Origin of the sequence: Roseobacter sp. MH60115, from assembly GCF_015644665.1 — a bacterium.
Lineage (GTDB): Bacteria > Pseudomonadota > Alphaproteobacteria > Rhodobacterales > Rhodobacteraceae > Roseobacter.
The window spans coordinates 855074-911248 of the sequence record NZ_JADOBQ010000001.1 but is presented as its reverse complement, the minus strand read 5'-3'; the positions used below and the strand labels follow the sequence as shown (position 1 = coordinate 911248).

The 56175-nt window shown below is 62.0% G+C and carries 54 protein-coding genes (2 of these 54 only partly in view); 25 read left to right on the top strand and 29 right to left on the bottom strand.

Annotated features, from left to right (window positions below):
* Nucleotides 1–705, bottom strand: the 5' portion of a protein-coding gene (locus tag ISX84_RS04280) for an alpha/beta fold hydrolase (protein ID WP_195819068.1). The gene continues 69 nt to the left of window position 1, outside the view; the window shows 705 of its 774 coding nt (coding positions 1–705); it begins with the start codon at nucleotides 703–705; its stop codon lies off the left edge, out of view.
* A gap of 244 nt (nucleotides 706–949) precedes the next feature.
* Here ISX84_RS04280 and ISX84_RS04275 point away from each other — a divergent pair, with 244 nt between their 5' ends.
* Nucleotides 950–2137 carry a helix-turn-helix domain-containing protein gene (locus ISX84_RS04275; RefSeq protein ID WP_195819067.1) on the top strand — a complete coding sequence of 396 codons (1188 nt, stop codon included), beginning with the start codon at nucleotides 950–952 and terminating at the stop codon, nucleotides 2135–2137.
* A 6-nt stretch (nucleotides 2138–2143) separates the two neighbouring features.
* Here ISX84_RS04275 and ISX84_RS04270 read toward each other — a convergent pair whose 3' ends face one another.
* The 3 genes from ISX84_RS04270 to ISX84_RS04260 form a co-directional block, all read right to left on the bottom strand.
* Nucleotides 2144–2728 carry a histidine phosphatase family protein gene (locus tag ISX84_RS04270; protein ID WP_195819066.1) on the bottom strand — a complete coding sequence of 195 codons (585 nt, stop codon included), beginning with the start codon at nucleotides 2726–2728 and terminating at the stop codon, nucleotides 2144–2146.
* 462 nt (nucleotides 2729–3190) lie between these two features.
* A complete protein-coding gene (locus tag ISX84_RS04265) occupies nucleotides 3191–5368 on the bottom strand; it encodes a xanthine dehydrogenase family protein molybdopterin-binding subunit (protein WP_195819065.1) in 2178 nt (725 codons plus the stop codon).
* A gap of 1 nt (nucleotide 5369) precedes the next feature.
* A complete protein-coding gene (locus ISX84_RS04260; protein ID WP_195819064.1) occupies nucleotides 5370–5834 on the bottom strand; it encodes a (2Fe-2S)-binding protein in 465 nt (154 codons plus the stop codon).
* A gap of 139 nt (nucleotides 5835–5973) precedes the next feature.
* On the opposite strand from ISX84_RS04260, the gene ISX84_RS04255 reads away from it, so the two are divergent.
* On the top strand, nucleotides 5974–6579 hold the full coding sequence (locus tag ISX84_RS04255) for a TetR/AcrR family transcriptional regulator (RefSeq protein WP_195819063.1): 606 nt from the start codon (nucleotides 5974–5976) through the stop codon (nucleotides 6577–6579).
* A gap of 15 nt (nucleotides 6580–6594) precedes the next feature.
* On the opposite strand, the gene ISX84_RS04250 is transcribed toward ISX84_RS04255, so the two are convergent.
* From ISX84_RS04250 to ISX84_RS04230, 5 genes are all read right to left on the bottom strand, one after another.
* Entirely contained in the window at nucleotides 6595–7596 is a 1002-nt protein-coding gene (locus tag ISX84_RS04250; RefSeq protein WP_195819062.1) for an endonuclease/exonuclease/phosphatase family protein, read from the bottom strand.
* Nucleotides 7593–8642: a sn-glycerol-3-phosphate ABC transporter ATP-binding protein UgpC gene (ugpC, locus tag ISX84_RS04245; protein ID WP_195819061.1), complete on the bottom strand. Its 1050-nt coding sequence runs from the start codon at nucleotides 8640–8642 to the stop codon at nucleotides 7593–7595. The genes ISX84_RS04250 and ugpC overlap by 4 nt, the downstream gene beginning before the upstream one ends.
* A gap of 12 nt (nucleotides 8643–8654) precedes the next feature.
* The gene (gene ugpE / locus ISX84_RS04240) at nucleotides 8655–9524 is read right to left on the bottom strand and encodes a sn-glycerol-3-phosphate ABC transporter permease UgpE (protein ID WP_195819060.1); all 870 of its coding nucleotides are present in this window, start codon (nucleotides 9522–9524) and stop codon (nucleotides 8655–8657) included.
* A gap of 10 nt (nucleotides 9525–9534) precedes the next feature.
* Entirely contained in the window at nucleotides 9535–10416 is an 882-nt protein-coding gene (locus tag ISX84_RS04235; protein ID WP_195819059.1) for an ABC transporter permease subunit, read from the bottom strand.
* A 68-nt stretch (nucleotides 10417–10484) separates the two neighbouring features.
* A complete protein-coding gene (locus tag ISX84_RS04230; RefSeq protein ID WP_195819058.1) occupies nucleotides 10485–11789 on the bottom strand; it encodes an extracellular solute-binding protein in 1305 nt (434 codons plus the stop codon).
* A 236-nt stretch (nucleotides 11790–12025) separates the two neighbouring features.
* Between ISX84_RS04230 and ISX84_RS04225 the strand changes: the two genes are divergently transcribed.
* Together ISX84_RS04225 and ISX84_RS04220 are read left to right on the top strand one after the other, a co-directional pair.
* Nucleotides 12026–13057, top strand: a complete 1032-nt coding sequence (locus ISX84_RS04225) for a LacI family DNA-binding transcriptional regulator (protein ID WP_195819057.1) — start codon at nucleotides 12026–12028, stop codon at nucleotides 13055–13057.
* A 95-nt stretch (nucleotides 13058–13152) separates the two neighbouring features.
* Complete coding sequence (locus ISX84_RS04220; RefSeq protein ID WP_229884061.1) at nucleotides 13153–13623, top strand: hypothetical protein; 471 nt, start codon at nucleotides 13153–13155, stop codon at nucleotides 13621–13623.
* 9 nt (nucleotides 13624–13632) lie between these two features.
* On the opposite strand, the gene ISX84_RS23530 is transcribed toward ISX84_RS04220, so the two are convergent.
* The 3 genes from ISX84_RS23530 to ISX84_RS04205 all read right to left on the bottom strand — a co-directional run bounded on the left by ISX84_RS23530 (nucleotide 13633) and on the right by ISX84_RS04205 (nucleotide 18406).
* Nucleotides 13633–13974 (bottom strand): GFA family protein, encoded by a 342-nt coding sequence (locus ISX84_RS23530; protein WP_442800613.1) that lies wholly within the window; start codon nucleotides 13972–13974, stop codon nucleotides 13633–13635.
* A 119-nt stretch (nucleotides 13975–14093) separates the two neighbouring features.
* Nucleotides 14094–15023 carry a LysR family transcriptional regulator gene (locus ISX84_RS04210; RefSeq protein ID WP_195819055.1) on the bottom strand — a complete coding sequence of 310 codons (930 nt, stop codon included), beginning with the start codon at nucleotides 15021–15023 and terminating at the stop codon, nucleotides 14094–14096.
* A gap of 233 nt (nucleotides 15024–15256) precedes the next feature.
* The gene (locus ISX84_RS04205; RefSeq protein ID WP_195819054.1) at nucleotides 15257–18406 is read right to left on the bottom strand and encodes an ATP-binding protein; all 3150 of its coding nucleotides are present in this window, start codon (nucleotides 18404–18406) and stop codon (nucleotides 15257–15259) included.
* A gap of 661 nt (nucleotides 18407–19067) precedes the next feature.
* Between ISX84_RS04205 and ISX84_RS04200 the strand changes: the two genes are divergently transcribed.
* Both ISX84_RS04200 and ISX84_RS04195 read left to right on the top strand, forming a co-directional pair.
* The gene (locus ISX84_RS04200; RefSeq protein ID WP_195819053.1) at nucleotides 19068–19955 is read left to right on the top strand and encodes an NAD-dependent epimerase/dehydratase family protein; all 888 of its coding nucleotides are present in this window, start codon (nucleotides 19068–19070) and stop codon (nucleotides 19953–19955) included.
* A 136-nt stretch (nucleotides 19956–20091) separates the two neighbouring features.
* A complete protein-coding gene (locus tag ISX84_RS04195) occupies nucleotides 20092–21291 on the top strand; it encodes an oxidoreductase (RefSeq protein ID WP_229884059.1) in 1200 nt (399 codons plus the stop codon).
* Between the two features lie 153 nt (nucleotides 21292–21444).
* On the opposite strand, the gene ISX84_RS04190 is transcribed toward ISX84_RS04195, so the two are convergent.
* The 4 genes from ISX84_RS04190 to ISX84_RS04175 all read right to left on the bottom strand — a co-directional run bounded on the left by ISX84_RS04190 (nucleotide 21445) and on the right by ISX84_RS04175 (nucleotide 26697).
* The gene (locus ISX84_RS04190; RefSeq protein ID WP_195819052.1) at nucleotides 21445–22008 is read right to left on the bottom strand and encodes a hypothetical protein; all 564 of its coding nucleotides are present in this window, start codon (nucleotides 22006–22008) and stop codon (nucleotides 21445–21447) included.
* Complete coding sequence (locus tag ISX84_RS04185) at nucleotides 22005–24548, bottom strand: HWE histidine kinase domain-containing protein (protein ID WP_195819051.1); 2544 nt, start codon at nucleotides 24546–24548, stop codon at nucleotides 22005–22007. Before ISX84_RS04185 ends, ISX84_RS04190 begins: the two co-directional genes overlap by 4 nt.
* A 225-nt stretch (nucleotides 24549–24773) precedes the next feature.
* On the bottom strand, nucleotides 24774–25160 hold the full coding sequence (locus tag ISX84_RS04180; protein WP_195819050.1) for a response regulator transcription factor: 387 nt from the start codon (nucleotides 25158–25160) through the stop codon (nucleotides 24774–24776).
* 133 nt (nucleotides 25161–25293) lie between these two features.
* A complete protein-coding gene (locus ISX84_RS04175; protein WP_195819049.1) occupies nucleotides 25294–26697 on the bottom strand; it encodes a helix-turn-helix domain-containing protein in 1404 nt (467 codons plus the stop codon).
* 138 nt (nucleotides 26698–26835) lie between these two features.
* Here ISX84_RS04175 and ISX84_RS04170 point away from each other — a divergent pair, with 138 nt between their 5' ends.
* From ISX84_RS04170 to sucD, 4 genes are read left to right on the top strand one after another with little or no spacing between them, the layout of a single operon-like run.
* On the top strand, nucleotides 26836–28038 hold the full coding sequence (locus ISX84_RS04170; protein ID WP_195819048.1) for a pyridoxal-phosphate-dependent aminotransferase family protein: 1203 nt from the start codon (nucleotides 26836–26838) through the stop codon (nucleotides 28036–28038).
* Between the two features lie 25 nt (nucleotides 28039–28063).
* Nucleotides 28064–29005, top strand: a complete 942-nt coding sequence (locus tag ISX84_RS04165; protein ID WP_318167201.1) for an HpcH/HpaI aldolase/citrate lyase family protein — start codon at nucleotides 28064–28066, stop codon at nucleotides 29003–29005.
* Nucleotides 29006–29027: 22 nt separating this feature from the next.
* Nucleotides 29028–30203, top strand: a complete 1176-nt coding sequence (locus ISX84_RS04160) for a malate--CoA ligase subunit beta (protein ID WP_195819046.1) — start codon at nucleotides 29028–29030, stop codon at nucleotides 30201–30203.
* A 23-nt stretch (nucleotides 30204–30226) separates the two neighbouring features.
* Nucleotides 30227–31123, top strand: coding sequence for a succinate--CoA ligase subunit alpha (sucD, locus tag ISX84_RS04155; RefSeq protein WP_195819045.1), 897 nt, complete (start codon nucleotides 30227–30229; stop codon nucleotides 31121–31123).
* A 48-nt stretch (nucleotides 31124–31171) separates the two neighbouring features.
* Here the strand turns inward: sucD and ISX84_RS04150 are convergent, their stop codons facing one another.
* On the bottom strand, nucleotides 31172–32257 hold the full coding sequence (locus ISX84_RS04150) for an NmrA family NAD(P)-binding protein (protein WP_195819044.1): 1086 nt from the start codon (nucleotides 32255–32257) through the stop codon (nucleotides 31172–31174).
* A gap of 81 nt (nucleotides 32258–32338) precedes the next feature.
* On the opposite strand from ISX84_RS04150, the gene ISX84_RS04145 reads away from it, so the two are divergent.
* Both ISX84_RS04145 and ISX84_RS04140 read left to right on the top strand, forming a co-directional pair.
* Nucleotides 32339–33001, top strand: coding sequence for a winged helix-turn-helix transcriptional regulator (locus ISX84_RS04145; RefSeq protein WP_195819043.1), 663 nt, complete (start codon nucleotides 32339–32341; stop codon nucleotides 32999–33001).
* Nucleotides 33002–33463: 462 nt separating this feature from the next.
* On the top strand, nucleotides 33464–34468 hold the full coding sequence (locus tag ISX84_RS04140; RefSeq protein ID WP_195819042.1) for a D-cysteine desulfhydrase family protein: 1005 nt from the start codon (nucleotides 33464–33466) through the stop codon (nucleotides 34466–34468).
* On the opposite strand, the gene ISX84_RS04135 is transcribed toward ISX84_RS04140, so the two are convergent.
* Nucleotides 34465–35094: an NAD(P)-dependent oxidoreductase gene (locus ISX84_RS04135; RefSeq protein WP_195819041.1), complete on the bottom strand. Its 630-nt coding sequence runs from the start codon at nucleotides 35092–35094 to the stop codon at nucleotides 34465–34467. The two genes, ISX84_RS04140 and ISX84_RS04135, sit on opposite strands and share 4 nt — an antisense overlap.
* A gap of 205 nt (nucleotides 35095–35299) precedes the next feature.
* Here ISX84_RS04135 and ISX84_RS04130 point away from each other — a divergent pair, with 205 nt between their 5' ends.
* On the top strand, nucleotides 35300–35698 hold the full coding sequence (locus ISX84_RS04130; RefSeq protein ID WP_195819040.1) for a nuclear transport factor 2 family protein: 399 nt from the start codon (nucleotides 35300–35302) through the stop codon (nucleotides 35696–35698).
* 39 nt (nucleotides 35699–35737) lie between these two features.
* Here ISX84_RS04130 and ISX84_RS04125 read toward each other — a convergent pair whose 3' ends face one another.
* Complete coding sequence (locus tag ISX84_RS04125) at nucleotides 35738–36022, bottom strand: DUF2312 domain-containing protein (protein WP_195819039.1); 285 nt, start codon at nucleotides 36020–36022, stop codon at nucleotides 35738–35740.
* Between the two features lie 165 nt (nucleotides 36023–36187).
* On the opposite strand from ISX84_RS04125, the gene ISX84_RS04120 reads away from it, so the two are divergent.
* From ISX84_RS04120 to ISX84_RS04110, 3 genes are all read left to right on the top strand, one after another.
* A complete protein-coding gene (locus tag ISX84_RS04120; protein WP_195819038.1) occupies nucleotides 36188–36427 on the top strand; it encodes a hypothetical protein in 240 nt (79 codons plus the stop codon).
* Between the two features lie 64 nt (nucleotides 36428–36491).
* A complete protein-coding gene (locus ISX84_RS04115) occupies nucleotides 36492–37355 on the top strand; it encodes an MBL fold metallo-hydrolase (RefSeq protein WP_195819037.1) in 864 nt (287 codons plus the stop codon).
* A 156-nt stretch (nucleotides 37356–37511) separates the two neighbouring features.
* Nucleotides 37512–37943 (top strand): TIGR01244 family sulfur transferase, encoded by a 432-nt coding sequence (locus ISX84_RS04110; RefSeq protein ID WP_195819036.1) that lies wholly within the window; start codon nucleotides 37512–37514, stop codon nucleotides 37941–37943.
* A gap of 8 nt (nucleotides 37944–37951) precedes the next feature.
* Here ISX84_RS04110 and ISX84_RS04105 read toward each other — a convergent pair whose 3' ends face one another.
* The 5 genes from ISX84_RS04105 to ISX84_RS04085 form a co-directional block, all read right to left on the bottom strand.
* On the bottom strand, nucleotides 37952–39187 hold the full coding sequence (locus ISX84_RS04105; RefSeq protein ID WP_195819035.1) for a FliM/FliN family flagellar motor switch protein: 1236 nt from the start codon (nucleotides 39185–39187) through the stop codon (nucleotides 37952–37954).
* 127 nt (nucleotides 39188–39314) lie between these two features.
* Nucleotides 39315–42008: an ATP-binding protein gene (locus ISX84_RS04100; protein WP_195819034.1), complete on the bottom strand. Its 2694-nt coding sequence runs from the start codon at nucleotides 42006–42008 to the stop codon at nucleotides 39315–39317.
* Nucleotides 42008–42283 carry a hypothetical protein gene (locus tag ISX84_RS04095; RefSeq protein WP_195819033.1) on the bottom strand — a complete coding sequence of 92 codons (276 nt, stop codon included), beginning with the start codon at nucleotides 42281–42283 and terminating at the stop codon, nucleotides 42008–42010. Before ISX84_RS04095 ends, ISX84_RS04100 begins: the two co-directional genes overlap by 1 nt.
* Nucleotides 42284–42286: 3 nt before the next feature.
* On the bottom strand, nucleotides 42287–42670 hold the full coding sequence (locus ISX84_RS04090) for a response regulator transcription factor (protein WP_195819032.1): 384 nt from the start codon (nucleotides 42668–42670) through the stop codon (nucleotides 42287–42289).
* A 155-nt stretch (nucleotides 42671–42825) separates the two neighbouring features.
* Entirely contained in the window at nucleotides 42826–44115 is a 1290-nt protein-coding gene (locus ISX84_RS04085; RefSeq protein WP_195819031.1) for a helix-turn-helix transcriptional regulator, read from the bottom strand.
* Between the two features lie 236 nt (nucleotides 44116–44351).
* Here ISX84_RS04085 and ISX84_RS04080 point away from each other — a divergent pair, with 236 nt between their 5' ends.
* The 6 genes from ISX84_RS04080 (at nucleotide 44352) to ISX84_RS04055 (ending at nucleotide 50601) form a co-directional block, all read left to right on the top strand.
* Nucleotides 44352–45701, top strand: coding sequence for a substrate-binding protein (locus tag ISX84_RS04080; RefSeq protein WP_195819030.1), 1350 nt, complete (start codon nucleotides 44352–44354; stop codon nucleotides 45699–45701).
* Nucleotides 45702–45781: 80 nt separating this feature from the next.
* On the top strand, nucleotides 45782–46813 hold the full coding sequence (locus ISX84_RS04075) for a branched-chain amino acid ABC transporter permease (protein ID WP_195819029.1): 1032 nt from the start codon (nucleotides 45782–45784) through the stop codon (nucleotides 46811–46813).
* Nucleotides 46813–48012: a branched-chain amino acid ABC transporter permease gene (locus tag ISX84_RS04070; RefSeq protein WP_195819364.1), complete on the top strand. Its 1200-nt coding sequence runs from the start codon at nucleotides 46813–46815 to the stop codon at nucleotides 48010–48012. Before ISX84_RS04075 ends, ISX84_RS04070 begins: the two co-directional genes overlap by 1 nt.
* An 11-nt stretch (nucleotides 48013–48023) precedes the next feature.
* Nucleotides 48024–48788: an ABC transporter ATP-binding protein gene (locus ISX84_RS04065; protein ID WP_195819028.1), complete on the top strand. Its 765-nt coding sequence runs from the start codon at nucleotides 48024–48026 to the stop codon at nucleotides 48786–48788.
* Between the two features lie 125 nt (nucleotides 48789–48913).
* A complete protein-coding gene (locus tag ISX84_RS04060; protein WP_195819027.1) occupies nucleotides 48914–49669 on the top strand; it encodes an ABC transporter ATP-binding protein in 756 nt (251 codons plus the stop codon).
* A gap of 155 nt (nucleotides 49670–49824) precedes the next feature.
* Nucleotides 49825–50601, top strand: coding sequence for a hypothetical protein (locus tag ISX84_RS04055; protein ID WP_195819026.1), 777 nt, complete (start codon nucleotides 49825–49827; stop codon nucleotides 50599–50601).
* 21 nt (nucleotides 50602–50622) lie between these two features.
* On the opposite strand, the gene ISX84_RS04050 is transcribed toward ISX84_RS04055, so the two are convergent.
* Nucleotides 50623–52137, bottom strand: coding sequence for a class I adenylate-forming enzyme family protein (locus tag ISX84_RS04050; protein ID WP_195819025.1), 1515 nt, complete (start codon nucleotides 52135–52137; stop codon nucleotides 50623–50625).
* Between the two features lie 147 nt (nucleotides 52138–52284).
* Here ISX84_RS04050 and accB point away from each other — a divergent pair, with 147 nt between their 5' ends.
* The 3 genes from accB to aat are packed head-to-tail and all read left to right on the top strand — an operon-like array spanning nucleotide 52285 to nucleotide 54792.
* The gene (gene accB, locus ISX84_RS04045) at nucleotides 52285–52785 is read left to right on the top strand and encodes an acetyl-CoA carboxylase biotin carboxyl carrier protein (protein ID WP_195819024.1); all 501 of its coding nucleotides are present in this window, start codon (nucleotides 52285–52287) and stop codon (nucleotides 52783–52785) included.
* A 12-nt stretch (nucleotides 52786–52797) separates the two neighbouring features.
* Nucleotides 52798–54150: an acetyl-CoA carboxylase biotin carboxylase subunit gene (gene accC / locus ISX84_RS04040; protein ID WP_195819023.1), complete on the top strand. Its 1353-nt coding sequence runs from the start codon at nucleotides 52798–52800 to the stop codon at nucleotides 54148–54150.
* A gap of 9 nt (nucleotides 54151–54159) precedes the next feature.
* The gene (gene aat / locus ISX84_RS04035; protein ID WP_195819022.1) at nucleotides 54160–54792 is read left to right on the top strand and encodes a leucyl/phenylalanyl-tRNA--protein transferase; all 633 of its coding nucleotides are present in this window, start codon (nucleotides 54160–54162) and stop codon (nucleotides 54790–54792) included.
* Here aat and ISX84_RS04030 read toward each other — a convergent pair.
* The 4 genes from ISX84_RS04030 to ISX84_RS04015 form a co-directional block, all read right to left on the bottom strand.
* Nucleotides 54756–55112, bottom strand: a complete 357-nt coding sequence (locus ISX84_RS04030) for a DUF2155 domain-containing protein (protein ID WP_195819021.1) — start codon at nucleotides 55110–55112, stop codon at nucleotides 54756–54758. The genes aat and ISX84_RS04030 overlap by 37 nt on opposite strands.
* Complete coding sequence (mlaD, locus tag ISX84_RS04025) at nucleotides 55109–55555, bottom strand: outer membrane lipid asymmetry maintenance protein MlaD (RefSeq protein WP_195819020.1); 447 nt, start codon at nucleotides 55553–55555, stop codon at nucleotides 55109–55111. Before mlaD ends, ISX84_RS04030 begins: the two co-directional genes overlap by 4 nt.
* A gap of 8 nt (nucleotides 55556–55563) precedes the next feature.
* Nucleotides 55564–55947 (bottom strand): NADH:ubiquinone oxidoreductase subunit NDUFA12, encoded by a 384-nt coding sequence (locus ISX84_RS04020; RefSeq protein WP_195819019.1) that lies wholly within the window; start codon nucleotides 55945–55947, stop codon nucleotides 55564–55566.
* A gap of 93 nt (nucleotides 55948–56040) precedes the next feature.
* A protein-coding gene (locus ISX84_RS04015) for a RidA family protein (protein ID WP_195819018.1) crosses the window boundary here: on the bottom strand, nucleotides 56041–56175 show its 3' end. The gene runs 228 nt beyond the window's last position; only the last 135 of its 363 coding nucleotides appear in the window; the start codon falls outside the window, past its right edge — the gene reads right to left on this strand; the stop codon is at nucleotides 56041–56043.

The window sequence follows — 56175 nt, the reverse complement described above, 5'->3', positions numbered from 1 at the left end:
GTGCAGCATGTGCCCGCCGGGCAAGGAGACCAGTTTTGCGCCCGGAATGGTCTGCGCGATCAGGCGGGCACCGCCATGTGTCGCGCGGTTCTTCTGGCCGATCACCACAAGCGTGGGCACTTTGATGCCCGACAGCAGGGGAACGCCATCGTAGTGCAGCGCCGCCTCAAGAGCGGCATTCACGCTGCTACGGGTATGACGCGACAGCTGATGCTGGAGGTGGCGCGCCGTTTCCTCGGTCTGGCCAAGCGTGGACAGCCAGACAAAGAGCCGGGGCGGCACCCATTGCAGGCATTTCATCGCGATGCTGGTGCCAAAGACCCGCAACCGGCTGGTTCTGACGGTGGGGACTGTCTCGATCAGGATCAGCGCCCGGACGCGCTCCGGGTGCCGTGCGGCAAGTTCAAGCGCAACCATACCGCCCAGAGAATGACCGACCAGCACAGAGCCTTGCGGGATCCCCTGCTTCAGCATGTCGGCAAACCGCTCGACCCGGGCAGGACACACTTGCAGCGCGTCACCGTGGCCGGGCAAATCCGGTGTGATGGCTTTGTTGAGTGGTCCGATGAAGCGGTCCCAAGTGGACCCCGACAAACCAGCGCCATGCACCCAGACACTGGGCATCGCCCACAACGGGTGCAGTATTCCTTCGTCTCGCACCGGCGTCTCATCCGGTACCGGGCTGGAGTGCAGATTTGATTCCATGTTACAGTTTACCCTTGCAACGCAGGCCAAAACGGCCCGCCATCCTGTCCTGCAACCCCTACCGGGGCCTCGCCGCACTGTCGTCTCCCCTCATCGGATCGGACCAATCCGGTGTCCTGACCGTTCGGGAAAGACAGATCATTCCGACGCAAGAGTTGACCCGGTTAGACAAGCCTAATACCCGAAGAGACATATTAGCCGAACGGACCTTTTTTAAGATCACCCTGCCCAAGGGACCAGAAACATGGTGGACATTAATCTGCTTTTTGTCGTCCTGCAGTCAGCGGGCTTTTCCGCGGCCTGCATCGCCTTTGCCTTGTGCCTTGTTCAGTGGCGATACGGCCCGGCCTACGTGATGCTCGGCCTGATGTTTCTGGCACTGGCCATCAGCGAATTGTCGGTGATGTTCGAAATCACCGTGGCCGATCCACCCGAGACGGCGCGCGACGTCCTGCGCATGACCTCCTATTTCTCCACCTTCTTCATTGCCCCGCTGTTTCTCTTCTATGTCAGACTTCTGACCGGATCGGAGAGCATCTGCGCGCGGCGCGGCCTGTGGTTCCATATGGCCCTCCCCGCGCTGAGCTTCATTGTTGCCGCTGGGTTCCTGACCCTTCCCCCCGACATCCGCACGGCGATCTTTGAAGGTCCCGCGTTTGCCACCCTGCCCAATGCGGGCAAAACATCCGCCCTGGCGCTGGTTGTCATGGAAGGTTTGATTTACTGCCAGTGGCTTCTCTATGTCCCTTGGGTCTTGCGCGTTCAGGTGCAACACAAGGCAAGACTTCGGGATCTGTTCGCCAGCACGGAGGTGTTCGAGACGCGCTGGGTGATCGGCACCGCGCTGTTTCTGGGGGTTTACGCAGCCCTGTGTTTTGCGGATTTCATGGCGGGTCTTGTCTATGACATCGACATTCTGGGGCATCTGCAGGACGCGTTCATGGTTCTGGTGATCGTCTCGATCTTCATGCTTTGGGGCTTGCGGCAATCGCCCGGGCTGCACGGCCCCCGCGAGGCTGTGCATCAGGCCATCACAGCACCCCACTCGAAATACGAGCGCAGCGCACTTGCGGACACGCATGCGGACCGTATTGAGCGGAAGCTGCGGGTCGCGATGCAGCAGGAGCACCTCTACCGCGACCCGAACCTCTCGCTCTGGACGCTGTCCCAGCACATAGGCGCCACCACCAACTACGTATCGCAAACCCTGAACGAACGTGTCGGGCAGTCGTTTTTCGACTACGTGAATGGCTGGCGGATCGAAGAAGCCAAACCGCTGATCCGGCGGGGGGAGCAGACGGTCCTGGCAATCGCCTATGAGGTCGGTTTCAATTCCCGCTCGTCCTTCTATGCGGCCTTCAAGAAGCAGACGGGCGTCACGCCCACCGCGTATAAATCAGCCCCCGGCGCGCTGGAAGTCGCGCCCGGATAATTGGGCTCAGCTCAGGTCCTCCATCGGACGCCATCCCGACGTCGGACAGCGCGTCTCAGCGTCAAAGGCAAAATAGTTGCCCCCGCCACCGGGCCCTTGATCATGCGCCCGGCTGATTGGAATACCGGCAAGTGCGCAGTAGAGCAACGTGCCCACCGCGCCATGCCCCACGAACAGCAGATCACCGCCCGTGTGGGTTGCAAGACAAGCCTCGACCTCGGCGCAGATACGGTTCTGGGCCTCCTGCGCTGTCTCCCATCCCTCCGCGCTTTGACCAGGCGCGGCGAAAAACCGATCAGCCATCCGCTCGAATGCCTCTGGAGGTAAAAACCCGGTTGAACTGCGATCATTCTCGTGCATGCGCTCCCGCACCTCCAGCATGCCCCCCAGAGCCTCGGCAAGGGGCCGCGCGGTCTCCAGCGCCTTGGTTTCTGCGCTGCTGACGATCCGCGTGGTCCCCGCCAGCGCCCCGGATTTGGCCAGCCGGGCCACGCGGGCATGGCCGGTGTCGTTCAATGACCACTTGGTGATTTCCTTGGCGGGATCGACGATCACTTGAGGGTGGCTGAGATAGCGGACTGTAAACGTCATGCGCGGGCCTTTCGGGCAAATACGGATCAGGATTTAGGTGCGAAACGCAAAGGCTCTTTGCCGGGATTCGCAGGCCATGTCACCGGGGGAACTGGCCTGAATTTCAACCCGACAGGCCAACAGGTGTGATCCGGCGAAAACACGCCTGCTGGCGCCGCGCGAACCTCTCTATGGCGCGTTTGACGAAACGGTGCATGCCGCATCTCAGCACGCGGAAGTCGACGATGTTGCCCCTGCCATGGGGGAGAGGAGACAGACCGGCTCCACAAGGTTCGACTGGGTATGGGGGAAATTGCCAGGTCGGCTTGGCTGTTCTGGAAAGCCGCGCACCAAGGCCGGGGGCACGTTGCATGTACAAAACAACAGCCGCCTGCAGGCTGGTCACTTAACAATATTCGGAAGCGCAGGGTCTGCGCCTCCGACAATTTGTTTTAAGGTGGCGACCACTCCACCCTGAGTGTCTCAGGCGAAGGACACGCCGTTTTCCACCATCGGCAGGCTGCTCACCCGCAGATCGCTGCTGGCCGCAATCGCGTTTGCCAGCGCCGGGGCCGCAGGTGGTGTGCCGGGCTCGCCAACACCCGTTGGCGCCTCCGCCGAGGCCACGATATGCACGTTGATCTCGGCAATATCGCCGATCCGCAAAGGCTCGTAGTCGGGGAAGTTGTATTGATCCACCGCCCCATCCGTCAGCGTGATCTGATCGCGCATGACGTGGCCGATGCCATAGCCGATACCGCCCTCCATCTGCGCCTTGATCACGTCGGGGTTCACGGCCACGCCGCAATCCACCGCGCAGGTCACCTTTTCGATCCGCACGCCGTCTTCGGCTGTGCCCGAGATTTCGACCACCTCGGCCACGTAGGTTCCGAAGGATTTATGCACGGCGACACCCTGACTGCGCCCGGCGGGCGCCTTGCCCCACCCGGCCTCATCGGTGGCCAGCTTCAGAACGCCCGCCATACGCTGCTGATCGAGATCGCCCTCCAGGTACTTCAGCCGGTAGGCCACCGGGTCCTGCCCCGCAGCACTGGCAGCCATATCCATCATGACCTCCATCACATAGGCGGTATGGGTATGGCCCACCGCGCGCCACCAGAGCGTGCTTGTGGCCTTTTCCGTATCGGTCAGCCCGAAATGCGCCGCCGGAATGCGGTAGGGCGTGTCCGCAGCCCCCTCGACAGAGGTGTGATCCACTCCGTCGCGCACGCTGAAGCTCTCGAACGACGTGCCTTTCATGATCGGCTGACCCGCGATTCGGTGATCCCAGCCGACAATCGCGCCATCCGCATCCAGCCCGACCCGCACCTTGTGACCAAACGCCGGGCGATAATACCCACTACGCAGGTCATCCTCGCGCGACCAGACGAGCTTCACCGGACGTGTCCGGTCCGTCATCACAAAGGCCAGCGCCGCCTCGACCTGATAGTCCGCCGTGGGCGTGGCGCGTCGCCCGAAGGAGCCGCCCGCCAGCATGGTCTTGATCTGGATCTTCTCCATCGGCAGCTGGAAGATTTCCGCCATCGCCATATGCGGACCGGTCGGGAACTGACACCCGTCATGCAACAGGATACCGCCATCTTCAGTGGCCTCGATGGTACAGTTCAACGGCTCCATCGGGGCGTGGGCCAGCAGCGGAAAGTAAAACGTCTGCTCCACCACCTGCGCCGCCCCGTCGAGCGCGGCCTGCGTGGCGGCGGCATCGGTCTTGTTGACGTTATAGGTGGGTTCCGCGTCGAGTGCGGCACGAATTTCGGCCTCGATGGCGTCGGAACTGCGGGTCTCCGCCGCCGACATGTCCCACTCGACCTCAATCGCATCGCGCGCTTGCATCGCGGCCCAGGTGTTTTCGGCATAGACCGCGACACCCGCCTGATTGGGCAGAATGGCCGCGCGAATGTAGCCTTTGACCTCCTGCGCGCCGCTGTCATCCAGACCGGTGGCCAAGGCACCACGCTGCTCGGGACGTTTGATCATCGCCACCATCTGGTTCGGCAGGAAGACGTCGATGGCATATTGTGCGCGGCCGTCGCCCTTGATGGCGCTGTCGAGCCGGCGCACGTCCGGATTGCCGATCAACCGGAATTCCGAAGGGTCCTTGAGCCTCGGCTCTGCGGGCGCCTCCAGCGTTGCGGCGGTTTCAACGAAATCACCCAAGGGTGCCGTGTTGCCAGCGCCTGAAACCACGCCCTCCTCGATCCTGAGCGCGGATGCCTCCACGCCCCATGTCTGCGCCGCCGCCTCGATCAGCATCTCGCGGGCGGCGGCCCCGGCCTGGCGGTATTGCAGATAGGAATTGGCCATGGCGGTCGACCCGCCGGTGCCCTGAACGGGGCCGAAGAGCGTGTTGTTGTAGATCTCCGGGTTGGACGGCGCGAACTCATAGTCGATCTGATCCATGCGCAGACCCAGCTCTTCGGCAATCAGGGTGGACAGGCCCGTGGCCGGTCCCTGCCCCTTCTCGAAATGCTTGACGATGGCCGTGACCGACCCGTCGGTGCCGATCTTCACGAAGGGATTCAGCATGGCCGGGCTGTCTGCGGCGGCCAGCACGCCATCGGGGCGGATGCCCAGCACCAGCACGGCACCGGAGGCGGCGGCAGCTTTCAGAAATCCGCGGCGGGATGTGGAAATTGTCATATCAAGCCTCCAGAATTTCAGACGCGCGCTGGATACCGGCGCGGATGCGTTGATAGGTGGCACAGCGACAGGCGTTGCCGTACATGTAGCTGTCGATTTCCTCGACGGTGGGCTTGGGATTTTCGGTCAAGAGCCCCACTGCGGACATGACCTGCCCCGACTGGCAGTAGCCGCATTGCACCACGTCCAGTTCGATCCACGCCTGTTGGACCGCAGCACCGATCTCGTTGTCGGCGATGGCCTCGATGGTCGTGATCTCGGCATCGCCCACGTCTTCGACATAGGTCTGGCAGGACCGCACGGGCATGCCGTCCATGTGCACGGTGCAGGCCCCGCAGGAGGCCACGCCGCAGCCGAATTTGGTGCCGGTCATCTGCAGTTCATCCCGGATCACCCACAACAGGGGTGTGCCGGCCTCGGCATCGACCTCATGTGTTTTGCCGTTCAGTTTCAGTGAAATTGCCATTCAGGGTTCCTCCCGCTCGCGTGCAAGGGTGCGACTCTCTTTATGCGTGTAGATTAAATGAGACACGCCTGAGTGTAAACTGGCGAGTTTACACTCAGGCGATTTGACCTGTCGGGCGGGATGCTTAAAAGCTGGGCACATGGAACTGACAGACACAACCCCCTGCTCCAAACGCGGCCAGATCATCGAGGCGGCGGTGCAGGAATTTCAGGACAAGGGCTTTGCGGCGGCCAGCATGGACACGATCTCGGCCCGCGCCGGTGTCTCCAAACGCACGCTCTACAAGTATTTTGAAAGCAAGCACAATCTCTTTCAATCCATCGTGGCCACCCTGTCGGAGCGGATCACCGACACGCTGGATATACGCTATGACTCGAGCCGGGACATCCGCACGCAATTGACGGATCTTGCCTGGGCCGAAGGGCGGCTGCTCTCCTCGCCCGCCGTCATGGCGATGTCGCGCATGATCATCAGCGAAACTTTGCGCAGCCCCGTGCTGGCGGCGGAGGTGCAGGGCAAGATCGACAAGAAATCGGCCTTCGTGGCGATGCTGCGGGCTGCGCACGACGATGGTGCGCTGGATGTCGCAGACGCCGACACCGCCGCGGATGAGTTCATCGCGCTGATCAAGGCCAAGGCCTTCTGGCCCGTGGTTCTGGGCGAAGAGATGCTCACCAACGCCCAGATGGAAGCGGTCGTGAAAAGCAGTGTCGACATGATGATCGCCAGATACACCCGGGCCTGACGCCTGCCTGTCGCGTCAGAGCGTCACCCGGCACAGCATGCAATCATGATCCGACAAGGGGCGTCCGCTTTCATGTACAGAGGGCAGCACCGGCAGCGCATCGCCCGTCACCCCACGGCTGGCGAACCAGTCAAGCTTCATCTTGCGCGTCGGATGCGGTGTGATCAGGCTGGCACGGGTGGTCGTGCCCTCGGCCGTCAGGTCCCAGCTGTACCCCTGATCCTCAGCCAGACCAAAAAGGGTTTCCTTGCGCCAATCAAAATCGGGCGGCATGTGATTGCCGGTGTTCAGATCGCCGCCGATCAGCACCGGCAGCCCCGGGGCAAATTCATCGACCGCCGCCAGCAGGCGGGCAAATTCAGCATGCCGATATGGCGCCTGCGCGTTGCTTTCCAGATGGGTGGACACCACGCAGAGCGGTCCGGTGTCGGCGGACACAATCGCTGCCACGGCCATGCGACCGCCAAGACGCGGCTGCCCGGCGTCGCCTGCGCTTTGCGGTCCGGTGCAGAACCAATGGCCCTTTTGATCCAGACGGATGAGCGCCAGCTTTTCAAAGGGCGCCGACGACAGGATCGCATTGCCATGCCACCCGGCGACGTTAAAGTCATCGGTACAGAAATCCCGCTCGGTCTCCCCACCCAGACCCATTTCGTAGAACTCGACCCCATAGGCATAGGTCATGCCCAAGGCCGCGGCCATCTCGGCGCTGGTGTTCTTTTGCGCCGTGCGCGCCATGCCGCTGTCCATCTCGGACAAGAGCACAATCGCAGGGCTGTACTGCGCCAGATGATCTGCGCTCTCCGCCGGGAAGAGGCAGCGCTCCACATTCCACGCGGCCACGGTAAATGCGCGGGGCAGCGCGTCGCGCGCCGGTGTCCCGCCCTGCTCCAGCATGGTCATCGCCGGGATGGAGGACATCAACTCCGCATTTGCCTCCGGCGTGCGCGGTGCGGACAGGATACGCGCACGCTCTGCCGCCGTGACCCGCGGCAGCGCCCCAACGATCTGCGTCATACGCGGCGTTGGGTTTGCGGGTCAAAGATGTGCAGAGCGTCCGGCTTGAGGCCAATTGTCGACGGCCCCGCCTGGGCCTGTTCGTCCTTGCCAATGCTGACGGAAAACGGCGCGCCACCCAACTGGCCGTGCAGCAAGCGCAGAGCGCCCAGCTCTTCGATGATGTCGATGGTAAAGGGGATATCACCCGCCCCGATCAGAACGTCTTCGGGACGTACGCCCACCAGAACCGACCCCGGCGCGCCCTCGGGTGCACGCCCGGCCAGCACCGTGCCGTCGGACAGGGTGATTGCTTGATCCGCCCCAACGGTGGCGGGCATCAGGTTCATTGGCGGCGCGCCGATGAAGCTCGCCACAAAGGTGGATTCGGGGTGGTTATAGACATCCGACGGGGTGCCGATCTGTTCGATCCGCCCTTCGTTCAGCACGATGATGCGGTCGGCCATGGTCATCGCCTCGACCTGATCATGGGTCACGTAGACCGCCGTGGTGCCCAGCCTGCGCTGCAGCGCCTTGATCTCGATCCGCATCTGGTTGCGCAGCTTGGCGTCGAGGTTCGACAGCGGTTCGTCAAACAGGAAAAGCTCCGGCTGACGCACGATGGCGCGGCCCATGGCCACCCGCTGACGCTGCCCGCCCGAGAGCTGGCTGGGCCGACGGTCGAGGTATTCCGTCAGGTTCAACATGCTGGCGGCTTCGCGCACCTTGGCATCGATGTCCGCCTTCGGAATGCCGCGGTTGCGCAGCCCATAGCCCATGTTCCGCTCCACCGTCATATGCGGATAAAGCGCGTAGTTCTGAAACACCATCGCGATGTTGCGATCCGCGGGATCGACGTCATTGACCACCGCATCGCCGATATAGAGCGATCCATCGGAGATTTCCTCCAGCCCGGCGATCATCCGCAGCAGCGTGGATTTCCCGCAGCCCGACGGCCCCACCAGCACGACAAATTCGCCATCGGGGATTTGAAAACTGCAGGTTTGCACGGCCTCATTGCCGTTGGGATAGACCTTGCGGAGCTGTTCAAGCGTGACTTGCGCCATGTATCGCGTTCCTTACTTGTCGGATTCTGTGAGGCCCTTGACGAACCAATTCTGGAAAAAGACCACGATCAGCACCGGGGGCAGCATGGCAATGATGGCCAGCGCGAGCGCCTGACCGTGTTCGGGTATCTGGGCGTCCGTATAGCTGAGCACGATCTGTTTGATCCCGCGCACAAGCGTGAAGAAGCTCTCATCGGTGGTGATCAGCGTGGGCCAGAGGTACTGGTTCCAGCCAAAGACGAACATGATGATGAAAATCGCGGCAATCATCGTGCGGCTGAGCGGCACCAGAATGTCGATGAAGAACTTCACCGGGCCCGCGCCATCAATCCGCGCCGCCTCGGCCAGTTCTTCGGGCACCGACATAAAGAACTGCCGGAAAAAGAAGGTGCCGGTGGCAGAGGCAATCAGCGGCACGATCAACCCGGTGTAGGTATTGGTCAGCCCCAGCCGCTGGATCGCCTCGTAGGAGGGCAGAATGCGCACCTCCAGCGGCAACAGCAGCGTGGTGAAGATCATCCAGAAGGCCAGCGTCGCAAACCGCAGGCGGAAATAGACAATCGCATAGGCCGCCATCATCGAAATGATGATCTTGCCGACGGCAAAGCCGATCCCGAGGATCAGCGAGTTGATCAGCATCAGCGTGCCATCGACCGTCTGGGTAAAACCACCCTTTTCAAACATGGCTTTGCGGAAGTTGGTGCCCAGCTGGTCGCCGAACCCCAACTGGATGCCCTCGCGGTGGATGGTCACCGCGTCATGCGATGCGGAGATGAAGGCCAGAAGCGGCGGGGCCATCATCAGGATGGCGCCAAGCGTCAGGATCGTGTGATCCGAAACGGTGGACCAGCGGATGCGGCGGCGGGGGGATGTCTGTGTCATGTCGCGCCCCTCAGGTATAGTGGATCCGGCGTTCGATCAGCCGGAATTGGAAAACGGTCAGCAGGAGCACAAGCACCATCAGGATCACCGATTGCGCGGAAGACCCGCCCAGATCGTTGCCCCGGAACCCGTCGAGATAAACCTTGTAGACCAGGGTCATCGGGTTGTTGCCCGGCTCACCCTTCATCAGCGCATCGATGATCCCGAAGGTATCGAAAAGCGCATAGGTGATGTTGATGATCAGCAAAAAGAAGGCGGTGGGTGCCAGCAGCGGGAAGGTCACCTGCCAGAAGCGGCCTGTGGCAGAACGGTTGTCGATCATCGCCGCCTCGCGCACGGCGCGGGGGATCGATTGCAGACCGGAGAGGAAAAAGATGAAATTCACGGGGATCTGTTTCCAGACGGCGACCATGACCATGGCAGTGGCCGTCGAGTTGTAGTTCACGCCCAGTTTGAAATCCCAGCCGAAGGTCTGAAAAAACACCGTGAGCGGCCCGTTGCGCTGGTCAAAGAAGAGGATGCCCAGAAAACCCGCCACCGGGGGCGCGATCGCATAGACCCACATCAGCAGCGTGCGATAGCTCTTGGCGCCGCGGATCACATTGTCGGCCTTGACCGCCAGTAGCAGCGCGATGGAGAGGGAAAAAAACGTGACAAGCGCCGAGTAGACGACCGTGAACCACGCAATCCGCATGTATTCGCCGTTGTTTGTCAGATCGGTGTAGTTATCCACCCCCACAAAGGTCGAGCCGAAGCCAAACGGGTCCTGCAGGTAAAAGGAGGATTGCAAAGCCCAGCCCGCAGGCCAGTAGAAAAAGATCGCGATGATCATCAGCTGCGGCAGCAGCAAAGCCACTGGCAGCCAGACGGTGGTAAAGCCTGCGCGTTTCATGAACTGTCCCTGTCATGTGCAGAGTGGCCGCGGGAGGCGGCCACTCTCATTGGTTCCCAAGCTGTGCGTCAGCCTTGTGTTTTTGCGAAACGGGCCAACAGGGCGTTGGCTTCGGTCTCAATGGCTTTGAAAGCCGCGTCGACGTCCGATTCACCGGTCAGGATACGACCATATTCGCGGTTCATGATGTCGCGGATCTGCACGTAGAAGCCCATACGGTAGCCCTTGGTGTGATCACCGGCTGGCAAGGTCAGCTGCTTGATGCCCACTTCGGCGGCAGGGAAACGCTCGTAGTGGCCATCGCTCGCCGCGGCTTCATATGCGGCTGTGGTGATCGGCACATAACCAGTTTCCTTGTGCCAGAAATACTGGGTCTCTGGCGCGGTCAGGAACTTGAAGAATTCGGCTGTGGCCTTGTTTTCCTCAGCAGATTTGCCGGACATCGCAAAGAGTGCCGCCCCCCCGATGAAGGTCTGTGTAGGCTCTGTTGTCACAGCTTCCCAATAGGGCAGCATGGTCGCGGAAAACTCAAACCCGAGGTCTTTCTGGATCAGACCACCGAAAGAGCCCGAAGAGCCCAGCCACATGGCCACCTGGCCTTCTTCGAAGGGCTTGGCGTTGTCGCCCCAGCCGGTGCCGTACCATTCAAACAGGCCCTGCTCTTTCCAGTCCGAAAGCGCTGTGAAATGCGCCTTGATCGCCGGGTTGTCGATCAAGATCTTGGTGTCGGTGCTGTCATAGCCGTTGTTGTTAGAGGCAAACTGCAGGTTGTGACGCGAGAAGAAGTTCTCGGTGAAAATCCACGGCAGGTGCGATTGCGACAGCGGAATATAGCCCGCTTCCTTCAGCGCTGGCGCGGTGACGGAGGCAAACTCTTCCCATGTCTTCGGCGGGGTCACACCGGCTTTTTCAAGCGCGTCGATGTTGTAATACATGATCGGCGTCGAGGAGTTGAACGGCATGCCGATCATCTTGTCGTCGCTGTCCGCGTAGAAGTAGCGCACGCCGGTGATGTAGTCGTTGATGTCGAAATCGATACCGTTGTCGGCCAGCAGGTCGGCCACCGGGATGGTCGCGCCCTTGGCTCCGATCACCGTGGCGGCACCGGCGTCAAAAACCTGAATGATGTTCGGATGCTCGCCGGCGCGGAAGGACGCGATGCCTGCGGTCAGGGTTTCCTCATAGCTGCCCTTGTAGACGGGCGTGATTTTGTAGTCATCCTGGCTGGCATTGAAATCTTCGGCCATCTGATTGACGGTTTCGCCCAGCTGCCCCCCCATAGCGTGCCAAAAGGTAATATTGGTTTCAGCAAAGGTTGCCGTGGTCGTCAGACCGAAGGCAGCCGTTGTTGCTGCAATCTGCAGAAATTTCATGTCAGGCTCCGATGTTGTCACCGCGTGAGTGCGGTGAATGAGATATTGTTTTAGTGGCGCAGCGCCACATTGGCTTCCCTGTGCAAAAGTCGAGTGTCGACATACGCAAGCGTCGCGATATGAACACGGAACACTCCGTGGACATTCGAAATATGCACGCGTGTTCACATAACTGTCAAATTTTACAAGTATGTGACGGTTCGGAAGGTTTTTGAAAAAAATTGAGGACCGTCGCGATGGCCCATGATCGCCCCCTTGCCGACCGCGCGGCACAGCCCCGTCGCCGGGCGCGCGTAACCGCTGCTGACGTGGCGGAGGCGGCTGGTGTGTCTCGCTCTGCGGTGTCGCGCGCCTTCACGCCCGGCGCCTACCTGGATGCGGATAAACGCCAGCTTGTGCTGAAAACGGCAATGGATCTGGGGTATCGCCCGAACGCGCTCGCCGCCAGTCTGCAGGGTGCTGCGACCGATCTGGTTGGCGTGGTGGTCGGGGAGCTGAGCAACCCATACGACAGCGAATGGTTGGCGGCGCTGGTGTCTGCGCTGAATGCCTCGGGCAAGTGGCCTATCGTCCTCGGCGGACAGGCGGAGGGGCTGGACGAGAGCGTCACATCGATTCTCTCCTACCCGCTGGACGCGCTGATCGTGCGCGGCGGCAGCCTTGGCGAAGCGCTGATCGACAACTGCACGAAACTCAACATCCCGGTGATCTTTTCGGGCCGCGTGATATCGCATCCGGCCATCGATTGTATCGCCTGTCGCAACCACATCGGCATGGTGCAGGCGGTGACCCTGCTGTTGGAGAGTGGGCGGCGACGCATTGGGTACATCGGCGGGCCACCCACCCTGTCATCCGAGCAGGAACGGCTGGCGGGCGTGGTCGAGCGGTTGGCAGAGGCCGGGCTGACCCTCGCCGCGCAGGTGACCTCCGACTACAGCTTTGGCGGCGGGCAGTCGGCCATGCGCACACTCTTGCAGGACACATCCCCTGACGCGGTTGTCTGCGCCAATGACGCCATGGCGCTTGGGGCCCTTTCCTTCGCCCGAAACTGCCGGAACCTGACGGTGCCGGAGGATCTGGCGATCATCGGCTTTGACGACATCGCGATGGCGGCCTGGGCGGAGTTTAATCTGACAACGGTCCGCAACCCCTTGGCCAAAACCGTCGATGAGGTGCTGCGTCTGCTGGAAGGGCGTCTGGCGAACCCACAGAAACCGGGCGAGGTCGTCATGATCGACCCGGACCTTGTGAAACGAGGCACGCACTAGCCCGCGATGGACACTGCATTGCGAACCGCCGCACCAGAGCACTGGCCTTCCCGCGCAGCAGATTGTTACATGAGCCATCACATGCGGGAGTACCCATGGCCCATCCACCCACAGAAACTCACCATCCTCGCCGTGTCGAACACCTCGGCATCTGGTCTGCAGGAGCCCTCAAGTTCAAAGCCTACAGCATTCTGGCAGAGGGCAGTGCCATAGGCGACGACATGGTTGCCCTGGCGCAATCGATCCTGCTGGAGGACGTTGTGCCGCGCGCCCAGCACGAGGGCGAGAGCAATGACCTGGGCTTCGTTTTCGTGCATCCCGGCGCTCTGGGCCTGACGATTTCAGTGCATTGGTGGTGTCAGGGATCGGTCCTCTGCCAGCACAATTATCGCCGGGTCTATGGCGCGACCGCCCCCCTTGATACACGTGACCGGCCGGTGATTGCCTGCGTCTGGGAACTGGCGTTGATCAACGCCGAACAGGAGGCCTGGCGCGCAACCATGATGGGCCCGGTACCCGATCCGCAGGCGTATCTGAACCGGCCCGCGGGTCTGGAGACGGTCTGACACCCGCCGTTAAGACAGGCCTTCGGCATGCTGCGGCAGCCCATCGGTGATATCGCTGCCGGCCACCTTGCTGCTGACCCACATGTGGCAGGCAGGTTTCGCCACGAAGGGCGGCTCGATCGTCTCGGCGAGCACGCCGATGATGTCCGGAAACCTGTCGGAGGTGTCGAACATGACGGTCCGGCACCGGCTGCAGGACACGCGTTCCGTTCGCGCACCGGACGCCGCAAAAAAGGACGTCACGCTCTGCGGTCCGGTGATGGCGCCGTGCCCTGTGCGGAAGAAGGCCGTTTCACAAAACGACCGACCGGTCGCCGCGCGGCAATCTGCGCAATGGCAGATCACCTGCATCACCGGCGCCGCGGTGGACTGAAATTGCAGCGCTCCACAGGCGCATTTGGCGGAAATCGATGATGTCACACAACTACCTCCCCTTGCGCAGGACATGCCGCCCTGCCCCGCGCCTGTCGTTATGCACAGGCGCGCTGCTTGTCCGTGCGCCCCTTGAAACGCGCCACCTTGCTCGTCTGCGGCTCCTCCTGCGCCGGATCGCCAAAGATGTCCTGGGCCCGCTCGCGCAGCCACCGGATGGCTGTCTGCACCCGCAGCGTCTGCACCGTGTCGGGATGCGCATGCAGATGCAGGACGCGGGTGATCTCATAGTCCGGATGAGCAATGCGCTGCAGCGCCGGGTCGACATCTCCGACGCAGACCGGCAGCAACCCCTTGCCCAGCCCACCGGCAACCGCACTGCGCACCAGCCGCGCGTCATTGGCCGTCAGCTGCAGGGCCTCTTCGGGTTTGCGCATCTTCTCGAGAAACTTGGCGGGCGCGCGGCGGGTGGCGCTTTCATCCATCATGGACACCCACGGCAGATCGTCATGGTTGGCGCCACGGGGTCCGTAAACGGCAAAGGGCACCTCCGCCAGCTTGATGGCAAACTCACCCATCTGCGGCGGATCCTCGAACCACAGAGAAATCGTTGCCGCCGTCCAGAGCGATGCGGTGGGCTGCCCGGAGGCCAGCCGCAGCGACATCTGCGGGTGGGCCTTTGCAAAGGACGGCAGGAAGCGATTTGCCAGATGTTCGAGCACCCAGTGATCACCCATGATCTGCAACTGCCCCACAGGACCCTCTTCGGGCGCTGCCGCAACCTCGGCGATGGTGTCGGCGCGCCGTTCGATCTCCACGGCGTGCACGATCAGTTTCTCACCGATCTCGGTCGGGATGATGCCGGTTTTCGATCTCAGAAAAAGCGTGGTGCCCAGCGCCGCTTCGAGCGCCGACAACCTGCGCCCGGCCGTTGACTGGTCAATCCCCAACATGACAGAGGCCCGCGTGAGCGAGCCGGAACGGACAATGGCCAGCAAAATCCGCAGATCATCCCAATTCAAATTCACGACCCGAAACCCCTCGTACCTCAATGTAACGCCATGGCTTTTGCAGCGGCCCAGCCAATCTCATTCACCATCGGAAGTGTGACACGGTCATGCCATCACCCGCCTGCGCGCGCTCAATACTCATTTCAAAAGACGACCGTATCCGGCGCGATACGGCGCCCGCCGAGGATTTCAGAAGCGGTGGAAAGAATCCTGACAGAGTCATGACCAAACCCTGACGTTGGGCCCGTGCCTCAGGTTTCCCCACCGGTGCGCGCGAGGAACGACGGGGCCATATCAAACCTCCGGATCAGATCCGCGGCGTGCTGCGCATGCTCTTCGGCGCGGTCCTCGGCCCCCAGCAGTCCGTGCAGGCGCGACGCCGTCATATGGATGCGCGGTGTGAAGAAAACATCCTCCGCCTTTTGCGCGCAGCTCAGGGCATGGCGGGCGGCGTCCAGCCCCGCGTCGGGCTGGTCCGCCGCCAGGAAGGTCTCTGCCTTCAGCCCGTACCAATTGGCCAGCTGTACACCCGCCCCGGCAGCTTCGAAAACGGCGATCCCCTCGTCGAGCGCATCAAAGCCCGCCGCGAAGTCCTGCATCTGCCCCAAGGCCCAGCCGCGCATGACCAAACCAGTGCTCAGCCAGAAATCGAAATTGTGCTCCCGGCTGACGGCGACGGCGCGATCCGCAAAGGAAAGACACGCCGCCACATCTCCCATGAACATGAAGGGTTCCGAGCAGAGCGCGAAGTGAATGGCCTGCGCAAAGGGGTTTTCGAAGACCGCGCTCAATCCGCCGGACCGCTCAATGTAGCTTCTGGCCTGCGTGGCATCCCCCGACAGGCTGGTGGCCCAGGCCGCGTAGGCCGCACAGGCCACGGCGGAGTTTTGTGCGGGCAGCGTGGCGGGCGGTGTATCACCGGTGTTGTGCAGTCCCGACACCAGATGCGTCAGCGCCTTGACCGTCGCACCCCGGTGCAGCAGGACCTGCCCGACGCTGGCCTCCGCCTGAAGATTGAGCGCGGGGTCCTTAATCTGTGCGGCGATCTCCAGAAGCTTGCCGGCATGGCCCAGCGACTCTGTCAGGCGCCCGCTGACCCAGGTGTGAATCCACAGCCCCACCAGCACCCTGATCTCTGTCTTGATGCTGTCGATGCCACGGTTGAGGACGCGCGCGCGGGCGTAGGCCTCCCCTACATCCCGCGCGCCATAGCCGCGTAGCGCTGCGAGGGCCGGTGCCAGACATAGCTGCAGGTCAAGCTCTTTCTTCGCGGCCTCCGGAGCATCGGCATCGATCAGGGCCAGACCGTCCCGGGCAAAGGCAATCGCCTCATGCCGTGCCGAGCGACGGAGCGCGTCCCGGCTGGCGGCGATCCAATAGGAAATGGCCGTCTCGGTCGCTCCGGCTTCCTGATGATGCCAGGCAAGCCGTTCCGGCCTCGGCGCCCGCTCCGCCACCCCAGCTTCCAGCAGTGCGGCGATTTCTCCGTGCAGGCGCTTGCGATCCTGCGGGGCGACCATCGTGCAGGCGGTGTCATGGATCAGCATATGCCGGAACCCGTAGCCATCCGGCTCCGATTGCAAAAACCCCATGCGGATGAGCGGTTCAAGCGCCCTCTCGATATCTTCGCCGCGCTGACCGAGCAGAGGCGTCATCAGGTCCAGAGGCGCCGGGGGACCGATCACGGCGATGACATAGAGGAGGTTGCGCAGCCCGGCATCCAGCGCGCCAATCCGAACGGCAGTGACCGCCTGCACAGTGTCCGGCAATTCGGTCGCGGGATCCGCGCCGACCTGACATGCCAGGGCCAGTTCCTCGATGAAGAACGGGTTGCCTGCGGCGCGGCGGACCAGATGGTCTGCGGCGCCCTGATCAAAGGCTGCGGCCTCGGCATTCTGATTGAGCAACGTGACGCTGTCCGCATGCCCCAGAGGAGCAAGGTGCAGGATGCCTTCGGTCAGCGGCGGTGTATCAGTGGGACGGGTGGTCATCACGATCATCAAGCGCTTGTTGCCGATATCGCGCAGCATCGCCTCAAGATACGCCTGCGAGGTCGCGTCCAGCCAATGTGTGTCTTCCAGCACCAGAACCATCGGCTGCGCGGCACAACGGGCCGCCAGCAACCTGTCGATCAACTGGAAACTGCGCTGCCGGCGCTGATGATCGGACAGGGTCTCCAGCACCGCGCCGGGCCCGCCGGGCTCCTCACAGAGGTCTTTCAGCAAGGCCGCCTCAACGTCATCCAGACGCGTGCCCTCAGGCGCGGGTGAAAACAGCGCCAGGCACATATCCCGTATCGGTGCACGGGGCGAGTTCATCAAACTGGGCAGGCACTGCAGCTTGACCTGTCGCACCTCGGCGCCGTCCAGCGTTGCCAGAAACTCGGACACCAGCCGTGTTTTGCCAATGCCCGCAGGGCCGGACAAGACGATGCCCTGCCCCTCTCCTGCCTGCATCAGCTCCCGGCTTTTCGACAGGAACGCCATCTCTGCACGGCGCCCTACGAAGGCGGCAGGTTTCTTCTGCGGACGTGCCGGGACGCCCGATTGCATCGGCGTCATCGAAAGCAGCCGCGCCCCGCCGGGACATTGGACACACTCCGCTTCGTCCCGCAACTGGTCGCGAGTCGCGGAACTGACGATAATCTCGCCACCGGCGGCGCCCTCGGAGAGGGATCCGGATTTGCGCTCGATCTCCCCCGGCGGCGCCCAATTCACCGCCTCCTGCCCTTCTGCGACGTCGCTGTTGCCGGTATCAATCCCGATGGATAGCTCCGCGCCCGGCCCGAGCAGCGCCGCGGCCCGCAGCAATCCCAACGCGCAATGTGCCGCCCGCCGCGCACCATCCTCAAACAGGTCGTGCAGGCCGAAAGACAGGGTGAAACCGTTCGACATCATCCGCAGCAGATGCCCCTGGTTCTGATCGACAATGTCCCGGGCGCGGGCGAGAAAAGCATCCGAAAGGGGCGGGTGTTCTGGTGCGGCCTGGTTGTCTGACGTCCGCACCCGCAAACTGAGAATCGTGACCAAACGCTGTTCCCGCAGCAGTGGTGGTACGACACCCTCCTCCACTGCGCCCGATTGTGCAGCCGGTTGGCTTTCGCGCGCGCTGGCAACAAAGCGAAACCCAAGACCGTGATAGGTTTTCAGCACCTCCGGCGCGGGGCCCTCCGATGTCACCGCCTTGCGGATCAGGCTGATGGTTTTCTGCAGCGCCGCCTCGGAGACCTGCGCCGACCAGAAGGCATCCAACAGTTCGGCCTTCGGCACCACCCGATCCTGGCGTTCAATGAGATACCACAACACATCGAAAGCCTTGGGGGACAGGGGCACGATGCGGGCATTTTCCCGCAGCTCCCGCCGTTCTGTATCAAGCGCGAATGTTAAAAATCGGAAAATCATCGAATATCTGGTTTTTCGGAAATTTCAGCAAAGGTCTGGCCCATTTTATCAAGGAATGACAGAGGGGCATAGGTCAGGTGTCACAGGTAGCATCCGCGCAGGCTGGCCCTCGGTACTGCCAGCGGTCATACATCAAAGGCATCAGAGGCGCGCTGCTCCTGCTGCGTTTCAAGGCATAACACCCAGCTCACACCACGCAGAAAAGCAGGTCCAGCACGCGCGTCACGGCTAAAATGAGACAGATCCGAGGGTAAAAACAGGCTACGCGCGAGCCCGTCCTTTTGGAACCCACAGACCCGCATGACGGTCCTGCAGGCAAGCACGAGAGGTTCCTACAAAGGTCAAATCCCTGTTGCAAAACACCAAGGATGTGCGGTGTCGCCGCGCGATGACAGGAGCGGTCACGCAATCGATCTGCCGCAACCGGGATATCGCGCCCACCACCCTGCTCCGGGACCCTGGGGACGCAATAGAAAATATGCGCGTTTTGATAGATATGGCTTATGAGAGAGCGCTCAAACCGAATGACGACCCCATTCATTTCCTTGTAATAAATGCATTTTTTCCGAATTCGATTGAGTTGGGCGGACTTCCCGTCCGCGGTTGACCTCAAGCAGGCTTGAGGCTCTAGCATGGCCCGGTCACCAGGAGGGAGGATGTTGTGCGTGTCTTCATAACCGGCGCCACCGGAACGATTGGAACGGCAATTCTACATCAGCTTGTCGCCGAGGGGCACGAGGTCACGGCCTTGACCCGCTCCCAGACCGCGCGCCAGTGCATCATGGCCGCGGGGGCCACGCCCTATGCGGGCGATCTGCGTACGCCGGACGACTGGGCCCGCCAGGCCGTCGGCCATGACGCCATTGTGCACACGGCCGCCACGTTTGAGGACGACATGGCCAAAGTGGACAACGGCGTCATCACCGCGCTGTTGGAAAGTGTCAGGAAACGGCGACACCGTCCGCGCCTGCTCTACACCGGCGGTTGTTGGCTTTACGGAGAAACCGGGGACCGGGTTGCCGACGAAGAACACGGCTTTGCGCCCCTGCCCGCCTTCGCCTGGATGGTCCGGCATGCCACCCGACTGCTGGCATCGCCCGATTTCTCCACGGCGATTGTCCATCCGGCAATGGTTTATCATCGAACGGGCGGTGTGTTGGAGCGTTTCATGTCCGACGCGGCACAGGGGCGGCCTATTGAAATCTGGGGTACGCGGGCAGCACGCTGGCCGATCATTCACCGAACGGATCTTGCCGATGTCTACTGCGCCCTGCTCATGCGTGGCGATCTTGTCGGTCACTTCAACGCCGTGGCGGAAGAAGGTGTGCCCGTCCGGGAGATTGCGGATCACATCGCGAGGCATCATGGCTCCCATCACCCGCATGTCGTGGTGCCGACCGAGACGCTGGTTGCACGGCACGGCGCATGGGCGCGGGGACCGACCCTGGATCAACAGATGACAGCGCAGAAACTGCACCGGCTTCTGGGCTGGACACCGAAACACGGGGACTACCGCGCCTCCGACCTCTTCGACCAAGGGAAAGGATGACGGCACCAAACATCTTGTTTTGAACCAGCGCGTTCTGGCAAACGCAGGCCCGATTGGGACAACAAAGCCGACACCCCCCTTTCCAAGGCGTCCCGTCTGAGGAAGACTAGCCCTTCTGTCACAAGAAAGCTCCAAAATGGCGTCAAAGACCGTAGACCAGATCATGTTTGAGCCGCTGCAGCTGCCGTGCGGTACGATCCTGAAGAATCGGCTTTTGAAGGCGGCCATGTCGGACGCGTTGGGCAACGGGGAAGGATTGCCAACGCCCGCACAGAGCAGGTTATACGCACGCTGGGCGGAGGGCGGTGTTGCCGCATCGATCATCGGCGAAGTGCAAGGCACATCGCAGTTTCCCGAAAGCCCGGGCAATCTTGTGCTTCAGCCTGACACACCAGCGCCGTTTGAGGACCTGGCCAAGGCCGGACAGGCCCATGGCGCGGGGTTATGGGTGCAACTTGGTCACGCCGGGGCGCTGGCCCATCAGGAGATCAGCCAGCGCGCCGGGCCAAGCGCCATCGACGTGCCCGGTTTGACCTGCGCCGCGATGACCCTGCAGGAGATCCGGAAGCTGCCTGATGAATTTGCGCGAACGGCCCGGACGGCCAAGGCCATGGGCTTTGGCGGCGCAGAGATCCACGCGGCCCACGGGTTTCTGCTGAGCCAGTTTCTCTCGCCTCTCTTCAACACGCGCACCGACCTCTACGGCGGCTCACCGGAGGCGCGTCGACGCCTCGTGCTCGACGTGATTTCGGCGGTGCGCGATGCCGTGGGCAACGCCTTTCCGCTGGCCATCAAGATCAACGCCTCCGACATGCTGGACGGCGGGCTGACCGAGGTGGAGGCGCTGGCGCTGATCGACGCGCTGGAGGCCTGCCCCATCGATCTGATCGACATCAGCGGCGGAACCTATTTCCCGGGCGCTGCCGCTTCCTCCGACGGGGCGGGCAAGGGCCCCTATTTTGCTGAATTCGCCCGGCAGGCACGTCAACGGACGGCAAAACCCTTGATGCTCACCGGCGGGGTCAAGACCTTCGCGCAAGCCGATGACCTGCTCTGTGCAGGCTACGTGGATGTCATCGGCCTGGCGCGCGCGCTGGTGCTGGAGCCAGACCTGCCGCATCAATGGCGGCACGGCGATACTCGACCCCCCGCATTTCCAAAGCTGGTCTCAACCGAGGCTGGGGCCGTGACGGCGTGGTATACAATGCGCATCGCCGCCCTGGCAGAGGATCGAGAGGCTGAATTCTCAATGGAGGCCTCTGACGCACTTACGCGGATCAAGCTGCAGGAGGCCGCGAAGGTTGCACGCTGGAAAAACCACTTCTCGAGCGTGTGAGACAGCCGGCACGCACCTGGATTTACTGAGTTGCGCAAGCAATGCGCATGCGTGGAGAGCACTTCAACATCAGCACGTAACAATATGATTTAAGTTGATTAGTGCTGGTTGATTGATGGCAAACTGACGGTCACCCGGCTCTGAGAGTGCAAATCAAGTTTCCGCCCGCATCCGTGCGGACACTGCCGCGACAAAGGCAAAGCTCTGTGCCGCGCCCTGCTCCATGCGCTCTGCCGCAGCGGTGTCACGTCCGCGCCGTTCCATCAGCGCCACCAAGGATCGCCAGGTTTCCTTGTCCAGACGTTCGCTGATGAAAGCCTGAGACACGCCCGGCAAGGCCTGCGCGATGTTGGCTCGGAAACTGGACCTGCCAAAAGATGCGCCATGCGCCACGTAGAGCCCGCCAAGCAGCGCCTCCTCCGTGTCAAAACGCAGCTCGGTTTCCACCGCGCACGGCGGCCCAACATCCGTCAGCAGGTGCGCGCACACTGACTGCAAGGACAGGTCGGGCCACGCCCCCGCCCGCCGACGCGCCTTTTCGACGGCCTCGTAAAAACACTGCAAGACCCGCAAGGCGGTCTGGTAGCACCGGGGCGTGATATCGGGGGCCGTCAAACGGCCCAGCACCGGGTCGTGGTGCAATGCCTCGTGCAGATCGCGTGTCGTCAGCGCAATATGTGCCCGGACGCCACCTCGAACAAGGGTCAGTTCTGTCACGTCTCGATCTCCGCCAACGCGCAACGCAATTCATCCTCCCGGATCGGCTTTTTCAGCACGGGAGAGGAGGCAAACATCCCGCCAAGCTTCATCGTATCGCCGTAGCCTGTCACAAAGATAAAAGGAATGCCCCGCGCCGCCAAGGCCTCCGCCACCGGCTCCGAGGTCTGGCCAGCCGTCAGGTTGATGTCGAGAATGGCAATGCCGGGGTCCAGACGATCCAGTTTTGCCAGCGCGTCCTGCACATTGAGCGCCGTTTCGACCGTCTCAAAACCCACAGTTTTCAGAACCCGTGCCGTGTCCAGCGACACCACGTAATTGTCTTCCAGCAACAGACATCTGGCTTTCGTGATCTCCATGTTTCCGGGTGCGACGGGATCCGGGAAGGGAGAGCTTGAAACAACGTCCAGCGCCTTGAGCGGCACCTTGTCCACCAGCACGGATTCCGGCAGTGTGAGCACCGCCCGCAACCCCGCGCTGTGATAGTCCAGCTCGACCTTCCCATCCAATTCAAAGGGGACAGAGGTTTCGATCAGCGTGGTCCCGAAACCCTTAACCTCCGGGGGTTGAATTTCCGGCCCGCCATGCTCTCGCCAGTTGACCCTCAACCCGTTGTCCCCGCGCTGCAACTCAACCGATACATGGCCCTCGGGCCGGGACAGCGCCCCGTATTTTACGGCATTGGTCATCAGCTCATGCACGACCAGCGCAAACATCGGTGCCAATTCAGACCGGATGCCAACGTCCTTGCCCTGCACGGAGACGCGCCGGTCTTCCTGATTGTAGGGGGCGGCCTCCAGCTCCAGAATCTGCATCGCCGTAGCACTGAGGTTTGTCTTTTCCGCCCCCAGATCATGCGCGGATGCGACCGCCGAAATGCGGGCCTCCAACGCGGTGACATAGCTTTGGATGGAGCCGTTATGGGTCAGCGATTGCTGGGACAGCGACCGGATCAGAGCGAGAATATTGCGGACCCGGTGGTTCAACTCATCGATCAGCAAAGACTGTTGACGGTTGGTCCTTTCGATCAGCGCCTCGCGTTCGGCACTGACCAGCATCGACCAGATTTCCTCTGCGATCGATTTCTGATCCAGGGTCCAGGGCTCCGACGTCCCGCGCACTTCGGCCTTGTACTGCGCAAAAGAGCTTCGCGGGTCCAGCCGGGCCACGCCGTCCACCTTGATGACCGTCTTTTCCGGCGCGCCGGCCCAGGACACGGCCTCTTGCCGGTCCTTGCGAAAGAAGATGACCACGCTGTCTTCAGGCAGCTTGGCCACCAGTATCCCTGATATCTCCGGCCCACATTGCGCTGAAATGGTTGGATATTCCTCGCTCAGGCGCGAAGAGGAGGTCACACCGGGTTCGAATTCACCGGTCTCAAAGATCTCTGCCAACCCCTCTCCGGGCGGCGTGATACCGGTTGTGAACACCGCCTCCTTGAACAGCATGGCGGCCCCGTCGGCCTGCATGGCCTCTGCCAGATCTTCGACCATTGCGGCCTCGAAAACCTCGGCGCTCGTTCCTTCGCTGCGCCCGTTTGTCACCTTTCGACGCAAATCGTCAGTTTTCAAAAGCCGCTTCATATGGGCCGCCTGCTGGATGCTCTCCAATTGCAGTTTGAAGAATTCCGCAAAGTTGCGGCACAGCTGACGCATCCGCTGGCTGGGGTGCCGCGGCTTTGTGTGATTAAACGAAATGATCCCCCAAAGAGCGTCCTTGATCACGATGTTCAATGTGAAGGTCGCCCCCGTCCCCATATTGCGCAGGTACTGCATGTGAACACCGGAAACGCCGCGCAGGTGTCCCGCCGTCATGTCCAGCGGCGGCAGCGCGGGCGTCGCGGCCAGGACAGGAACAGGCATGCCGTCCACATCTGCGATATAGCGCATGGCGTTCTTGAGCATGATTTTACGCGCCTGTGCGGGAATGTCCCAGGCGGGAAAATGCAGCCCGAGATAGGGGTCCAGCCCGGCAACAACGGCTTCGGCCTGTACCCGACCATGCCCTTCGGCGTCGAACTCATGTATGGTGACCCGGTCGTAGCCGGTGAGCATCTGCAAGAGCTGAACCGTCTTGTCGAACAGCACCGACGTCTGGTCCACAGACCGCAACTGCGATGTCAAAAACTCCAGATCCCGCAGCGTGTCGGGGGCCGCGGTTTCCAGCAAGGTTGCCGGTTCAAACTCAAAAAGCGTGCACCCGGGTGCGGGCGATGCGGTAACGATGACCTCCCGTCCAAAAATCTCCAGAAGCCCCAGTTCATTCACCCTTTGACCAGTGTCCTGATGGATCATGCCGTTGAGCAGGGCATGTCTTTCTTCGCGCTGACACAGAGCGTTGAGCGATTGCGACAGCAAATCCGTCGCCGCCCGGCCGAGGATGTCAGACGTGTTGATGCTCGCATAAAGAACCTGCAGGGTCTGGTTGCAGACCGCGATCATCGCGCCATGTGACTGGATCGTGCCGGGGATGTGCACGGGTTCGGCAGCGCAGTGTTTCAGCGCTGTGATCAGGTCTTCATCTGAACTCCGAGCGTGCATCATATTCCTCCGGATACTCCGCGTAATCAGGCTCCTTCTCTCTCAAATCCGTCGCAAAAAGATGGCCTGATCGTGCCTGCAATTAATGGATAGTTTACCCTGCCAAAAATAGCCACCGATGCCTGGGCGGTCCCGGATCGGCGCCGCAACCGCGGTCCGACTTTCGCAAAAACCGGGTGCAATGCGCTGCGACCGAAACCATGGCCGTTCCCTGCCCGCTCCGGGTCAAACCGAGGACGATTCCTTGGGCATCTTGCCCCTGCCAATCAGGTAAAATGCGATGTCCGACACCTCTGAGGGCGAGACCGGTTTCCGGATCAGGTAATCCGCGCTCATCGCCTCTGTGTGATCCCCATTGGCAAAGATGCTGGACCCGGTGATCGACAGGATCGGGGTGTCGGGCATGCGCATGCGCAGAAAATTCGAGAAGGAGACCGTGGCCCCGTCGATCACGAACAGGTCCAGAATCACCAGATCATATTGCGCCCGCAGCGCACGCGACATGGCATCCGCCACCGAGCGCACGGCGTCCACGGCTGCGCCGCCCAGTTCAAGCGCGGATTTCAGCGAACTCGCAAGGGTCAAGTCATCTTCGACAATCAGAATATGCATGCACCACCTCTTCTTGAAATTGACAAGAATATTTTCGGCAGGTTTACAAAATCATAATCGGGGGGCCGCGCAGCATGGGATTGCCGGTGGTCGCGCTTGGTGTCAGACGGGGACTGCGGGCATGTCGCAGCGTTCAGCTGCCGTAGCGTGTCGCCCCCCGGCGCCGTTCGTCCACCGGGTCCGACCGCACCACCGCATGGTGCGCCCGCTGATCGCAATTGACGCGCGGACAGATCCGGCAGTTGATTCCGATGGGCGTCACCGTGGTATCGGACAATGTGTGCCCTTCGGCATATCCGATGGCCGAGATATGCTCGGTACTGCAGCCCATCGCAACGGCGAGCCGCACGTCCTGGGCAAAGCGGGTGAAGCTGGGGCGATCCACCGTGCGGGCGAAGACAAAGAACCGGCTGGCGTCCGGCATTTCCACGAATTGCGACACGATGCGCCCCGGCGTGCGGAACGAGGTGTGCACATCCAGCCGCGGACAGGCCCCGCCATATTCCGCCAGTTGGAAATCGGTGGCGTTAAAGCGTTTGGAGACGTTGCCCGCCTTGTCGATGCGCAGAAAGAAAAACGGCACCCCGCGCGCGCCACTGCGTTGCAGCGTCGTGGCACGATGGCATGCCTGTTCGAAGCTCACGCCAAACCGCGTGGCGACATGGTCGAAATCATATTTGCTGCTGAGGATTTCATCCAGATAGGCGCCGTAGGGCATCAAAACTGCTGCTGCGAAGTAATTCGCCAATTCCACCCGGCAGCGGGCGCGCCCCTGTGGATCGGTCAGGCCGGATGTCGACATCAGGCTGTCCAGAACATCCTTGTGCTCGATAAGACCAATCACATGCACCAGCTGAAACACCCTGTTGGGATGGTCCAGCGCTTCGGAGAGGATCACCTCGCGGCGATCCTCGCTGTATTCGCGCAGGGTCCCGGGCATTTCCGCCACTGGCGCCAGCCGGACGCGCAGCCCCAAGCTCTCGCGCAAACGGTCCTTCAGGGCCGCATAGATATCATCCGTCGCAACGCGCCTGCCGCCCCAGAATGTCTCCGCCGCAATCTCAAGCTCGTGGAAGTAGTTGTGATGCTTGCGGAAAAAGTTATGCACCGTCGCTTCGGGCGCCTTGGGTAAGGCCGCCTGCGCCCCCTCGCCCGCACTGGCCATGCTCATCAGCTGGTCGGTTGCCGCGAGATACGCCTGATGCAATTTCAAAAAGCAGGCCGCCAGATCGGGACTATGCGTCAAGGCCCCCCGTAGCTGGGTCAGGTCCGGGCGTCCGGCCTCGAAGAGCGGATCCTGCAGGACCCCGCGCAGATCCGCCAGCTTGGCGGTGTCATCATCCTCAACCAGATCGCGCCAGTCGACACCATAGACCTCCAACAGCCTCAGCAGCACCGGCACCGACACGCTGCGCTCGTTCTTTTCGAGCAGGTTCACATAGGATGTGCTGATGCCAAGTGCCTTGGCCATCTGCGCCTGGGTTTGTGCACTATCGCCGCGCAGGCGACGCAGTTTTGGGCCGATAAACGTCTTCATACAGCATTCGATACAGAAAACTTTACAAATTTACAATATTTCCACTTTGTAAATATTTGCATCCACAGCAGGACGCGGTTCCCTTAGGTCACAACCGGAACTTGCGCCATGGTCCTCTCATCAACAAGGAGAACCTAGATGCGCACCGGACAGACCCATCTCTTCATTCCCGGCCCGACCAATGTGCCGGAAGTTGTACGCCAGGCCATGAATGTGCCCATGCAGGACATGCGCGCCCCGGATTTCGGTGACGTCACCCTCAGCCTGTTCCAAGACCTCAAATCCGTCTTCCGCACCAAACTCGGTACCGTCATGATTTTCCCCGGATCGGGCACCGCAGCCTGGGAAGCGGGCATCACCAATACGCTCAACCCCGGCGACAAGGTGCTGATGGCGCGGCACGGGCAATTCTCCACCCTCTGGGCGGAAATGGCCGAACGGCTGGGGCTGGATGTGCATCTGGTGGACGTCCCATGGGGTGCTGGTGTGCCGGTGCGCGAATTCGAACGCCAGCTGGCCGCAGACACGAATGACGAGATCAAGGCGGTGTTCGTCACCCACAATGAAACCGCCACCGGTGTGACATCCGATGTTGCCGCCGTGCGCCGCGCGCTGGACGAAAACTTCCACGACGCGCTGCTCTTTGTCGACGCTGTCTCCTCCATCGGATCGCTGGATTTCCGCATGGACGACTGGCGCGTTGATCTGGCCATCACCGGCAGCCAGAAAGGGCTGATGCTGCCCGCCGGGCTGGGCATTCTCGCCGTCAGCGAAAAGGCCATGGCGCTGACCGAAACCTCGACCTCGCGCCGCGCCTATTTCGAATTCAGCGATATGGTCAAGCTGAACGCCGATGGCTATTTCCCCTATACCCCACCCACGCAGCTGCTGCACGGGTTGCGCAAATCGCTGGACCGCATCTTTGCCGAAGAGCTCGACAACACCATCGCCCGCCATACCCGCCTCGCCGAAGGGGTGCGCCGGGGGGTGGCCGCCTGGGGTCTTGAACTGGTGGCAGAACACCCGTCGCTGCATTCCAACACCGTCTCAGCCATTCGCACGCCGCAGGATGTGGATGCGCGCGAGGTGATCCGCATCGCCTATGAAGACTACAACACCTCGCTGGGCAGCGGTCTGGCGCGGCTGGCAGGCAAGGTCTTTCGCATCGGCCACATCGGTGACCTGAACGAAGGCATGTGCCTCACCGCGCTTTCCGTGGCAGAGATGGCGCTGCACCGGGCGGGCGCAGACATTGAATTCGGCTCCGGCGTTGCTGCCGCACAGCGCTGGTTCGCCGATGAAACCCCCATGCAACAGCCACTGGCCGTTGCCGCAGAATAACACAGTCTCAAAGGAAAATATCCTCGTGTCACACACCCTCTACCCTCTGAACAAACAACGTCTGCAACGGTCTGAACTGGCTGTGCCCGCGTCGAACCCGACGATGATCGACAAGGCCGCCGAGGGCGCCGCCGACTACGTCTTTCTCGATCTCGAAGACGCGGTTGCGCCCCCCGAAAAGGAACAGGCGCGCCGCAACGCCATTCAGGCCCTCAATGACATCGACTGGGCAGCCCGGGGCAAGACGGTTTCCGTTCGGATCAACGGGCTCGACACCCACTACATGTACCGCGACGTGGTCGACGTGATGGAACAGGCCGGGGACCGGGTGCACACGCTGCTGGTGCCAAAGGTTGGCGTCCCCGCCGACCTCTACATGGTCGATGCGATGGTGAACCAGATCGAACAGGGACGCAGCCTGCACAGCCGTGTCGGACTTGAGGCCTTGATCGAAACCGCGCTTGGCATGGCCAACGTCGAGGCAATTGCGCAGTTCGGTGGCCGCCTTGAGGCGCTGCATTTCGGGGTCGCGGATTATGCGGCTTCCATGCGGGCACGTACGGTTAACATCGGCGGTCTGAACCCGCTCTACCCCGGCGATCAATGGCACGCATCGATCACCCGGATGGTGATTGCCTGCCGCGCCTACGGGCTGCGCGCCATCGACGGGCCTTTTGGCGATTTCTCCGATCCCGAGGGCTACAAGGACGGCGCGCGCCGGGCGGCGGCTCTGGGCTGCGAAGGCAAATGGGCCATCCATCCCAGCCAGGTTGCCCTGGCCAACGAGGTCTTCAGCCCGCCGGAAACCGAGGTTTCCAAGGCCGAGCGCATCATCGAGGAGTTGAAGAAAGCCGAGGACGAAGGGCGCGGCGCGGCCTCGCTTGACGGCAAGATGATCGATGCCGCCTCAGAAAAAATGGCGCGCAACGTGATCGATGTGGCGCGCGCCATCGCTGAAAAAGTCTGAACGCACACATAGGGGGAACACCATGGACATCCACGAACATCAGGCCAAGGAAATTCTTGCTGGGTTCGGGGTGCCCGTGCCCCGCGGCGGGGTTGCGTATTCCCCCGAACAGGCAGGCTACCGCGCGCGCGAATTGGGAGGGGAGGCCTGGGTCGTCAAGGCACAGATCCACTCCGGCGGGCGCGGTGAAGCCGGTGGCGTAAAGCTCTGCAAGACCGAAGAAGAGGTGCGCGACTATGCCGCCACGCTCTTTGGCAAGCAGTTGGTCACCAAGCAGACGGGTGCTGCAGGCAAAGGCGTCTACCGCCTCTGGGTAGAAGAAGCCTCGGACATCCAGCAGGAACTCTATCTGGGTTTTGTGCTGGATCGCAAATCCGAACGGATCATGATCGTCGCCTCTTCGCATGGCGGCATGGAAATCGAAGACCTCGCGGAAAAGGACCCGGACTCCTTGCGCCGTATGATCATCGACCCGGCGGTCGGGCTGGCGGGTTATCAGGCGCGTGAGCTGGCCTTTGCGCTGGGGCTGTCGGGCGGGCAGATCGCGCAGATGGTCAATGTGTTGAACGCGTGCTACCGCGCGTACCGGGACCTCGACGCCTTCATGGTCGAGATCAACCCGCTGGTGATCCGCGCTTCGGGTGATCTGGTGGCGCTGGATGCCAAGATGAGCTTCGACACCAACGCGCTGTACCGGCGGCCGGATGTGGCGGCCCTGCGCGACCCCAGCCAGGAAGACCCGCGCGAGGCGATGGCAGCCGATCACGGGCTGGCCTATGTGGGTCTGGACGGCGACATCGGCTGCATTATCAACGGCGCCGGTCTGGCGATGGCCACGATGGATATGATCAAGCTGGCGGGCGGTGAGCCGGCCAATTTCCTCGACATCGGCGGCGGGGCCAGCCCGGAACGCGTCTGCACCGCCTTTCGCACCGTGTTGTCGGACCCCAATGTCGGCGTGATCCTCGTCAACATCTTTGCGGGCATCAACCGCTGCGACTGGATCGCGAATGGCGTCATTCAGGCCTACCGCGACATCGGGCTGGACCTGCCGGTCATCGTGCGGCTCGCCGGGACCAATGTGCAGGAGGGCAAGGCGTTGCTTGAGACATCCGGCCTGCCGATCATCGCGACCGATACGCTCGCCGAAGCGGCAGAGGCCGCCGTCTCCCTGCGCAGACAAAACGCCGCTGCCTAACCCAAAACGGATCGGAGGACCCCATGGCCATTCTCATCGATGAAACCACACCTGTCCTGGTGCAGGGCATTTCCGGCCGCATCGGCCAGTTCCACGCGGCGGAAATGATTGAGCACAACACCAATGTGGTCGCGGGTGTCACGCCGGGCAAAGGCGGCAGCCGCATTCTGGATCGCCCGGTGTTCAACACGGTGCGCGAGGCCGTTGAGGCCACTGGCGCGCAGGCCAGCGTCATGTTTGTGCCACCGCCCTTTGCCGCCGACGCGATGATGGAAGCCGCCGATGCGGGCATTCAGACAGCGGTCTGCGTGGCCGACGGTATCCCGGCGCAGGACATGATGCGGGTGAAACGGTTTCTGCGCCGCTACCCACGGCATCGGAAAATGCGTCTGATCGGGCCGAATTGCGCTGGTGTCATCTCACCCGGGCGCGGGTTCATGGGGATCATGCCGCCGCATATCTACACGCCGGGCCGTGTCGGGATTGTCGGGCGTTCCGGCACCCTTGGCTATGAGGCGGCAAGCCAGATGAAGGCTCTGGGCATCGGGGTATCGACCTCCGTGGGGATCGGAGGCGATCCAATCAACGGGGCCTCCTTTCGGGATATCCTGGAGCTTTTCGAGGCGGATCCGGACACCGATGCAGTGATGATGATCGGCGAGATCGGCGGCCCGCAGGAGGCTGAGGCCGCCGCTTTTGTGCGCGACCACATGAGCAAGCCCGTGGTCGCCTATGTGGCGGGTCTTTCGGCCCCAAAGGGTCGGCAAATGGGGCATGCCGGCGCGATCATCTCCGCCTTTGGCGAAAGCGCGCAGGAAAAGGTGGAGATGCTCAATGCGGTCGGCATTACCGTCGCCCCGAACCCTTCGGCCATGGGGGCCACGGTGGCCGAAGTGCTGCAGGGTCGCCACGCCGCGTGATCCCCGGGCGCCCCTCTGGAAGCCCTCGCAAAAGACGTTCACACCCGCTCAGGACAGGCCAAGGTGCCTATGCGCGGCACCCCATTCCGCGTCGTCCTGGCTGAACGCAGGGGCTGCGAGACGCACATAATCACGCTGCGCCTCGATCTCCTTCGGCACCAGCGCAGGCGTCAGCAGCATACGGGCAAAACCCGCCATCGCACTCAGGCGACGGGGAAAACTGCGCCGCAGATCAGGCCGCTCCGCAACCCTCCTCTTGACGATGGACACGAAGGGCTCGGGCACCCGCCCACCGATCCGCAACACGTGATCCGTTGGCGCGCTGATCGCAAAGGTGCCCCGCCTGTACTCCTCCGTGTAAAGCGCCAGCTGCGAGGCGGCAGCCAGTGAAAAATTCGCAGGCGGCATCGCTCTCAGCGCCTTCATCATCATTTTCTCCGATATATTCCGGTACTTTACCCGGCGCTCCAAGGCCTGCCCCATGGCCTCGGCAATCTCGCCAGGCGACAGGAGTGCAGGCCCCGTGGGGCGGTATGTCTTACCCGCGTGGGCCTCGGGGGCGCCAAGGGCGGCCGCGGCAACGCTGGCAATATCCTCATTGGACGGCGGCGCGTTTCCGGGCACATCCCCTGCCCCCAACGGCATGGCAAAGAGCCCCAGATGGGCGGCCATATCCAGCACCATCAGGTAGTTGTCGGCAAACCAGCCCGGAATGATGGAGGTCACGGTCATCTCGCCCGGCATGCGGATCAGGATGTCCCCAAGATAGGTTTCCCGCGTGAAGAGTGACGGGTGATCAGCCGTGGACAGCCATTGACCAAGGGTGACCACATGCTCAAGCCGCGCCTCGAAGGCGGCAGCCGTGAAGACGGCATTGTAGTGCAACCCGTTGGGCGCGGTTGGCGCGCACTGATAGGCACGCTGGACGTCTTTCATTGCCGCGCGCATGTCGGTCAGCGCATATTGATCGCCGACAAAGATCTCTGCACCGGCCTCCTTGAGCTGCTGAGCACGGTGATCCTGCCGCCGCACGAAGGCGCGCACCGCAAACCCCTTTTCGAGCAGTTGAAGGGTGACCGGCAGGCCGGTTTTTCCGGCCGCACTGGTGACAAGAATTCTGGCATGCGTTGACATTTCAATCTCTCCCTTTCACAGATTACTGGATGAACTAAAGCGATTACTTTATTTTTTAAAGTAACTTTTCCGTGAGGTGCTATGGCCAAAACGCGTTCCTACAAATTGCTCTGTCCGATCGCGCGGGCGCTGGATGCGATCGGCGACCGCTGGACCCTGCTAATCCTGCGCGATCTGCTCGCGGGGCCTGCCCGGTTCACCGATCTGCAAACCGGGCTCTCTGGTATTGCGGCCAACCTGCTGACCGACCGGCTGGCGAAACTGACGTCGGACGGGCTGGTTACCAAATCGGACGGCCAGCACGGTGCCGCCCTCTATGCGCTCACCGACAGCGGCAAACGCACCCGAAACATCCTTTTTGAACTGGCGCTATTTGGCGGCGGCATGCCCCACCCCAAGGCGCAGGTGAAACCCGGCAATCTGCGAACCGTTGCCACCACGCTCGGGGCAGCCGCCGCGCGCGTTACCCTGTTGACCGACGATTTCGTCGCCGAGTTGCGGGTGGATGGCGAGCAGATCACGATGCGGGTTGAGGATGGCGCCCCGACCGTTCTCTATGCAGCCGCAGAGGAGCCTGACGTGGTTTTCGAGACGACGTACGAGGCCTTGCTGCAGGCCTCGGAAGGCGAAATATCCTTGCAGGACTTTGTCGCCGATCACAGCAGAATGCAGACATACACCCATGACAAGGATCAGAGTTTCATGATGGTGATGCAGCAGATTATGAATGAGTTCGGAGCCTGAGCCTCGCGGCGCTCCTATCAGAGTCGCATTGCTAAGTTTCCGACTGTATTCGAGCGCACAACATGTCAGCAGTTCCGCTATTCACACCCAGTGGCACACGAAAGCACGTTCTAATCGCTGAAATCAGCGCCTCCTGCTGACCGCTCTTTCCCCCGGTCGGGACATGTGCGGTCAGGATGGCGGGTGGCTGCCACCGGTCGCCGATGGACGGGTGTTTGACAGGCAGTAGCTTCAGCGCCGCCGGGAAAGAGAGTGCGCCGTCAGACGGGCGAAAACTGCGTCAAGATGGTTGCCCCGCGTGTCTTAGGAGTTCGGTTTTCGCCATTCTTATCAGTTGCCTAGGGTTTGCTGCCTTTTCACTGTTCCCGATTGATCTTCCAAAAGCACCAGACTTGGTCATTTCCCGCTTTCATGCGACGATACGGTGTCGCCTGAAGACAGCCAAAACCAAGGGACTGCCGCATGGATTTCCCCCGCGCCTCACTTGTCAGCGCCGTGACCCCGATTGAACATCTGCCACGGTTGTCGGACGAGCTTGGCATTTCGCTGCATATCAAACGCGATGATCTGGCCGGAACCACCATGGGCGGCAACAAATCGCGCCAGTTGGAATACTATCTTGGCGCGGCGCAACAGGCCCGCGCGCAGACCGTACTGATCACCGGTGCGGTACAGTCCAACTTCGTGCGGACCGCAGCGGCATCCGCGGCGAAACTGGGCATGAAGACCATCGTCCAGTTGGAAGACCGCGTGCCCCTGACCGATGCGCTCTACGGGGCGAATGGGAATGTGTTGCTGTCGCGCCTGTTGGGGGCGGAAGTCATGCGCTACCCGGTGGGGGAAGATGAGGCCGGCGCAGATGCCGCGCTGCGTGCACGCGCGGCGGAGGAGGAAGAGGCCGGACGCACCCCCTACGTCATCCCGCTGGCGCTGGGAAACGCACCACTGGGCGCTCTGGGATATATGCGCGCGGCCGAGGAAATCCTGTCGCAGGATGACGGGTTCGATGTGGTGGTCGTGGCCTCTGGCAGTGGCCTGACACATGCCGGGTTGTTGCACGGGCTGCGGCGGGCGGGTCACCGCGCGCGGGTCATCGGCAGTTGCGTGCGCCGGGATGCCAAACAACAGCACGAGCGGATGCGTCAGGTGCGCGACGCGCTGGCAAAGATGACCGGCACCGCCACGGTTCAGAACGAGGATATCATCATCTGGGATGGTGCCCTTGCACCCGGCTATGGGCAGCTCGGACCGGCAGCCGCGCAGGCCATGGCGATGATGGCGCAGACCGAAGGCATCATTCTCGACCCGGTCTACACGGCCAAGGTCTTTGCCGCCGTCCCCGCGCTTGTGGCACGCGGAGACATCAAAGCCGGGGAGCGCGTCTTGTTCGTGCACACCGGCGGGCTGGCCTCGCTCTTTGCCTATCAATCGGCCTTGGAAAACGCCTTCCCGCACCCGGAGACCTAGTTCGAAATGCTGACCGCGCGCTGCGCATAGGCAAGATCGGTCAGCTGCCGGGTCAGGAACCGCGCCAGATCCGCGCGCGGGATCTTGAGGGTGAGATCGCGCTCCTGCCCCCCAAACCCTTCCTTGAAGGTGCCCGTGGCCGGTCCGTCGGTGAAGGCACTGGGACGCACGATTGTCCAGTCCAACCCGCTCGCCCGGACCAGGTTTTCCTGCAATTCATGGTCCTTGAAGACCGGGCGCAGCAGCGCGCCGAACATGATCCGCCTCCAGAAGAAATTCAGGTTGTCCCAGCTCTCATGCGCGCCGAGGGTAGACTGGCAGATGAGGCGCCGCACCCCGTGGGTCTGCATCCCCCGGATGACGTTCAGCGTGCCCTGCGACCGAATGGTTCCTTTGCGCGATTTACCCGCGCCCAGGGTGACCACAACGGCGTCATGACCCCGGATCGCCCCGGCAACGGCGCGCGCATCCATCGCATCCCCGGCCACACGTGTCAGGGCCGAACTCTGGATGTCCAGACGCTCGGGGTGACGCGCAAAGGCCGTGACCTCATGCCCCTCCGACACCATCTTTGCCACGGCAAGCCTTCCGACGCTGCCAGTGGCTCCGAAAACGATAACCTTCATGATGTATTCTCCAAGTTTCGCATTTACGCTGTGTAAACTTTACAAAGTGTCAATATGCGATTCTTTACACTGCGTCAATATCCGATCCCGGCGCGGCGGTTCCGCCCCTTGCGCAGAAACGTCAACGGACTTTAGATACTGCAGGCATAGGGCAGCGGCAGTCCCAAGCCTGCCAAGTAAACTCTGATATCGAAGGCGCGCCCCCATGACCCGAACCCCCCGCAGGAACGAGGCGTTGATGGCCGAACTGCTGGCCTGCGAAACCGCCGTGTGGGAGGCGCTGATGTCAGGAGACATGGCCCAGGATGCTGCAGCTTTGGACGCCGGTTTCCTGGGCGTATACCCCGATGGTTTTGCAGGCAAAGACGACCATACCGGGCAGTTGGCGTCAGGGCCGACAGTCCGGAACTACAGAATGGATCAGGCAAGGGTGGTTGAAATGGGGCCGGACTACGCCTTGCTGAGCTATCGCGCGACGTACAGCCGCCCGTCCGGCACAAAGGAGCAGGTCATGTACGTCAGTTCCATCTGGAAGCGGACCGGAACGGGCTGGATCAACGTCTTCAGTCAGGACACGCCCGCAGCGGTCCCGGATGGATCTTGATGCCGTGAGGCCAGAGCGGACGTCGCCCGCCCCGCTAGGTCACATTCCCAGCGCTTCCTTATACATCTCCAGCACCGCCTCTTCTTCGGCGATGTCATCCGCATCCCGCTTGCGCAATGCGATGACCTTGCGCATCACCTTGGTGTCATAGCCGCGCGCCTTGGCCTCGGCCATGACCTCTTTTTGCTGCTCGGCCAGATCCTTCTTCTCCGCATCCAGCCGCTCGATCCGCTCCACGAACTGGCGCAATTCATTGGCGGTCACGCGGTAGGTCGCATCGCCCTGCACATCCTGTTCCGGCAGATCGGTGGCGCTGTCACTCATGAGAATATCCTTATGGCTTGCGGGAAATCAGTCGGCCCTTGCCTAGCCTCCCGGCGCTAGCGCTGCAAGCCGCTTTGCGCTTGTGACAAAACGACGCCTGCTTGGTCGCGAACCCGCAGGCCCGCGTGACTTGCACTTGCGCCGGGAATTGGGTAGCCCCGCGGCATGGAAACGCAAGAAACATCCATCTTCGATTTGCTGATCTGGGGCGGCGCATCGCTGTCCTTCATCGGGCTTATCGGCCTGATATGGTGCATTATTTACGTGGCCCGCGCCCGTCGCGCCCGCCTGCCTGACGCGGAGATGCGGGCAAAGCTGAAAACCGCCCTGCCCATGAACCTCGGCGCGCTCTTTTTGTCTGTCATTGGGCTGATGCTGGTCATTCTGGGCATCTTCCTCGCGTGATCCCGCCGCTTGCAAGCGCGGTAGTGACCACCATATAATTGGTGTGTCTAACGGAGACTTGCCCATGTCACCCATTGTCAAAGCCTTCTTCGATACCGCCACCAACACTGTCAGCTATGTCGTGCGGGACCCGCAGGGTGCCTCTTGCGCGATTGTCGATTCGGTGCTGGATTTCGATCACGCCTCGGGGCGCACGGACACCGCGTCGGCGGATGCGGTGATTGCCCATGTGCAGGCCGAAAACCTGACGGTGCAATGGATTCTCGAAACCCACGTGCACGCTGATCATCTCTCTGCCGCGCCCTACCTGCAGGAGAAGCTGGGCGGTCAGATCGGGATCGGCAATCAGATCACGACGGTGCAGGATACCTTCGGCAAGGTTTTCAACGAGGGCACGGAGTTTCAGCGCGACGGCAGCCAGTTTGACCGCCTTTTCGGCGACGGCGACAGTTTTCACATCGGCCAGCTTCGCGCCGATGTGATGCACACGCCCGGCCACACGCCCGCCTGCATGACATATGTGATCGGCGACGCGGCTTTCGTGGGCGATACGCTCTTCATGCCCGATTTTGGGACCGCCCGCTGCGACTTTCCCGGCGGCTCGGCCCGCGATCTTTTCCAGTCGATCCAGCGCATTCTCAGCCTGCCGGATGACACGCGGATTTTTGTCGGGCACGATTACAAGGCGCCTGGCCGCGAAGAATTTGCCTGGGAAACCACCGTGGGTGCCCAGAAGGCGCGCAATATTCACGTCGGCGCGGACCGGGACGAAAGCAGTTTCGTGGAAATGCGCCAGGCCCGCGACGCAACGCTTGGCATGCCAAAGCTGATTTTGCCGTCGTTGCAGGTCAACATGCGCGCAGGCCATATGCCAGAGCCGGATGAGCAGGGCGACGTGATGCTGAAATTACCGGTCAACAAGATCTGATCGCACGGCGGATCGGCAATGCCATTGCCAGAAGCGGCCAGCCATTGCCCGGGAAACGTGCAGGCGGCGTGACGCGTTCTGAAATCGCGACCGGACCTCCGGCTTTCCGCTCTACCCGTCTGGACAGTGCCCGACACCTTGCATAGTTCTATGCCCATGGATATGCGCCAAATCACACCTCATTTCTACGCCGCGCCGCAGATTGGGCCCGAGGACATGGCCGAGATCGTTGCGGCAGGCATCAAGCTGGTGCTGTGCAACCGACCGGATGGAGAAGTCCCGCCCAGCCACCAATGCGCGGCGATCCAGGCGGCGGCCGAGGCGGCAGGCCTGGAGTTTGCCGTGCAGCCCCTGACCCATCAAACCATGACGGCAGAGGTTATCGCCGCCAACCGGGCGTTAATGGACCGCTGCGAGGGTCCGGTGCTGGCCTATTGCGCCTCCGGGACGCGCTCTACCATCGCATGGGCGCTGGCAGCGGCGCGGGACATGCCCGCAGATGACATTATCAAGGCAGCGCGGGCTGGCGGATACGATCTGACACATCTCGGCCCGACACTTGTCGCCGTGGCGCAAATGGCGCGCTGATCCTTCGGTCAGGCAGACTTCAGATCGGACAGCCCCTCGATCGACGGCGCATCCTCTGCACCGTCAAGATCATTTAAGTCCGGCAGATCAGGGAGATCCGGTAAATCGGGCAACTCAGGCAGGTCGGGAAGCTCCGCGGCGGCCTCGGCTTCGGGCGCCTCGGACGGCTGCTCTTCTTCCGCGTCAAAGGGCGGCAAGTCCGGAAGATCGGGGAGATCCGGCAAGTCTGGAAGATCATCCGAGAGGGCCGGAGACATCTCCTGCGTCAGGTCCGGCAGCGCCGCGGGCAGGTCTTCATCTGCCCCATAGTCCGTCATCTTCACCTGTGGCAGGTCCAGATCGTCACGATCCGTCATGCGACGTTTCGGATTGCCCGGGGTCGCAGCCAGATTCTCCAGTTGAACGGCGCGTTGCCCGTCGACCTGCCCCATAGCGCCACGGCTGATCACCCGCCCATCGATGGTTTTGATTTCAACGGCCTCAAAAGCATCCGGGCGCAGCACAAGCTCATCCCCGACGCTGAGCTTTTCCAACCGTGCCAGAGGCAGACGAACGCGGCCCAGAATGGCCGTCAGATCCGCCTTGATCTCCATCATCGTCTTTTCCAGCGTCACCGGACCGACAGCTTCCTCCGCGCTCTCTTCGTTAGGCACCATAAGGTCGAGACGTTTCTCCACGATGGGCAGCAAAAGGGTCAGGACCGACTGAAATGCCCCGCCTGCGATATCCACAGTAAGCTTGAAAATCGTATATTCGGTCGCGTCCAGCGCCAGCCCGAAAAGCCGTGCGTTTTCAACCCGTGCCCCGAATTTATAGGGCGGGAACATGTCGCGATCCGCTTCGGTCTCCAAAAGCCCGTTGGCCCGGCTGAATAGCGATTCCAGCAAAGGCGCGCACAAGGACGCATCCGTCGCGGTCAGGCGGCGCTGCGCTGGCGCAGTCGTGGCAACTTTCCCGGTTGTCTGCTGCTGGATCATCGCGCCCACCAGTTCAGGCCCCAGCATCGCACCGCCAGAAGCACCCCAAGGGCCATCAAGCAGCATCAGCAGCGAGTCGTCATCCAGCTTGTCGGCAATCGTGTCACCTTCGCAGCGTTCCTGCGTGATGCCGATCACCACAAGCGCCATATCAAAGATTTCATCCGCGATTTTTGCCACACTCACGCGCAGCGCCTTGGGCACGGTCATTGCCCGTGCCTGATGCTCCTGCTTTCCTGCCTGCGCCTTGCGCTGCAAAACTGACATCTGCGGCCCTTGTCAAAACAACCGGCGCCTCGCCCATCGCGCGCGGTCCTGTAGGGCCGGGATAAGGGCCAATGGTTACTATTGCCTTTATGTCCTCAGAAACATGCGCTTTTTCCGTCCGAAAAACCTACTGCGCGGCCAGTGCCTGAGATTGCGGCAGTGTGACCCGGAAAGCGGTGCCGCCAGTGCCATCCAGATAGCTGACATCGCCCCCCAGTCGCGCCATGATTTCCCGGCAGATCGCAAGGCCCAGGCCCGCGCCATTGCCATCCTGTGCCCCAATCCGGCTGAATTTCTCGAACATCACATCACGCGACGCGGCCGGAATACCCGACCCGTTGTCGATGAAATCAACGACCACGGTTTCCCCCGTCTGCGACACAACGATCCGAAGTTCCGGCGCCTCCGCAGGGCAATATTTCTGGGCGTTGGTGACCAGATTGATAAACACCTGGCTCAACCGGTCCAGATCCGTGTGCAGCGTGACCATTTCATCAAGGCGCCTGCGCTTGAAGGCGATGGGCCGCGCCTCGCTGGCCTGCGCGGTGGCAATGGCGTGGTCCAGCAGGTCCACGAGGCTGCCCGATTGCTGGTTCAGCGTCACCTGCCCGTTCTCCAGCACGGACAGATCCAGCAGATCATCCAGCAATCGGGTCAGGCGGATCGCCTCCACGTGGATGATGTTGGCGTATTTGGTCTTTTCCAGCGGACCAAGCCCGTCGGTATCGCGCAGGATCTCCGAGAAAGCGCGGATCGAGGTCATCGGCGTGCGCAGTTCATGGCTGATCTGACTGAGGAAGGCATCCTTCTGATCACTGAGCTGCATCAGCTTGGCATTGGCGTCGCGCAACTGGGCGGCGGTCTGGCTCAACTCACGCGACTTGGCCTCAAGCTGGCTGGAGTACTCCAGCATCTGCGCGGATTCGTCGGCCACCGCGAGCAGGTCCTGCACCGAAACGGCGGTGCCGCCCACGATCTGGCTGATCATCGCATGCGCCGTGGCACCGCCAACCGAGCCCGCCAGTTCCAACTCCAGCCGTTGCAGAAAATCCGCTGTGGGTTTGGGCAGATAGCCCCCGTTGCCCTGCCTGTCTGCCTCGGTCTGAAACAGGCGCTGCGCCTCCTCCGCCCCAAGGATACGCTGCGCCATGATCATCAGGTCTTCGCTTTCGGCCACGGGGGCCTGCCAACCGCGGGTCTGCCCGGAATGATCGAAGACATTGACGAATTGCGCGCCCTGCAGCCGCTCCAACGGGTCCGGAAAGGTCAACAGAGAGACCAGCGCGAAACTGACCGCGTTCAGCAGCAGGCTCCAGAAAATCGCATGCACCGTCGGATCAAGCCCCGGTATCCCGAAAAGCGCCTGCGGGCGGAGCCCGTTGATGCCAAAAAGTCCATGGTCGAACACCGCAGCACTTAGGATCGCATCCGGCCCGAAGCTCGGCAGCAACATGGTGAAAACCCAGACGGAAAAGCCTACACCCAGGCCCACCAGCGCCCCGGCCCGTGTCGCGCCACGCCAGAAGATACCGCCCAGCATGGCGGGCAGGAATTGCGCCACCCCGGCAAAGGAGATCAAGCCAATGGCGGCCAGGGCGCCGGAGCCGCCCGACAGGCGGTAGTAGATATAGCCGAACCCGATGATGGCGAGGATGGAGAGGCGCCGCGACAGGATGACCACATTGCGCACGTCTCCGGATTGGGTGGCCCCCCCCTGATGCAGATAGAGAAACACCGGCATCACCACGTGGTTCGACACCATCGTGCTGAGCGCCAGCGTGGCCACGATCACCATGGAGGTCGCGGAGGAAAACCCGCCCAGGAAGCTCAGTGTGGCAAGGCCCTCGCGCCCCTGGCTGAGCGGCAGGCTGAGCACGAAGAAATCCGGGTTCGATCCTGTCGGCAGCAGATCGAGACCGATCACCGCAATCGGCACCACGAAGAGGCTCATCAGCATGAGGTAGAGGGGAAAGGCCCAGCTTGCGATCTGCAGATGTCGCTCGTCGTCATTCTCCACCACCATGACCTGAAACATGCGTGGCAGGCAGAGGAAGGCGGCGGCAGAGACAAAGGTCAGCCCGGCCCAGCGGCTGCCATCCATCTCCCACGTGCCGAGGTCCGAGGCATCGATCCGCGCCAGCGTTTCCGACACGCCGCCCGCGATCCCCCAGACGACGAAGACGCCAACCGCCAGCAGGGCTATCAGCTTGACCACCGCCTCCACCGCGACAGCGATCACCACCCCGTGCTGGCGTTCGTTCACGTTGAGATTGCGGGTGCCGAAGAGCACGGTGAAAAGCGCAAGGCCCACGGCGATCCAGAACCCGGCGGCGCGGGCCTCGTCCGCATCCGTGAGGCTGCCCTGCTCGGCGGCGGCAAAGAGAGACAGGGAGGCCGTAACCGATTGAAGTTGCAAAGCGATGTAGGGCGTCACGCCGATCACCGCCATCACCGTGACCACGATGGCGAGGCCGTTGGATTTGCCATAGCGCGAGGAGATGAGATCGGCGATGGAGGTGACCTTGTGGCTGCGCCCGATCCGCACCAGCCGCCGCGCGATCCACCACCAGCCGATCATCACAAGGCTAGGGCCTAGGTAGATGGTCACATATTCCAACCCGGACCGGGCGGCATAGCCCACCGCGCCATAGAACGTCCAGGCCGTGCAGTAGATCGACAGCGACAGCGTGTAGACGAGCGGGGAGCGCAGCAGCCACCGGGCCCGCCCCCGGACACCTGCCCGTTCAGCGGCAAAGGCCACGCAGAACAGGAAAAACACATAGGCCAGGCAGACCGCGACCAGTGCATTGAGCGAGGCCATCATGGCGCCTCAGCGTCCTCCGGCGTCTTCGGCAGCCACCGCATGCGATAGGCCAGATAGACCGACGCCAGGATCAGCAGCGACCAGATGCCAAAGACATAGAGCAGCGCGCGCGACATCGGCACGGCCTCCTCCGCCGTCCCTGCAGTGGGCCACAAAAGCGGGATCATCCAGAGGCCGACGCCGAGAAACACCACCAGACGTGCTGCATCCATGACCCGGCGCTGGCGGTAACTGCCGCGCTCCAGAAACAGCGGTGAGCCGCGCGGCGCCATCGCTCAGGTCCGCTGCCCGTGCACGTAGAGCAGATCGCGCACCGCTGTCAGCACCTCGGTATTGGAAAAGGGCTTGGTCATGAAACGGCTCACACCGGCTTTCTCCGCCATTTCACGGTCCCGGCTCTGCCCGCGCGCGGTCAGCATCAGCACCGGCAGATCCGCCGTGGCGGCATCGCCGCGCAACTCCTCAAGGATGTCGAAACCGCTTTTGCCCGGGAGCATCACGTCCAGCACCACAAGGTCGGGCTTGCTGCTGCGGATCACGTCCGTGGCATCGGCTCCGTCAGAATGTGTGTCCACCTGCCAACCCTCCCGGCTCAGCAAAAATCGAATGGCTTCGATGATGTTCAGCTCATCTTCGACCAAAAGCACATGCTTTCCCATCGCGACCTCCTCCCAAAAGGCGCTGCCCCGTCAGACATGTTGCCTGCCTCCCTCGGGGCGAAGTTAAACTATCGTCTGTTTTATGCTGCCTGTCAAAGCTTTGAAGGGCGGCATCTACGCGTCCCTGACGTCAAAAACCGGTACGACAACTGCGTTTACAATCCATTGCTGAGGATCGAGGGCTCGCGCCGCCCGGCACAGCCGTCACGCGGGCAAACGCTGCAAGAGGCACCCACTTCTGCGGGCTGGGCGGCATCGGCGGCGCTGTTGGGCAGCACCAGCATGCTCGCCTGCACCAGAGGCGTCTGATTGTAGCTGGGCGCGCCAACCACCTCGGCCACCGCAAAACAGTCAAAGGCCGCGCGCCCGCGTCCCAATTGCACCAGCGGCGTGCGGACCACCTGCCCGGGCTGTCCCAGCACGGAAAAGAGCGGCCAGAGCGCGCAGGCCGGACCGAACCGTGGAATGACAAAGCCGGTGGTCGGCTTGCGAAAGAGCAGACTGCCGGCGCGGTCACAAACCACCAAGCCAGCCTCCACGGCGGGCAGGCTCGCCATGCGCCGCAGGACCATCGCCACGGGCACGGTAAGGTGACGTGCCAAGGCCACCGGATCGGGGCCGGTCTCGTTCAGCGCGCTTTGCAGCCTGGGTAACGGAACCTGCCGCGCATCCTCAACCACCCGCTCAAGAATCCCGCGGGCCATGTGACGTGCGGCGTTGGATCTGAGGCTGGACGCGGCGGCGATCATGCCCTCCGGCGTATCCTTGCCCTGCTCCAGCGCGGCGAAAGTATAATCGTGCTCGCTCAGAAAGGCTTCCAACTCGTCCTGCGGACTCGCACCGGCATCCTCCACCCCCTGCCCGGCATCGAGATACTGCACCAGCGCCTTGGAACTGTCGGCGAGCCGCCTGCTTTCCTGATTGATGTTGGCATGAAACCGGTCACGCCATTCATCCGTCAACTCCGCATCATCCGCCAGAATGGCCGCCGTCGACCGGATCGCCGCTGCCGTCGACAAAAGCTCATGCACCGAGGCCGCCAGATGCGGGTCGTGTGTCAGCCTGTCTGACAGGGTTTCCACCGTGCGCTCCAGACTGGCAATGCGCCGGTGACCGGTTGCCAGGACCTCTGCCCACCCCGGAAAACGACCGGCGAATTCATCGGCACGAGCCGCCTCTGCCTCGGTCAGATTGGCCGCTGTTGCCGCCTCGCGCAGCGTGGCAATCAGCGCCGCCTCGGCCCCTTCGGTGAGCATCGATGGCTCTACATCCAGAACGCGCGCGATGTTGAGCAGCAGCTTACCGCCGATTCTGCGTCGGTTGTGTTCAATCAGATTGAGATAGGAGGCCGAAATGCCTAAAGATCGCGCCAGATCGGCCTGCCGCAGGCCCGCAACTGACCGTCGCTCCCTGATCCGACTGCCGGTCAATCCCTCGCGTGCCATTTCAACCTCTTTCGCAAAACTATGCCTTTTCAACGGCTTTCTGCGCCGCAACATCACTTAATTTACAATTCACCCTGCCAATTTGTCGATTTATTTACAAAATAAATGAGCATTTCAAGGCACTTGTTGCGCAATTTTCATTTACTACGCGATAACTAAGTTTGCACCTTTGTGCATCGCGCGCCCGATTTTGGAGGAAACATCGGGTGTTCGTTTTACCAACTGGGAGGATTTTCATGTCCAATTCGAAACTTACGCGTCGCGGTCTGATCAAGACCGGTGCCGTGGCCGGTGCCGCCGGTCTGACACTGCCGACGTATCTGCGTGCCGATGCGCATGCAGGCTATCTGAACGCCCCGCAGGGCGACACTGTGACCCTGGGCTTCAACGTGCCCCAGTCCGGTCCCTATGCGGATGAGGGCGCGGACGAGCTGCGCGCCTATGAGCTGGCGGTCGAGCACCTGAACGGGGGCGGCGACGGCGGCATGATGAATACATTCACGTCCAAGGCCCTGCAGGGCAACGGCATCCTCGGCAAGAAGGTCGAATATGTCACGGGCGACACGCAGACGAAATCGGATGCCGCACGCGCCTCTGCCAAGTCGATGATCGAAAAAGACGGCGCGGTGATGATCACCGGTGGCTCCTCCTCCGGGGTGGCCGTGGCCGTGCAGGCGCTCTGCCAGGAGGCGGGCGTGATCTTCATGGCGGGCCTCACGCACTCCAATGACACCACCGGGAAAGACAAGCGGGCCAACGGCTTCCGCCACTTCTTCAACTCCTACATGTCAGGCGCCGCGCTGGCACCGGTGCTGAAGAACGCATATGGCTCGGACCGCAAGGCTTACCACCTGACCGCCGATTACAACTGGGGCTACACCACCGAAGAAGCGGTGAAATCCTCCACCGAAGCGATGGGCTGGGAAACCGTGAACGCGGTGAAGACACCGCTGACACAGACCGACTTCTCGTCCTACATCGCGCCGGTCCTGCAATCGGGCGCGGATGTGCTGGTGCTGAACCACTATGGCGGCAACATGGTCAACTCGCTGACCAACGCGGTGCAGTTCGGCTTGCGCGACAAGCAGGTCAACGGCAAGAACTTCGAAATCATCGTACCGCTCTACTCGCGCCTGATGGCCAAGGGTGCGGGCGCCAACGTGAAGGGCATCTTCGGCTCCACCAACTGGCACTGGTCGCTGACCGACGAAGGGTCCAAGGCCTTCGTGCAGTCGTTCGGCACCAAATACGGCTTCCCGCCCAGCCAGGCCGCGCACACCTGCTATGTCCAGGCGCTGCTTTATGCGGATGCGTGCGAGCGTGCGGGCACGTTCAACCCCTGCGGCGTGGTCGAGGCCCTCGAAGGCTTCGAGTTCGACGGCATGGGCAACGGCAAGACGCTCTATCGCGCCGACGACCACCAGTGCTTCAAGGACGTGCTGGTCGTGAAAGGGAAAGAGAACCCGACATCCGAGTTCGACCTTCTCGAAATCGTCGAGGTGACACCTGTTGAGCAGGTGACATATGCGCCGGATCACCCGCAGTTCGCGGGCGGTAGCTTAGGCACCTGCAACCCGGGCGCCTGACCTCTTACAGGGCGGAGCCGGTCTCCGCCCTGTCCTCCCCGGGACCTCCGGGGCCACGACCGTTTCATGAAGGTGGGACCATGGACGCAATCATCCTGCAAATTCTCAATGGCCTCGACAAAGGCTCCGCCTATGCGCTGATTGCGCTGGGTCTGACACTGATTTTCGGCACGCTCGGCGTGGTGAATTTTGCGCATGGCGCGCTCTTCATGATCGGGGCCTTCTGCGCGGTCACCCTGAGCCGGATTCTGACGCTCAGCCACACGGTGATCGACGAGACGCAAAAGGACTTTCTGGGCAATCCGCTGAAGGTGGATGTGCCCTATATCTACGACATCTTCGGCCAGGCCACGGGCGATGTGATCATCGACTGGGCGGTGCCATTGTCGATCCTCTTTGCGATCCCGGTCATGGTCGGCATCGGCTTTGCGATGGAACGCGGGCTGATCAAGCACTTTTACAAGCGTCCCCACGCCGATCAGATCCTTGTGACCTTCGGCCTTGCGATCGTGCTGCAGGAGATCATCAAGTATTTCTACGGCGCCAACCCGATCCCCACGCCCGCGCCTGACGCCTTCCGCGGCTCGTTCGATTTCGGCGCGATGCTGGGCTTCGACCCGAATACGATCATCTACCCCTACTGGCGGCTTGTCTATTTTGCCTTTGCGGCCGTGATCATCGGCGCGGTCTTTGCCTTCCTGCAATTCACCACCTTTGGCATGGTCGTGCGCGCCGGCATGGCCGACCGCGAGACCGTGGGCCTTTTGGGCATCAACATCGACAAGCGTTTCACCATCATGTTCGGCATCGCCGCCGCCGTGGCAGGCCTTGCAGGGGTGATGTACACGCCGATCAACTCGCCCAACTACCACATGGGTATGGATTTCCTCGTGCTCAGCTTCGTCGTGGTGGTTGTCGGCGGTATGGGGTCCCTTTCAGGTGCTGTGCTCGCAGGCTTCCTTCTGGGCATTCTTGAGAGCTTCGCCTCCATGGCCATCGTGCTTGAGACCCTGCCCGGCATCAACCAGATCATCATCTACCTGGTCGCCATCATCATCTTGCTCACCCGTCCACGCGGCCTGATGGGCCGCAAAGGCGTGATGGAGGAATAATCATGGGCCTGACAAAAAAAGACTTCACCCTCCTGATCATCGTCGCCATCCTCTGCGTCTTTGCCCCCTTCATCCTGAACCCCTTCCCCGAGGGCTCCGCCATGGCGCAGTTCAACGCGGGCTACCCGGATCTGATGCAGCGGCTGGTGATCTTTGGCATTTTCGCCATCGGCTTCAACATTCTCTTTGGTCTCACGGGCTACCTCAGCTTTGGCCACGCGGCCTTCCTCGGGGTCGGTTCCTACGCCGCAATCTGGATGATGAAACTGCTGACCATGAATGTGATCCCGGCCATCGTGATCTCGGTGCTGGTGGCGGGCCTCTTTTCGCTGCTGGTGGGATGGATTTCGCTGCGCCGCTCGGGCATCTACTTCTCGATCCTGACGCTGGCCTTTGCCCAGATGTCCTATGCACTGGCCTACTCCGTGCTGACGCCCATCACCGGCGGGGAAACCGGCCTGCAGCCGAAATACACCGACCCGCGCATCCTCGATGGCGCATTGGAGCCGGGACAGACGCCGCGCGCCAACCTCTTTGGCCTCGATATGAAGCAAAGCTTTGAGCTCACCATGGGCGATTGGGTCTTTACCTTCAACGCAGGCTACTACGTGGCCGCCGTGATCATGCTCGTCGCCTTCTATCTCTCGATCCGCATCTTCCGCTCGCCTTTTGGCATGATGCTGCGGGCGGTGAAGTCGAACCAGCAGCGGCTGAACTACACGGGTCTGAACTCCAAACCCTATACGCTGGCGGCCTTCGTGATTTCCGGTATGTATGCCGGGCTTGCGGGTGGTCTGCTGGTGGCAATGGACACGCAGGTGGGCGCAGAGCGGATGTTCTGGACGGCGTCCGGTGAGGTCGTGCTGATGACCATCCTCGGCGGCGCCGGAACGCTGATCGGGCCGGTGCTGGGCGCGGGTTTCATCAAGTATTTTGAGAACATCGTCTCCAAGATCAACAAGTCGATCCTGGAACAATGGTTCGCCTTTATGCCCGATGGGATCGAAGATCTGCTGATCACGCTGGTCTACCCCTTCATCGGCAAAGGCTGGCACCTGACCCTGGGCATCCTGTTCATGCTGGTGGTGATCTTCCTGCCCGGTGGCCTCGTCGAAGGCGGCCAGCGTGTGGGACGGCTCTTCAAGCGCAAAAAGCCAGCGGATGACAAGCCCGACGGCAAGACAACACCGGCCGAATAAGGAGAGAAGACATGGGAATTCTCGAGGTTAAGAACGTCGGCAAACGCTTTGGAGGCCTGCAGGCACTGGGGGATGTGAACCTGAGCATCGCGGAAAACTCGGTGCATGCGATCATCGGCCCCAATGGCGCGGGGAAATCCACGCTACTGAACTGTCTTGTGGGCAAGCTGATCCCCGACACCGGATCGGTCATGTTCGATGGCCAGTCAGTGCTCGGGCGCAAACCTTATGAAATCAACCAGATGGGCATCTCCCGGGTGTTCCAGACGCCGGAAATCTTTGCCGACTTATCCGTCATGGAAAACATGATGATCCCCTGCTTTGCCAAGCGCGACGGAGCGTTTCAGATGAACGCGCTGTCCAGCATCCCCTCGCAGCGCGACATGATTGAGCGCGCGGAACATATGCTCGAAGACATGAACATGGCTGACAAACGGGAGATGCACGCAGGGTCTCTGTCGCGCGGCGACAAACGGCGGCTGGAGATCGGCATGTGCCTCAGTCAGGAGCCACGTCTGCTGCTCCTGGATGAGCCAACGGCGGGCATGGCGCGGGCGGATACGAACAACACCATCGACCTCTTGAGACAGATCAGCGAGGAGCGCGACATTACCATCGCGATCATCGAGCACGACATGCATGTGGTGTTCTCCCTGGCGGAGCGGATCACCGTCCTGGCCCAGGGCACGCCGCTGGTCGAGGACACGCCGGACAACATCAAGGGCAATCCGAAGGTCCGCGAAGCCTATCTGGGCGAAACCCAAGACGCGGCGTGACCCTTGTGCAAGGGTGGCCTGAAGCCCACCCTACCTGCCGTACGACAGGGGCCACGACATCCGAAACCGACAGGTAGGGTGGACTTCAGTCCACCGCTTACCCGGCCAACCGAAGGACGATACCGATGAACGTCAAACCGGATTTTTCCAAACACGCCAACCAGGCGGCCACGGCGCCGGCCTTTTTGTCGGTCTGGGACATGCACGCCTATTACGGCGAGAGCTACATCGTGCAGGGCATCAGCTTCAACGTGCATGAAGGCGAGATCCTCGCGCTTCTGGGCCGCAACGGGGCCGGGAAAACCTCGACCCTGCGAGCGATTGCACGCCTGTCCGATCCGGAGGTGAAACGCGGGGAGATCTGGCTCGATCACCAGCCGCTGCATAACATGTCCAGCTACCAGGCCTCGCAGGCGGGCCTTGGCCTCGTCCCCGAAGACCGCCGCATCATCGCCGGGCTGACGGTGGAGGAAAACCTCAAGCTGGCACAAATCGCCCCACCCATCGGCTGGTCGCTGGAGCGGGTCTATGACCTCTTCCCGCGCCTGCGCGAACGCCGGACCCAGGAAGGCGTCACGCTGTCGGGCGGCGAGCAGCAGATGCTGGCCATCGCCCGCGCGCTCTGCCGCGACATCAAGGTGCTGCTGCTGGATGAACCCTATGAGGGCCTCGCCCCGGTGATCGTAGATGAAATCGAAAAGACCCTGCGCATCATCAAGGAACAGGGCATCACCACGATCCTGGTGGAGCAAAACGCCGTGCGCGCGCTGCAGCTGGCTGATCGCGCCGTGATCCTCGACACCGGCGGGATCGTCTTTGACGGCACTGCGGCGGAGGTGTTGGAGAACAAGGAATTGCGCGAGGAATACCTCGCCATCTGACGCCGAAATCCGAGCTTAAGACGATGAGACCCCGGTGCATCCGCTGCACCGGGTTTTTTTGCGGCAATTTGACCGATCCAGCGATGAGGCGCACACTTGCCCCCTATTCAACACTTGGGAGCAAGACAATGTTTATTCCTAGTCGATTGATTTTAATGATCTCTTTTCTGTTCACTGCAACACTCTCTGCCTGCGTTCTTTTCACGCAAGACCCCTTCACCACAACGAATTGCGTCGGATTTGACGGGGAGGAATTCGGCGATGCCCCGGATCAAACCCCGACGGGCTATGCGGCACCGGGCGCCGACATCGGTGCCTTCCCCTCGCGGCGCGCCAGCGACGGGCCCCGCGCCCAGGTGCGCTGCCGGTACTGGATCGGCGAATACGTCACGGTCGAGGCGGATTACACCGACCCAAACGATCCCGATCCGATCAACCCCCGGGGGCGACCACCGGGCACAAATGTGCCGAACATCACCACCGACTATGATGACGGGGTGACCTACGACTGGCTGGTTGCGGCACCTTCAGCGCCCGACAGGCTTCCGGCGAAACTCAATTTCCGCATCCAGATCAACAGCATCGGGCAGCATGAGGTGTTCTTCAACGTGCTGGTCGATGCCAACCGGGACGGCGACTGGACGGACGATTCACCCATTCTCGGGCCGGGCGAATGGGCCCTGCGCAACCACCGCGTCAGTGTGCGCGACGGGTTTGTCACCTACGATATGCCGGAGATCGATTTTCCGATTGGCACAAGCGGCATGCCGGAATGCATGTGGGCGCGTGTCACGGTCTCTGATCAGCCGTTGGGCCTGGGTCAGGACATCCCCTGGAGCGGCACTGGCGCCATCGGTGAGGGCGAGATCGAGGATGTCCTTGTCATCGGCGCGAATGGTACAACCTGCACCGTACTGCAGTCTGAAAACTGACCCGACCCGCAGGGCGGCGCGCTACGTGCCGCCCTGTGATTTCAGACGGGCGCGGAGCTCGGTTTTGAGCACCTTGCCGTAATTGTTTTTGGGCAAAGCCTCGATGGGGATATAGGCCTTCGGGCGTTTGAAACGTGCGATGTTGTCCAGACAGAGCGCGTCCAGCCGTGCGGGCTCGACATCGCCCACGATGAAGGCCACAACTTCCTCGCCCCATTCAGGGTGATCCCGCCCCACCACCGAGACCTCCGACACATCCGGATCGCGCAGCAGAACTTCCTCGACCTCACGCGGATAGACGTTCGAACCGCCGGTGATGATCATGTCCTTGGACCGGTCCTGCATCGTGACATAGCCGCCCGCATCCATGAACCCCATGTCGCCCGTCATCAACCAGCCATTGACGAGCGTCCCGGCCGTGGCTTGCGGGTTTTGCCAGTATCCGGGCATGACGGTATCGCCGCGCACCATGATTTCGCCATGGGTTCCGGGGGCCACGGGAACGCCTTTTTCATCTCCAATCTGCACTTCGACGGCGGATTGCGCCCGCCCCACGGACTGGAGTCGGTCCGCCCACCCCGGCGTGCTGCGGTTGGCAACATCTGCGCGGCTGAGCGCGGTGATGCCCATGGGACACTCCCCCTGCCCGTATATTTGCACGAAAATCGGGCCGAAATGGTCCACGGCTTCGATAATGTCCGCGTTGTACATGGGCCCACCCGCATAGACGACCGTGCGCAGGCCAGCCCCATCGCGACCCGTGGCCCTGGCCACATGGGTCATCCGCTGCACCATCGTCGGGGCGGCAAAGATCTGGACGGACCCGAAATGCGCGGCAAGATCGAAGATTTCACCGGGATCGAACCCACCTGATGCCGGACAGACATGCCGCGCCCCCGCCCGGACATGCATCATGTTGTAGATGCCCGCGCCATGGCTCATCGGCGCGGCATAGAGCGTTGTGTCCTCCGGATGCACCGGGTCGGCGTCCTGCGTGTAACACAGGCTCATGGTTGTGAGCATGCGGAAGGTGATCATCACCCCCTTGGGCTTGCCGGTCGTCCCAGAGGTGTAAAAGAGCCAGGCAAGGTCTTCTGCGGACCGGGGCGTGATGGTCTGGATCGGCGCATGGCGCACGACGACGTCAAAGGCCGGACCCGGCGCCTCGGTCATCGGCACGGCAACGCCCGCGTCGCTCAGGCCCTCGCGCAAATCGGGCGAGACAAAGACATGCGCGGCGCCTGCATCCTCAAGAATATAGGCCGCCTCCCGCCCGTGCAGCTTGGCGTTGATCGGCACGACCACGGCGCCCAGCGACCAGATCCCGTAGAAGACCACCAGATAGTCGGGCACGTTCTTCATGAAAATCGCGACACGGTTCCCCGGCCGCACACCCTGCGATTGCAGCCACCCCGCCACCGCGCGGGCCTGCGCAAAAAACACGCCATAGGTCGCGACCTGCTGCCTGCCTAGGAACAACGCCGGACGGTCCGGCATCGCCGTCGCGCTGCGTTCAAGCCAATGTGCCAGATTCATCAAACAACCCTCCCTCGCGGCCCAATCTACGCGCCCCGGACACCGCTGCAAGAGGCGGGTTTTCATGGCTCTGACCTTCCCCTATAACGGGGATGCAGGAACAAGGGCCGCGCAAAACAAGGCTCCCCCGAACGGTCGAGGACTTACATGACAAAAAAGAACCATGACGCCGATGTGGCCTTTATTCAGGCCCTGGCCGAATTGCTGCGGGAAAACGATCTGACAGAGCTGCAGGTCAAACGGGACTATGGCGCCGATGACAGCCTGAACGTGCGCGTCAGCCGCCATCTGCAACAGGCACAACCGGTGGTGAGCCAGATTGCGGCTCCGGCCCCAGCGGCCACCGCCCCGGAGGCATCCGCACCGGCCGCAAGCGCGCCCGCCGCCGAAGGCGGGGAAGACCCGGCCAACCACCCCGGCGCGGTCACCTCACCCATGGTCGGCACGGTCTACATGCAGGCGGAACCCGGTGCGCCAGCCTTCATCTCGGTCGGGGCCAGCGTGGACGAAGGCGACACCCTGCTGATCGTCGAGGCGATGAAAACCATGAACCACATCCCCGCCCCCCGGGCCGGGACCGTCAAGCGTATCATCGTCGAGGATGGTGCGGCGGTGGAATTCGGCACGCCGCTTGTGATCCTTGAATAAGGGGCGCGGGACATGTTCGAAAAAATCCTGATAGCCAACCGCGGCGAGATCGCGCTGCGCGTCGTGCGTGCCGCCCGCGAGATGGGCATTGCCACGGTCGCCGTGCATTCCACCGCTGACAGCGACGCGATGCATGTGCGCATGGCAGATGAAAGCGTCTGCATCGGCCCGCCCTCGGGCGCGCAAAGCTACCTCTCGGTACCTGCCATCATCGCGGCCTGCGAGGTGACCGGGGCCGAAGCCATTCACCCCGGCTACGGCTTTCTGTCGGAAAACGCGGGCTTCGTGCAGGTGGTCGAGGATCATGACCTGACCTTCATCGGCCCCACGGCGGAACATATCCGCATCATGGGCGACAAGATCACCGCCAAGGATACCATGAAGAAGCTCGGCGTTCCTTGCGTGCCCGGTTCCGATGGCGGCGTCGCGACGCTGGAAGAAGCCAAACGCCTCGGCGAGGACATGGGTTACCCGGTGATCATCAAGGCCACGGCAGGCGGCGGTGGCCGCGGCATGAAGGTGGCGCAGAACGCGGGGGAAATGGAAAAAGCCTTTCTGACCGCCCGGGCCGAAGGCAAATCCAACTTTGGCAATGATGAAGTCTATATCGAGAAATACCTGACCACGCCGCGCCACATCGAGATCCAGGTCTTCGGCGACGGCAAGGGCCGCGCCGTGCATCTGGGCGAGCGCGATTGCTCCCTGCAACGCCGCCACCAGAAGGTGTTTGAAGAGGCCCCCGGCCCCGCGATTTCCGCCGAAGAACGCGCGGCTATCGGTAAAACCTGCGCCGATGCCGTGGCGCGGATCAACTACACCGGCGCGGGCACCATCGAGTTCCTCTATGAGAACGGCGAGTTCTATTTCATCGAGATGAACACCCGCCTGCAGGTGGAACATCCCGTCACAGAAGCCATCTTTGGCGTCGATCTGGTGCGCGAACAAATCCGCGTGGCCTCTGGCATGGAGATGTCGTTCCAGCAGGAAGACCTGACCATCAACGGCCATTCCATCGAAGTGCGGATCAACGCCGAAAAACTGCCGAACTTCGCGCCCTGCCCGGGGCGGATCACGCAGTATCACGCGCCCGGCGGTCTGGGGGTGCGGATGGACTCGGCGCTCTATGACGGCTATTCGATCCCGCCCTATTACGACAGCCTGATTGGCAAGCTGATCGTGCACGGGCGCGACCGGCCCGAAGCACTGGCCCGTCTGAACCGCGCTCTGGGCGAGTTGATCGTCGATGGCGTGGACACCACGGTGCCGCTCTTTCATGCGCTGTTGCAGGAAGAGGACGTGCTCACGGGCAACTACAACATCCACTGGCTGGAGCATTGGCTGGAAACCAATCTCGGCGACGGCTGACGCTGAGCGGTGCGCCTGACCCCGGATGTCTTGATGCAGGCCTACGCCTCGGGGATTTTCCCCATGGCCGAACATCGCGACGATCCGGAGATTTTCTGGGTGGACCCGCAGCGCCGGGGCGTGATGCCGCTGGATGGCTTTCACGCCTCGCGGTCGCTGCGCCGCGCCATGCGCAACACGCGCTTCGAGATCAGCATCAACCAGGATTTCGCGGGCGTCGTCGAAGGCTGCGCGGATCGCGCGGACACCTGGATCAATGCGGAAATCCGGCGCCTTTACATGGCCTTGCACGAGGGCGGCCAAGCCCATGCGCTGGAGGTCTGGGAGGGCGGGACGCTTGTGGGCGGTGTCTATGGCGTCACGCTGGGCGCGGCGTTCTTTGGGGAAAGCATGTTTTCGCGCCGCACCAACGCGTCGAAGATCGCCCTGGCCTGTTTGGTCGACCGGCTCAACGACGGCGGGTTCATGCTGTTTGATACCCAATTCCTGACGGAGCACCTGGCCTCTCTGGGCGGGCGTGAAATCTCACGCGCGGCCTACCATGCGGCCCTCGCGGCGGCGCGTGATGTGCCGGCCAGTTTTACCCTGCCGCCACTCCGCAGCCCTCAGGAGGTGGTGCAGCGCATCACCCAGAGGTCATAGCGCGCGTGATCCATGGCCGACAGCGCCGGTGCCGATGCGATCATCCATCCTGAAAAGACGGTGGACCCCTGCACCCGATCCGCGATCTCCAACGCGGCAAAGGCGTCGCCCGAGGGGTTGCCAACCGGGAAGCGGCAGGAATTCAACGTGATCCGGAGTTGTTCGAAAACCGCCGTCTGACCGGCTTTCATCTCGATGTCGTAAACCTGTCCACTGATCTTATCGAGGCCACGCAGGATGGCCCCTTCGGCTTCGGTCACCTGCTGGGCGCCCGCCCCGCTCGCCATCACCCCGATCAGCAGCGCGGCCCGCCAGATCATTCAGACGAACCACTCACGAATTTCAAGAGCAACGAGACAAGGCTCACCGCGCCCTGCGTGTCCGTGATCGTGTCGCCGGCCTCAAAGTAGAACGGCGAGCCGCCCGGCACGATTTCCACGAAGTTCCCGCCCAGCAGCCCTTCGGAGGAAATCACGATGGCGCTGTCATCGGGGATTTCGATGCCCTGCTGCACGGAGACGGTGGTATCGGCGCGGTAGGTCTCGGGGTTGAGATCAACCGCCGCGACGGTGCCCACGCGCACGCCCGCGAGGCGCACATCCGTGCCCACGCTGACCCCTTCGAGGCTGCGGAAACTGGCCTCCAACGGATAGGTCGTTGCCGAGCCGGTAAAGCCCGACACCTGGCTTGCATAGATGACAAACCCGACAGCGGCGGCCAAAACCCCCGCGCCGATGATGACTTCGGTGGTGTTTTCAGACATTTAAATCATTACTCCGGCGACCAGGCCTCATAATCGCTGCGCGGTTCAGGATCCGCCCGACGGATGGATCCTTTTGGCGCATAGGCGAGTGCGGTGCCTGTCAGATTTTCCTGATGCGGTTTTTCCCATGACTTGCGCGGCAAGGGCGCCTCTGTCGGGGCCGCTTCCCATGTGCGGTGCAACCAGCCGTGCCACTCCGGGTCGATACGGCTGGCCTCGGCCTCTCCGTTGTAAATCACCCAGCGACGGCTTTTATCCTTGTTTTCATAGAAAATATTGCCCTGACTGTCCTCGCCGACCTTGATGCCCTTGCGCCAGGTCCAAAGCTGCGTGTTCAGCGTCTGGCCATTCCACCAGGTCACTGCGCGCAAGATAGAAGTCAGAAGTCCCATGAAATGCCTCCGGTCGCACTGTCGTCTCAACGTATGGCCGATTGCGTGCGAAACGTCCAGATGGATGCGTCGCGTGAAACGGCTTTCACCCGCCTATTCCGGCAGGAGCGCTGTCACCTCGATCTCGATGCGGAATTTCGGGTCGATCAGACCACATTCGATCATGGTCGCCGCCGGAGGATTCGCACCAAAGGCCTCCGATAGCAGGGGCCAACAGGGGGCGAAGTC

Excerpts from the sequence above, each read along its gene's own strand:
- ISX84_RS04275 (WP_195819067.1), top strand. The coding sequence starts at position 950 with ATGGTGGACATTAATCTGCTTTTTGTCGTCCTGCAGTCAGCGGGCTTT.
- ISX84_RS04270 (WP_195819066.1), bottom strand. The coding sequence starts at position 2,728 with ATGACGTTTACAGTCCGCTATCTCAGCCACCCTCAAGTGATCGTCGAT.
- ISX84_RS04265 (WP_195819065.1), bottom strand. The coding sequence starts at position 5,368 with ATGACAATTTCCACATCCCGCCGCGGATTTCTGAAAGCTGCCGCCGCC.
- ISX84_RS04260 (WP_195819064.1), bottom strand. The coding sequence starts at position 5,834 with ATGGCAATTTCACTGAAACTGAACGGCAAAACACATGAGGTCGATGCC.
- ISX84_RS04255 (WP_195819063.1), top strand. The coding sequence starts at position 5,974 with ATGGAACTGACAGACACAACCCCCTGCTCCAAACGCGGCCAGATCATC.
- ISX84_RS04250 (WP_195819062.1), bottom strand. The coding sequence starts at position 7,596 with ATGACGCAGATCGTTGGGGCGCTGCCGCGGGTCACGGCGGCAGAGCGT.
- ugpC (WP_195819061.1), bottom strand. The coding sequence starts at position 8,642 with ATGGCGCAAGTCACGCTTGAACAGCTCCGCAAGGTCTATCCCAACGGC.
- ugpE (WP_195819060.1), bottom strand. The coding sequence starts at position 9,524 with ATGACACAGACATCCCCCCGCCGCCGCATCCGCTGGTCCACCGTTTCG.
- ISX84_RS04235 (WP_195819059.1), bottom strand. The coding sequence starts at position 10,416 with ATGAAACGCGCAGGCTTTACCACCGTCTGGCTGCCAGTGGCTTTGCTG.
- ISX84_RS04230 (WP_195819058.1), bottom strand. The coding sequence starts at position 11,789 with ATGAAATTTCTGCAGATTGCAGCAACAACGGCTGCCTTCGGTCTGACG.
- ISX84_RS04225 (WP_195819057.1), top strand. The coding sequence starts at position 12,026 with ATGGCCCATGATCGCCCCCTTGCCGACCGCGCGGCACAGCCCCGTCGC.
- ISX84_RS04220 (WP_229884061.1), top strand. The coding sequence starts at position 13,153 with ATGGCCCATCCACCCACAGAAACTCACCATCCTCGCCGTGTCGAACAC.
- ISX84_RS23530 (WP_442800613.1), bottom strand. The coding sequence starts at position 13,974 with ATGCAGGTGATCTGCCATTGCGCAGATTGCCGCGCGGCGACCGGTCGG.
- ISX84_RS04205 (WP_195819054.1), bottom strand. The coding sequence starts at position 18,406 with ATGATTTTCCGATTTTTAACATTCGCGCTTGATACAGAACGGCGGGAG.
- ISX84_RS04195 (WP_229884059.1), top strand. The coding sequence starts at position 20,092 with ATGGCGTCAAAGACCGTAGACCAGATCATGTTTGAGCCGCTGCAGCTG.
- ISX84_RS04185 (WP_195819051.1), bottom strand. The coding sequence starts at position 24,548 with ATGCACGCTCGGAGTTCAGATGAAGACCTGATCACAGCGCTGAAACAC.
- ISX84_RS04180 (WP_195819050.1), bottom strand. The coding sequence starts at position 25,160 with ATGCATATTCTGATTGTCGAAGATGACTTGACCCTTGCGAGTTCGCTG.
- ISX84_RS04175 (WP_195819049.1), bottom strand. The coding sequence starts at position 26,697 with ATGAAGACGTTTATCGGCCCAAAACTGCGTCGCCTGCGCGGCGATAGT.
- ISX84_RS04170 (WP_195819048.1), top strand. The coding sequence starts at position 26,836 with ATGCGCACCGGACAGACCCATCTCTTCATTCCCGGCCCGACCAATGTG.
- ISX84_RS04160 (WP_195819046.1), top strand. The coding sequence starts at position 29,028 with ATGGACATCCACGAACATCAGGCCAAGGAAATTCTTGCTGGGTTCGGG.
- sucD (WP_195819045.1), top strand. The coding sequence starts at position 30,227 with ATGGCCATTCTCATCGATGAAACCACACCTGTCCTGGTGCAGGGCATT.
- ISX84_RS04150 (WP_195819044.1), bottom strand. The coding sequence starts at position 32,257 with ATGTCAACGCATGCCAGAATTCTTGTCACCAGTGCGGCCGGAAAAACC.
- ISX84_RS04145 (WP_195819043.1), top strand. The coding sequence starts at position 32,339 with ATGGCCAAAACGCGTTCCTACAAATTGCTCTGTCCGATCGCGCGGGCG.
- ISX84_RS04140 (WP_195819042.1), top strand. The coding sequence starts at position 33,464 with ATGGATTTCCCCCGCGCCTCACTTGTCAGCGCCGTGACCCCGATTGAA.
- ISX84_RS04135 (WP_195819041.1), bottom strand. The coding sequence starts at position 35,094 with ATGAAGGTTATCGTTTTCGGAGCCACTGGCAGCGTCGGAAGGCTTGCC.
- ISX84_RS04130 (WP_195819040.1), top strand. The coding sequence starts at position 35,300 with ATGACCCGAACCCCCCGCAGGAACGAGGCGTTGATGGCCGAACTGCTG.
- ISX84_RS04125 (WP_195819039.1), bottom strand. The coding sequence starts at position 36,022 with ATGAGTGACAGCGCCACCGATCTGCCGGAACAGGATGTGCAGGGCGAT.
- ISX84_RS04120 (WP_195819038.1), top strand. The coding sequence starts at position 36,188 with ATGGAAACGCAAGAAACATCCATCTTCGATTTGCTGATCTGGGGCGGC.
- ISX84_RS04115 (WP_195819037.1), top strand. The coding sequence starts at position 36,492 with ATGTCACCCATTGTCAAAGCCTTCTTCGATACCGCCACCAACACTGTC.
- ISX84_RS04110 (WP_195819036.1), top strand. The coding sequence starts at position 37,512 with ATGGATATGCGCCAAATCACACCTCATTTCTACGCCGCGCCGCAGATT.
- ISX84_RS04105 (WP_195819035.1), bottom strand. The coding sequence starts at position 39,187 with ATGTCAGTTTTGCAGCGCAAGGCGCAGGCAGGAAAGCAGGAGCATCAG.
- ISX84_RS04100 (WP_195819034.1), bottom strand. The coding sequence starts at position 42,008 with ATGGCCTCGCTCAATGCACTGGTCGCGGTCTGCCTGGCCTATGTGTTT.
- ISX84_RS04095 (WP_195819033.1), bottom strand. The coding sequence starts at position 42,283 with ATGGCGCCGCGCGGCTCACCGCTGTTTCTGGAGCGCGGCAGTTACCGC.
- ISX84_RS04090 (WP_195819032.1), bottom strand. The coding sequence starts at position 42,670 with ATGGGAAAGCATGTGCTTTTGGTCGAAGATGAGCTGAACATCATCGAA.
- ISX84_RS04085 (WP_195819031.1), bottom strand. The coding sequence starts at position 44,115 with ATGGCACGCGAGGGATTGACCGGCAGTCGGATCAGGGAGCGACGGTCA.
- ISX84_RS04080 (WP_195819030.1), top strand. The coding sequence starts at position 44,352 with ATGTCCAATTCGAAACTTACGCGTCGCGGTCTGATCAAGACCGGTGCC.
- ISX84_RS04075 (WP_195819029.1), top strand. The coding sequence starts at position 45,782 with ATGGACGCAATCATCCTGCAAATTCTCAATGGCCTCGACAAAGGCTCC.
- ISX84_RS04065 (WP_195819028.1), top strand. The coding sequence starts at position 48,024 with ATGGGAATTCTCGAGGTTAAGAACGTCGGCAAACGCTTTGGAGGCCTG.
- ISX84_RS04060 (WP_195819027.1), top strand. The coding sequence starts at position 48,914 with ATGAACGTCAAACCGGATTTTTCCAAACACGCCAACCAGGCGGCCACG.
- ISX84_RS04055 (WP_195819026.1), top strand. The coding sequence starts at position 49,825 with ATGATCTCTTTTCTGTTCACTGCAACACTCTCTGCCTGCGTTCTTTTC.
- ISX84_RS04050 (WP_195819025.1), bottom strand. The coding sequence starts at position 52,137 with ATGAATCTGGCACATTGGCTTGAACGCAGCGCGACGGCGATGCCGGAC.
- accB (WP_195819024.1), top strand. The coding sequence starts at position 52,285 with ATGACAAAAAAGAACCATGACGCCGATGTGGCCTTTATTCAGGCCCTG.
- accC (WP_195819023.1), top strand. The coding sequence starts at position 52,798 with ATGTTCGAAAAAATCCTGATAGCCAACCGCGGCGAGATCGCGCTGCGC.
- ISX84_RS04030 (WP_195819021.1), bottom strand. The coding sequence starts at position 55,112 with ATGATCTGGCGGGCCGCGCTGCTGATCGGGGTGATGGCGAGCGGGGCG.
- mlaD (WP_195819020.1), bottom strand. The coding sequence starts at position 55,555 with ATGTCTGAAAACACCACCGAAGTCATCATCGGCGCGGGGGTTTTGGCC.
- ISX84_RS04020 (WP_195819019.1), bottom strand. The coding sequence starts at position 55,947 with ATGGGACTTCTGACTTCTATCTTGCGCGCAGTGACCTGGTGGAATGGC.